Source organism: Bradyrhizobium sp. 61 (assembly GCF_023073075.1).
In the GTDB taxonomy this organism is placed as follows: domain Bacteria; phylum Pseudomonadota; class Alphaproteobacteria; order Rhizobiales; family Xanthobacteraceae; genus Bradyrhizobium; species Bradyrhizobium barranii.
In genome coordinates this window covers 57672-112516 of sequence record NZ_JADPIU010000015.1, presented here as the reverse complement: position 1 = coordinate 112516, position 54845 = coordinate 57672, and the positions used below count along the sequence as shown (strand labels likewise).

Below are 54845 nucleotides of genomic sequence, written 5' to 3'. Positions count from 1 at the left end.
GGGCGCCGCCAGCTTCTGGCTCAAGGCCGGCAAGCAGGCGGCCAAGAGCGGCGCCAATCTAGAGGCGATCGGGCATTTGCGCCGGGGCTTGAGCGTCGTGCAGGCCAATGCGCGCATGCAGGGCGCCGACGAGATGGAGCTGGAGCTGCGCATCGCGCTCGGCAACGCTTTGATTGCCGCCAAGGGCTACGCCGTGCAGGAGGTCGAGGAGAACTACATCCGCGCGCTCGAACTCGGTCAGCAGCTCGACGACGACGAGAAGGCCTTCGCCGCCACGCGCGGGCTCTGGGTCTGCCATTTCATCCGTGCCGATCTCAGCCGCGCGCACGATCTGAGCGTCGAGCTGTTGAAGTTCGCCAAGCGCGAGCGGCTGAACGAGCGCACGCAGCCGGCGCAGCAAACCGGCTATCTGATCGAGGCGCACCGCTCGATCGCGATGACGATGCTTTACCGCGGTCGTTTTGCCGCCTCCCAGCACCATCTGCACCGTTGCATCAACCTCTACAGTCCCGATCTGCACTCCGATCTGATGGAGCGGCACGGTACCGATCCCGGCGTCGTTTCGCTGTCCTATCTCGGCTATCTCCTCTGGTTCCTCGGCCGGCCGGACGCGGCGCGCCAGCACAGCGAGCAGGCGATCGCGAATGCCGAGAAGATCCGCCATCCCTTCACGCTCGCCTTCGCGCTCGTGTTCGGCGCCTATCTGTGCCAGCATTTGCGCGACGTCGAGGGCACGCGCGACCACGCCAACCGCGCCATGATCATCGCCACCGAGCACAATTTCCTGCACTGGAAGCAGCAGGCGGCGATCCTGCGCGGCTGGGCGCTGGCCCAGCTCGGCGAGGCCGACGAAGGTCTCAGCCAGATGCGCCTCGGCCTCGACGAATACGAGGCGATGGATTCCTGGCTCGCCGGCTGCTGGTTCCGCTGCCTGCTTGCGGAAGCCTATGCCAAGGTCGGGATGCGCGATGCCGCCTTGCGCGCGCTGGACGGCGCGCTCGCGACCGCGAGACGGACCGGCGATCACTCCTATCTCGCCGAGGTCTATCGCCTGCAGGGCGAGATCACGATGTCGGACGGTGATCCGGCATCGGTGCAGGAGGCCGAGGACCTGTTCGCCCTGTCGCTGGAGACCGCGCGCAAGCAGGGCGCGCTGTCATGGGAGCTTCGGACCGCCGTCAGCCTTGCGCGGCTGTCGCACCAAGCCGGCAAGCGGGAGCACGCAAGCCTTCTGCTGTTGCCGATCGTCGGCAAGTTCAGCGAGGGCTTTTATACTCCGGACCTGAAGCAGGCGATGCAGCTCCTCAGCGAGCTCGGCGGAGACGTGCCCGTCCTTGAACAGGCCGATGCGATGAAATGAGCGATCTTGCCGCCGCGCGTGCGCGCTACGTCGAGTTGATTGCGAAGCGAGAGCGGATCTCCTCGCCGCGCCTGCTCGAGGCGCTCGCCGCCATCCCGCGCGAGCATTTTCTGGCGAAGGGACCCTGGCGCATCAAGAGCGAGGCGGCGCGCAGCTACCGGCTGACGCCGGATGCCGATCCCGTTCATCTCTACGACAATGTGCTGGTCGCGATCGATGCGCGCCGCAAGCTCGACACCGGGCTGCCGAGCCTGTGGGCGCACTTCATCGATCTGCTCGACGTCGGGGAGAAGGACCGCGTGGTCCAGATCGGCTGCGGTCTCGGCTATTTTTCCGCGGTGTTGTCGAAGATCGTGGGGCCCAAGGGCAGGGTGCATGCAATCGAATGCGACGGGCGGCTTGCGGCGCGTGCCGCGAATTACCTTCGCCCCTATCGCAATGTCGAGGTCGTGCATGGCGATGGATGTGAGGAGATCGGCGAACCGGCCGACGTGATCATCGTGCATGCCGGCTTCCCGCACCCGCATCCGCTCTGGCTTCAGTCGCTCCGCCCGCACGGCCGCCTCCTGGCGCCGCTGACGCAGCGCGACCGCGAGGGCGCCGCCCTCAAGATCACGCGCAAGGGCAGGGGGTTCGAGGCCGAGGCGGTGCAGCAGATCCGGATCTTCCCCGGCCAGGGTCGCGGTGTGACCGCACTCGACGACCGCGTCGCCGACTGGTGGCAGCGCGCCTCCGCGCTGGCGCCACTGCGTTTTCGCGCCATCGAGCAGGGGCTGCCGTCGGATGGCTAATGCTTGGTTTCGTTTTACCTTGATTCCGTTTGTGAGTTTCCAGCATCTCGCGGTGCGGCTATGAGTGCGGCTTGATGGCCATTCGAGCGCGCTCCATGCATTCCGTTGCCCTGCTGACCGCCAGCTACGCCAAGGATATCGAACGCTTTTCGCTGCTCAGCGAGAGCATCGACACCTGGCTCTCGGGATACACGCGGCATTATGTTCTCGTTAACGATGAGGACGTGCCGCTGTTCGCGCGGTTCGCGTCCGACAAGCGCGTCATCGTTCCGGCTTCGCGTTACCTGCCGAAATGGCTCTGGGCGCTGCCGCCGGCGCTTCAGTTCCTCAGCAAGCGCCGGGTCTGGCTGTCGCTGCTGTCGTCGCCGGTGCATGGTTGGCACATCCAGCAGATCCTCAAGATCGCCGGCGTCCTCAACGCGCCGGAGCAGCGCGTCTGCATCCTGGACTCGGACAATCTGTTCTTCCGCGAATTCGACGTCGGCCAATATGCCGGCGGAGAGAAGACGCCGCTGTTCGTCACCCCGAAGGACATCGGCGCAGACCACCCGTTGCATGGGCTGTGGCTGCGCACCGTCGATCAGCTCCTCGGTATCAAGGAGCGCTCGTTCCCGGCCGACGACTATGTCGGCAACGCACTTGTCTGGGATAGGGACACCGCGCGCGCGATGACCGACGCCATCAAGGCGGCGACGGGGTTGAACTGGGTTCTGGCGCTGTGCCGGAAGAAGAAGTTTTCGGAGTATCTGATGTACGGACACTTCGTCGCGAACTCGCCCGCGCATCTGGCCACCCATCGGGTCACCCAAGACAGCATTGCGGTCTCGCATTGGGACGACACGCCCCTCGACCGTCCCGCCATCGAAGCGATGATGCGCGCGGCCTCGCCCGAACAGGTCGCGCTCTGCATCCAGTCCTATTCGTCGACCTCGGTCGATGACATCCGCGACGTGTTCCGCCTCAGCTCGCGGGATCGACGCAGCCCGAGCCTGTCTCCTGAAGATATGGGTGATGCGGCCGAATTCGAAGTGCCGGCGAAGACGCGCTAAGGCCGCGTCTCAGGCGTCTCTCGTGAACTTGCTGATGACGTCCATGAACGGCTTCGGCTTGAACTCGCCATCGAGCGGCAAGGGGCGGTTCGGCTGCTTGTCCGCGCGGGCGAAGGTGCCGTTGATCCAGCTATAGCGATCCGAGAGGCCCCAGGTCAGGATCGAGCGCACCGGCCCGCTGGTCGAGATCGCGGTCAGGAGATCGTCGACGCGCTTGGCGACGATGGCGTCGCGCTCCGCAGGACTTCCCGTCAGCTTCTGGTCGTCGACATCGAGCTCGGTGACGAGCACATCGAGGCCCCAGGAGCGCAACTCGGTGACGAATTCGGCGAGCCCATGCGTGTCGATCTCGAGCTCGGCATGCAGATGCGATTGCAGGCCTACGGCGTGCAGTGGCACGCCCTGGTCGAGCAGGTCCATGATCAGGTTGCGGTACGCCGCGCGCTTGGCAATGAACGAGTCCTTCGCCGACTCGATGTCATATTCGTTGATCGCGAGCTTGACGAAGGGATCGGCCGCGGCCGCCGTGCGGAAGGCCAGCGGAATCCAGCGGTTGCCCAGATGCTGCGTCCAGAACGTGTCGCGCCGGTCGGTGATCTTCTTCGGATTGTCCGGGATCGGCTCGTTGACGACGTCCCATGACGTCAGCTTGTCCTTGTAATAGGACACGACGGTGCCGATGTGGTCGACATAGGCGCGCTCGACGCCCTTGGTGTCCTTGATCTGCTTGGTCCAGTCCGGAATGTCGTGATACCAGGCGAGCGCGTGGCCGCGCATCGTCAGATCGTTCTCCCGCGCGAAATCCAGGATCGCGTCGGCGCGCTCGAAGTTGAACGTGTGCGCGTTCGGCCGCAGCATCGGCCATTTCAGCTCGAGCACCGGCACCACCTGGGTGCAATAGGTACTGATGGCATCACCGAGCCTGGGATCGGCTTGCAGGTCCCAGAGCGTCGCCGCAGCGCCAAAGCCCGGACGGCGCTGCGCGAGTTTTGATGCCGGCGCGGCGGACGCCGCTGCCCCCGCCGCGAGTGCTGCGGCGCCGCCGAGGAGAAATTCGCGTCTGTCGAGCCTGGTCACGGTGGGACGTTCCTTTTGGAACCAACGCGCCATCGTACCAAGCGGCGCCTTGCGACGCCGGGGTTTCCTGTCGTTGGGTTAACCTTTGCGGATGTCCGGTGCGCAACGCGCGTGGCGCTGCATCGCTGTTCCAGTCTGGATCAGGGTTTCGTGTCGTGATCGCTCGAACCGCCCCAGGGAAAGGGCAAATTTAACGCTAACGCGCGAAAGCGGCCTTCCAGCCTCATTCGCCGCCCGATCTGCAGACTTATGTGACACTCTTGAGAGATGCTGCGACGCAGTTCGTTCGCCCCGCCAAGGTCATTGATTAACGGCCGTCACCATCGCAACACCGTTGCCGGTCCCGTGCTCGCATGCTGAACCGCCATTTCTCGATTTATCTCGTCGCCTACATCCTGCCCGCAGCGGTGGGCTTCTTCGCGGTCACGGCCTACACGCGGCTGCTGACGCCGGCAGAGTACGGCGTCTATGTCGTCGGCATCAGCCTTGCCGGCATATTGGGCGCGATCTTCTTCGCCTGGATCAAGCTGTCGGTGTCCCGCTATCAGGCGATGTCGGCGGAGGTGGATTTTCGCGGCACGGCGATGGTCGCCTTCGGGCTGACGGCCGCGGTCCTCTGCGCCACCACGCCGCTGGTCATTCTGTTCCGCAGCGACCTCAGTGTCGAGCTGCTGCTCGCCAGCATGTTCGTGGCGATCATGGCCAATGCCGTCGATGTCGGTCAGGAATTCGAGCGCGCCAAATTGCGCCCCTACAGGTTCGCGGCGATCTCGATCGTCCGCAGCGTGTCGAGCGTCGGCTTTGGCCTGCTCGGCATCTGGCTCGGCTGGGGTGGCTTGGGACTGCTCGCCGCGTTCGGCCTGGGCTCGCTCACCGGCATCATTCTCAATCTCGTCGGCGACCGCACGAAGATTGCGCGCTTCGAGCGAAGCCAGTTCATGCAGCTGGCGCGCTACGGCCTGCCGCTGACGCTGGCCGGATTGTCCGTTGCGGTCTATTCGGCCTGTGACCGGCTCATCGTCGCTTATCTGCTCGGCAAGGACGCCGCCGGCATTTTCGGCGTCGCCGCCGATCTGCCGCGCCAGTTCATGGTCATGATCGCCTCCAGCGTCGCCGCGGCAACCGTGCCGCTGGTGTTCCGGTCGCTGTCGGAGAAGAACAACGAGACGACGCGGGAGCGGCTGAGCGAGAGCCTCGAGTTGCTGCTCGTCGTCGTCGCACCCGTCGCCGTCTGGCTCGCGCTCGCGGCCGACCAGGTCGCGGGCACGCTCGTCGGCGTCGATTTCCGCGCCGGCGTGTCGGCGCTGCTGCCGACGCTGGTGCTCGCGCGCTTCTTCGGCATCGCCAATCAATTCTATGTGCAGATCAGCTTCCAGCTCGCCGAACGGCCGTTCATGCTGGCGGCACAGTCGTTCCTCACGCTCGTTCTGAGCGTGGCGCTGATGTTCGCGCTGGTCGCCGGCTACGGCCTTTACGGCGCAGCGCTCGCCACCCTCGCCACCGAAGCGCTCGGCTTCGTCGTCGCCGTCGCCCTGATGCACCGCGCCCATCCCGTGCCGTTCGACGTCAACCGCCTCGCCGGCGTTGCGGCTTCGGCTGCGGCGATGGCGGGCGCTATCCTCGTTGCGCGGACGCAAGTGGGCGGTACCGGTATCGTGGCGTTGATGGTTGTCAGCTCCGCGGGCGGGGTTGCTTACGCCGCTGCGGCCTGGCTGCTCAACGTCGCGAACGTGCGGACGTTATCGCTGCGCTTCCTGCGGACGTTCAACCGCAAGGCGCTGGGCGTATAGAACCCGCGCGCTACCCCGCCAAAAAGCCGCCATCCACGGCAATGACGGTGCCGGTCGCATATTGCGAAGCCGGCATGCAGAGGAAGGCAACGGCGCCGGCAATGTCCTCCGGCTGTCCCCAGCGCTTGAAGGCGGTGCGATCGGCGATGCGCTGATAATGCGCAAGGTCGCTGCGGCCGGCGGCGTTGATCGCGGTTTCGACATAGCCGGGCGCGACCGCGTTGACGCGGATGCCTTCTTCGGCCCACTTCAAGGCCAGTGCCTTGGTCAGCATCACGACACCACCCTTGCTGGCGCAATAGGCGGGAATCCGCGGCAGCGCCAGCGTCGCATTCATCGACGCGATGTTGACGATCGATCCCGTCTGCTCCGCGAGCAGGGGGTGAAAGGCCATGCAGGTCCGGAACGTACCGGTGAGGTTGACGTCGAGCACCTTCATGAAGGTCTCGATCTCGAATTCCTTGTCGCGCGCGAGAATGCCGGCGCAGTTGATCAGCGCGTCGACGCGCCTGTGTTTCCGGGCGAAGGACGTGACGGCCGCGTCATCGGTGACATCGAGCGTCGCGAGCGTGAGGCCCGCGCGCGGTTTGAGCAGCGTGCGCGAGAGGTCCGCCTCGTTCGCGCCGGTTGCAGTGACCGCCGCACCCAGGTCGCAGAATTGATTGCTGATGGCGGCACCAATGTCGCCGGCGCCGCCGATCACGACCGCATGAAAGCCGGGGGCGAGAGAGAAATTCGAACTCATCGGGATTGTCTCACTTCAGGGATTTCGGAGGCGGCGCCGTCGACTCGCGGACGACCAGCGAGAAGTCGATCTCGCGATGCATGATGGTCTGCTCGCCGGCGAGGCTGCGCACCAGATATTCGCCGGCGCGCTGCCAGGTTTCTCCGGTCGGTACGTGGATCGTGGTCAGGCTCGGCCGCAAATGCCGGCTCCAGTCGAGGTCGTCGAACCCGACCACCGAGAGGTCACGCGGCACCGAAAAACCGCTGCGCTCGGCTTCGAGCAGCACGCCATAGGCGATGACGTCGTTGCCGCACACCACGGCTGTCGGGCGGTCCTCGAGGCCCAGCAGATAGCGTGCCGCCTCGCGCGCGTCGTCCAGCGTATAGGGTACCTCGACATGCCATTGCGAAGGCAATTCGAGCCCGTTCTCCGTCAGCGCGCGGCGAAAGCCGGCGACGCGCGCGCTGGCGCGGTCGTTGTTGCGCTGGAGCGCCGAGACGATCCCGATGCGGCGATGGCCGAGCTCGATGACATGCGCGGCGGCGCGATGGGCGGCGGCTTCGTTGTCGGTGCCGACGCAAGGATAGGGCCGGTCGGGCTGGTAGATGCCGACATTGATGAACGGCACTGCGTTGTCCGCCAGCAGCTTGCGCAATCCATCGTGATGGCAATCGCCGCGCAGCACGAGGCCGTCGACACCGCGGCTGATCAGATTGCGCGCCTGCTGCAATTCGACATCGAGATCGTAGCCGCTCGTGGTGAGAAACAGCATGTATCCGACCGACGACAGATATTGCTGCAGCGAGGCGATGCCGCGCGCGAACATCGTGTTGTCGATCGTCGGTACGATTGCGCCAAGCGTGCGCGAGCGGCGTGACGACAGGATGCGCGCCGGCGCATGAGGGATGTAGCCGAGCGCGTCGATGGCCTGCTCGATACGCGCCCGCAAGGAAGGGCTCACCGCGTCGGGGTTGTTGAGGGCGCGCGAGACCGACGCCGTCGAGACGCCGGCGCGGGCCGCCACGGCGCGGATACCCTGCTTCACAGACTTGGCGTTGGTCAGTCTCATGAATGTAACGTTACATCGGGCGTAGCGAACCGCATGGTAGCGGCAATGTCGGGAATCTGCCGCAGATTGCGCGGCTTGTCCATCGCTTGACACGGCGGATGCGAGGTCTATTTTGTAACCGTTTTCAAGTGCTGCTCAAACGTATTCAAAATGGTCCGCCAGCTTAAGGCGGCCAGCCGGGAGGAGAGTTCGATGAAGGCCAGGATGCTCGCGACCCACGTCGCGTTGCCCGTTCTCGCGATTGCTGCGGCGACCGCGCAGGCGCACGCCGCCGATTTCGACTGGATGAAGTTCAAGGGCAAGACCGTCACCTTTCTCGCCAACAACAATCCGGTGTCGCAGGCGCTGCTGACTTACAAGGCCGATTTCGAGAAGCTGACCGGCATGACCCTCAAGGTCGACGGCTATCAGGAACAGCAGATGCGCCAGCGTCTGGTGACCGTCATGAATGCGAACAGCGACGAGGTGGACGTGTTCATGACGCTGCCCTCGCGCGAGGGCGAGCAGTTCGCCGCCGCCGGCTGGTACGGCGATCTCACCGCGATGGCCAAGAACGAGGTGGCCAAGGAATACGACCCCAACGGATTGAGCCAGGCCCTGCTGAAGGCCGCGACCTTCGGCGGCAAGCTGACCAGCATGCCCATGAACATCGAAGGCCCGATCTTCTATTACCGCACCGACATCTTCAAAAAGTGCGGCCTCGAGGCGCCGAAGACGATCAAGGACGTCGAGGTCGCCGCCGAGAAGATCAAGAGCTGCGACAGCACCGTGACGCCGTTCGTCTCGCGCGGCCTAAAGCCCGCGATTGCCTATACCTTCAGCAACATGCTGCACAATGTCGGCGGCAGCTATATCGCAAACGGCAAGTCGAACCTCTGTTCGGCCAAGGGCAAGGAAGCGCTCGACACCTATAGCCGGTTGCTGCGCGATTTCGGACCGCCTGGCGTCGTCAACTACAGCTTCCAGCAGATTTCCGCGCTCTACCGCGGCGGCCGGGCCGCGATGGCGTTTGAGTCGTCGAATGAGTTACGCACGGTGATGGAAGGCGGCGCGCGCCTGAAGGACACCGGCCTGCTGCCGTTCCCGGCGGGCGATGCCGGCCATGTGCCGACCACGATCGGCTGGGGCATGGCAGTGTCCTCGCACAGCAAGCAGCCGGATGCGGCCTGGTACTTCGTGCAATGGGCGACCAGCCCAGAGGTGCAGAAGAAGATGGCGCTTCAGGGCATTGCCCCGCCGCGTCCGTCGGTCGCCAAGGATCCTGAATACCGCAAGTGGATCGACGAGGAGCCGGTGCGGAAGGAATGGCAGGCCGCGCTCGACGTGCTCGCAACCAAGGGCTCCTCCGAGGTCGGCTATCCCATCGTCGCCAATCCGCAATCGCGCGAGTTCATCGGGCAGGCGGTACAGGATCTGATCCTGAAGCAGAAGACCGTCGATCAGGCTTGCGCGGATGCCGACAAGGCGCTGGATGCGCTGATCGCGCTGAACTAACCGCCTCATGCCGGCAGGCTTGCTGCCTGCCGGCACCCAACTCGATCGAGGATACGAACGCATGTCTGATGCGGCTGCGACACTCACGCAGGACCGGCAGAAGCTGGAGATGGCGGCCCTATCGGCGCCGGCCGTGGTCTTCACGGTCGCGATGATCGCGTTTCCGGTCGTCTATACGATCTGGCTCGGCTTCCAGACCTTCTCCTCGGCCGGCAAGCAGTCTTTCGCGGGCCTCGCCAATTATTCGAAGCTGATCTCCGATTACGAATTCTGGCACGGGCTGTGGATCACCATTGCGCTATTCGTGCTGTCGCTGGTGCTGCAGCTCGTCTTCGGCGTCTGGCTGGCGCTGGTGCTGTTCCACGCCAAGCGGCTGCCAGGCATCGTGCGCTCGCTGTTCATTTCGCCCTTCATGATGCCGCCGGTGGTGGCGGGCATGATGTGGCTGGTGATCCTCGATCCGTCGCTCGGTGCTGCCAACTATATCCTCCAGTCGTTCGGCCTGCCGCCGTCGGACTGGCTGGCCTCGCCGACCTGGGTCATTCCGACCGTGGCTCTGATCGACAGTTGGCAGTGGACGCCTTATGTCGCCCTGATCGTGCTGGGCGGCCTGCAATCCCTGCCGCCGAGCGTCTACGAGGCCGCGCAGATCGACGGCGCGTCGCCATTCAGGACTTTCCAGCGCATCACGCTGCCGCTGCTGCTGCCGACCATCGTCACCGCGGCGATCCTGCGCAGCGTCGATCTGCTGCGCTTCTTCGACATCATCTACATCACGACCCAGGGCGGCCCGGGCAACGCCTCGAACACGCTCAACATCTACGGCTTCCGGGTCGGCTTCGAATTCTTCAACATCGGCTATGCCAGTGCCCTGATGCTGACGCTGACGGCGATCGTGTTCGGCGCCGTGCTCGCCTTCAATCGCCTCCGCGGCGCGGTGGCCTGGTGATGTCATGAACGATGCCGCCAACACCGACCGCTGGATCCGCTGGCTCAACACGGTGCAGCTCCTGCTCGCCGGCGTGCTCATCATGGCGCCGACGGTCTGGATGGTGCTGTCCTCGTTCAAGCCGTCGTTCGAGGTCACCGCGTATCCGCCGACGCTGAGCTTCTCGCCGACGCTGGAAAACTATGTCGAGCTGACCAGGACCACGCCGTTCCTCAGCTACGCGCTCAACAGTCTCATTGTCACCGTTGGCTCGACCGCACTCGGTCTGCTGTTTGGAATTCCTGCTGCCTTCGCGGTCTCCTGGACGCGGATTTCGTGGCCGGCCATCCTGACGCTCGCCGCGCGCATGGCGCCCGGAACGTTGTTCCTGCTGCCGTGGTACGTGATGTTCCGGCAGGTCGGCATGATCGGCTCCTACACCGCGCTGATCCTCAGCCATGCCGTCATCACGCTGCCGATCGTGATCTGGGTTTTGTTGCCGTCCTTCGACGGCATTCCGCGCAGCGTGTTCGAGGCGGCGCAAGTGGATGGATGCAGCGTCACGCGCATCCTCTGGCGCATCGCGCTGCCGCTGGTGGCGTCAGGCGTCGCCGTCTCGGCGATCCTCGCCTTCGTGTTTTCGTGGAACTACTTCCTGTTTGCGCTGGTGCTCTCCAACGGCGACACCAAGACGCTGATCGCGGCGGCCTTCAACTTCATCGGCGAAGGCTCGACGCAATGGGGCGCCCTCATGGCGGCTGCAACGCTGATCGCGTTGCCGCCGCTGGTGCTGGCGGCCCTGGTTCAGCGTTGGCTGGTGTCCGGACTGACGCTCGGTGCGGTGAAAGGCTAGGTATCGAAATGAACGTGTCGCCCCGTCCGAATTCGATCATGCAGGCCGCGGTCTTCCACGGCCATGACCGCATCACCATCGAGCGCGTCGCGATGCCCGATGTCGGCCCAGGTGAAGTGCTGGTCCGCGTCTCGCGCACCGCGCTGTGCGGTTCCGACTTCAAGCTCTGGCACAAGGGCGCCGAGTTCACCGCCGGCCATGAGATCTTTGGCGTGGTCGAGCAGCCCGGTCATCGCCTGCACGGTCGCCGCTGCGCCGTCTATATCCCCTTGCACTGCGGTCACTGCGCCGCTTGCAAGCGCGGCGATACCCAGATGTGCCTGGAAGTCTCCAGCCTGATCGGCTGGAACAGGCCGGGCGGTTATGCCGAATATGTGCCGGTGCCAGAGAACTGCCTGCTGCCGGTGCCTGACGATATCGAGGACAGCCTTGCGCCGCTGCTGCTCGACACCATCGGCACGTCGGGCCACGCCGTGCGCTTCGTCAGCCGCGTCGTGCCGCCGAACGAGGCGGGGCCGGTCCTCGTGATGGGCGCGGGGCCCGTCGGCCTCGGCGTCGTGCTGGCGCTCTACGCGCTCGGCTACGACGACATCTATGTTGCCGATCCCAACGCGGCACGGCTGAAGATCGCACAGTCTTTTGGCGCAAAGGCGCACCCGGTCGGAGATACCTCGAAGCGCTTCGCCCTCATCATGGAATGCTCCGGTGCACATGCCGCGCGCAACCTCGGCATCGAGCTGGTCCTGCCGCGCGGTGCGCTGGTGCTGGTCGGCGAGAACGCCGCGCCCTGGACCATCGAGGAAGGCAAGGTCTTCCGCCGCAAGGACTTTTACATGATCCGGACCTTCTACTTCCCGGTCTCGGATTTCGAGCCGAATGTCGAACTGCTGCGCAAATACAAGGACGAGTACCGCGTCCTGGTCGATGGCGAGTTCGGCCTGTCGGCTCTGCCAGAGAATTTCGCCCGCTTCGCCAAGGGCGAGCTGATCAAGCCCGTGCTGGCACTGGACTGAGCGATCATGGCTTCGATCTCGATCCGCAACCTCACCAAGCGCTACGGCAATTTCACCGTGATCCCCGATCTCAATCTAGAGATCGCGGACCACGAATTCGTCGTGTTCGTCGGCCCGTCCGGCTGCGGCAAGTCGACCTTGTTGCGCATCATCGCCGGCCTCGAGCCGATTTCGTCCGGCGATCTCTACATCGGCGACAAGCGCGTCAACGGCGTCCAGGCTGCGCAGCGCGATATCGCGATGGTGTTCCAGGATTACGCGCTCTACCCGCACATGCGGGTCTACGACAATATGTCGTTTGCGCTGGAGCTGAGGGGCACGCCGAAGGCCGAGATCGACGCCCGCGTGAGGCGTGCGGCCGCACTGCTGCACATCGAGCCCTATCTCGACCGCAAGCCGAAGGAGTTGTCCGGCGGCCAGCGCCAGCGCGTCGCCATGGGCCGCGCCATCGTGCGCAATCCCAAGGCCTTTTTGTTCGACGAGCCGCTCTCCAATCTCGATGCGAAGCTGCGCGGGCAGGTGCGGGCGGAGATCAAGGCGCTGTCGCAGGAGCTCAAGACCACCATGGTCTTCGTGACGCATGACCAGATCGAGGCCATGACCATGGCCGACCGGATCGTCGTGCTCCAGAGCGGCACGATCCAGCAATACGATACACCGGAGACGGTTTACGAGCGGCCCGCCAACCAGTTCGTCGCCGGCTTCATCGGCTCGCCCGCGATGAATTTCTTCCCGGTCGAATGGCGTCAGGAGCGCGCGATCCTGTCGCAAGGCGGAACGGTGGTGCCGCTGGACGGCGAGACCGCTGGCTGCCTGAGCAAGGCCGGCAACGCCGTGCTGGGCATTCGCCCCGAACATTTTGCTGTGGCTGCGGATGCCGCTGATGGCATCGCGATCAACGTCAGGCTGGTCGAGCCGCTCGGCTCGGATACGCTGATCCATTTCGATCTCGCCGGCGGCTCCGCCATCGCGCGGGTCGATCCGGCGCTGCGGCCGAAGGTTGGTGATCGCATCAATCTGCGCCCGCAGCCGGGCAAGACGCATTTGTTCGCTGCATCCAACGGACAGGTCTTGCGGTGAGTGCGTCGGCAAACATCGGCGATCTCTCGGCGCTGGCCGACCTCGCGTCCGGCACGAAGCCCGTGCACGTGATCTGCCTCGGCCTGTCCGCGCTCGACCAGGTCTGGCGCGTCGATCGGCCGTTCGCGGGTGGAAGCGAGAAGATCAAGGCCGTCGAGTACGGCACGCTCGGCGGCGGCATGGCCGCCAATGCGAGCGTGGCCGTGGCAAAGCTCGGCGCGTCCGTCGCGTTCTGGGGGCGGGCAGGGAATGATACCGCCGGCCATGAGATGAAATCGGCCTTCACGGCCGAAGGCGTCGATGTCGAGAATTTCCGGCTGTTTCCCGACGGCCGCTCGTCCGTGTCCGGGGTCATCGTCGATAGCTCCGGCGAGCGGCAGATCGTCAATTTCCGCGGCCTTTATCCGGAAGCCGCGAACTGGCTTCCGCTCAAAGCCGTCGCGCGCGCATCCTCCGTGCTGGCCGATCCGCGCTGGGTGGAGGGAGCTGCGACGCTGTTCCGGGAAGCCCGATCGCGCGGCATTCCGACGGTGCTCGACGGCGACATGGCCGATGCCGAGGTATTCGAGCGGCTGCTGCCCTTGACCGATCACGCCATCTTCTCCGAGCCCGCGCTCGCCGCCTTTGCCGGCTCGGCCGAAGATAGATCTCTCGCAGCCCTTGCGCGCTTCGGCTGCCGCGTCATCGCCGTTACGCGCGGCGAGGGCGGCGTGAGCTGGTACGAGAATGGCCAACTGCACCGGCAGGTCGCCTACTGCGTCGACGTCGTCGACACCACAGGCGCGGGCGACGTCTTCCACGGCGCCTATGCGCTCGCAATCGGCGCCGGCCTCGACGTGCGCGCGGCCATGGCGTTCTCGGCGGCGACGGCCGCCATGAAATGCCGCCACGCCGGCGGCCGTAACGGAATCCCCGATATCAACGAGTGTCTTGTATTCATGAGGACGAAGCCATGAGAACGATTGGAAAGAACCGCGGCCTGGCACGGCTTGCTGACGCGGATGGCCATTTTCGCATGGTCGCGCTGGATCAGCGGCCGCCATTGTTCGATGCCATTGCAAAGGCGAAGGGGATCACGCGGGACCAGGTCGAATATTCCGACGTCACGGCGGCCAAGCGTCTTCTGGTCGAGAACCTCGCGCCGCATTGCAGCTCGATGCTGTTCGACCCGAACTTTGCCGTGCCTGCCGCGATCGATCTGTTGCCGCCGCGCTGCGGCCTGATCATGACGCTGGAAGAGCACCGCGTTGAGGAAACCGCGGGCGGCCGCAAGTCGCGCGCGATCACCAATTGGAGCGTGGAAAAGATCCGCGCCATGGGCGGCGACGCCGTCAAGGTGCTGGCCTGGTACCGGCCGGACGCCGATGCCGCGGTGAACGAGCACCAGAAGCGTTTCGTGCGCGAAATCGGCGAAGACTGCGCCCGTCACGATATCCCGTACGTGCTCGAATTGCTGGTCTACCCGTTCCTCGGCAGCGCCAATCACACGGCCGATTACGTGGAATCGCCCGGCAAGCTCCCGGGCCTCGTCATCGACAGCGTGCGCGAATTCGCAAAGCCTGAATACGGCGTCGATCTCCTCAAGCTGGAGAGCCCGCTTGCAGCCAACAGCCTGCCGGCGCGTGACGGCAGCACGGAAGCAAAGGCCGCGCAGAAGGAGTTCGATGCGATCGGTGATATCTGCCGCGAACGCAGCATCCCCTGGGTGTTGCTGTCGGGCGGCGCTGCGCCTGAAAAGTTCGAGCGCGTGCTCGACTACTCCTATGCCGCAGGCGCAAGCGGTTTCCTGGCGGGCCGCACCATCTGGCTGGATGCCGTCCTGAAGAACTTTCCGGATCGCGCAGCGGTGTCGGCTAGCCTGCGCAAGGATGGCCTCGGGGTGCTGGAACGGCTCAATCAGCTGACCACGGCCAAGGGCACGCCGTGGAAGGCGCGCTTCCCGGTGTTCGCTGATATCAAGCAGGAAGGTGACTTCGCGCGCGCCTACTGAGATGGTAACGGTCCCGCGTGGTCTCAACTCGGTCGCAGGGCCTGCAAGATGACGACTGACAGCTTCACCATCCGCTCGATCGAGGCGTTCTGCTATCGCTATCCCTTGGCGACGCCGGTGGTGACGTCGTTCGGCAGGATGCTCAACCGTCCGGCCGTCTTCGTTCGCGCGCTCGACGAGGACGGTGTCGAGGGATGGGGCGAAGCCTGGTCCAACTTTCCTGCACCGGGCGCCGAGCACCGTGCCCGGCTTGTCAACGAAGTGCTCGCTCCGGGCCTTGCCGGGCGCAGGTTCGACAGTCCCGCCCAGGCTTTCGAGGTCCTGACGAAGGGTACCGAAGTGCTGGCGCTTCAATGCGGCGAGCCCGGTCCGTTCGCGCAGGCGATTTCGGGCATCGATCTCGCGCTGTGGGATCTCTCCGCGCGCCGGCAGCGCTTGCCGCTGTGGCGGCTTCTCGGTGGGCAGTCGCGCAGGATCAAGGTCTATGCCAGCGGCATCAATCCGGGCGGCGCCGCGCAGACGGCCGAAGCCGCGCTCGCGCGTGGCCATCGCGCGTTGAAGCTGAAGGTCGGTTTCGGTGCCGAGACCGATCTCGCCCATCTGGCCGCGCTGCGCGCGATCGTCGGTGCGGGCATGCTCGCCGCCGATGCCAATCAGGGCTGGTCGGTCGATCAGGCGCTGGAGATGCTGCCGCGGTTGGCCGCGTTCGATCTGCGCTGGCTGGAGGAGCCCATCCGGGCCGACCGGCGGCGCGCGGAATGGCGCCGGCTGCGGGCAGCCGCGACGATGCCGATTGCCGCGGGCGAGAACATTTCGAGCGACGAGGGATTCAAGGACGTCCTGGCCGAAGACGTGCTCGGCGTCGTTCAGCCCGACATCGCGAAATGGGGCGGGCTGAGCGCATGCGCCGGCCTCGCGCGCGACATTCTGAAGGCGGGCAAGACGTTCTGCCCGCATTATCTCGGCGGCGGCATCGGACTGCTCGCCTCGGCGCATCTGCTGGCAGGCATCGGCGGCGACGGCTGGCTCGAGGTCGATGCCAACGACAATCCGCTGCGCGACCGGTTCTGCGGTGCCGTTGCCAATGTCACTGATGGTACGATCGTCCTCGGCGAGGAACCGGGGCTCGGATTCACGCCCGACCTGTCGGGAATCGCGAACTATCGCAGCCTGTAGACGGCTGCGACACCTGCGTCGTCGGGCGCCGCGCAGGCCAGTTTCCCCTTGCGTTCTATTCCTCGTCGCGGAAAGCTGCCGGCGAGACGGGAAGCCGCCTTCACATTTCATAGCGATGGCCGGAGCCATGTCTCGCCGAGCTTGAAAATCAAAGTTCGTTCTGCTCATTAGGGATCTGCAATTGCGCTGCAACATGCGCAAAAAGCCCATCGACTAAAGTCGATAGCCAGCGAGGAAACGAAAAAATGCGCAAGCTCACTTTGGCCATTGCCGTGATCGCCCCGATGCTCGGTCATGCCGCGTCGGCTGAGGACACCCTCAAGATCGGCTACATCGATCCGCTCTCCGGCGGTGGTGCCAGCGTCGGCGAGGGTGGTCTGAAGACATTCCAGTATCTGGCCGACGAGCTCAACGCCAAGGGCGGCATTCTCGGCCACAAGATCGAGATCGTGCCGCTCGACAACAAGACCAATCCGCAGGAAAGCCTGGTGCAGGCCCAGAAGGCGATCGACGCCGGGGTCCACTACATCACGCAAGGCAACGGCTCGTCCGTCGGCGCGGCGCTGTCGGATTTCGTCACCAAGAACAACACGCGCAATCCCGGCAAGGAAGTGCTGTACTTCAACTACGCCGCCGTCGATCCCAGCCTGACCAACGAGAAGTGCAGCTACTGGCATTTCCGCTGGGATGCGAGCTCCGACATCAAGATGGAGGCGCTCACCAACTACATGAAGGACACCGCCTCGATCAAAAAGGTGTACCTGATCAACCAGGACTATTCGTTCGGTCAGTCCGTCCGCTCCGACGCGCGCAAGATGCTCGGCGCCAAGCGGCCCGACATCCAGATCGTCGGCGACGAGCTGCATCCGCTGCTGAAGGTCACCGATTTCTCGCCCTATATCGCCAAGATCAAGGCGTCCGGCGCCGACAGCGTCGTCACCGGCAACTGGGGCCAGGACTTCGCGCTGCTGCTCAAGGCTGCCGCTGACGCCGGCCTGAAGGTCAACTGGTACACCTATTATGCCGGTGGCGCCGGCGGCCCCACTGCCGTCAAGCAGACCGGTCTCGATCATCAGGTCTTCCAGATCACCGAAGGCTTTGCGAATTCCGGCAACAAGACCGCGATGGATTACGAGAAGGCGTTCCGCGCCAAGGTCAATCTGTCGCTGTGGTACCCGCGTGCGGTCAACGAGATGCGCATGTTCAAGGCGGCTGCCGAGAAGGCCAACTCGATCGATCCCGTGAAGGTGGCGGCGGCGCTCGAGGACCTGAAGTTCGAGGTCCTGGACGGCGGCCAGGGCATCATGCGCAAGGACGACCACCAGTTCCTCCAGCCGATCTACATTTCCTCCTTCGGCAAGCTGACCGAGAACGAGCCGTTCGACGAGGAGAGCACCGGTTGGGGCTGGCACCTCGTCTCCAAGGTCGACACGGCGCAGGCCATGGTCCCCACGACCTGCAAGATGACGCGGCCGTAATCACGACATCCGTCGTTTTCCCGCGGCCGACATCGGTCGCGGGAAGGCGGTGGCCGGACTATTCTTGATTGGGCGATGTTCACCGGGGCCATCAGGCCCCGGATAGAGACGAGTGCGCTGTGCTTGAACTCATTGTCATTTCGACCCTGAACGGCGTGCTGTTCGGCATGCTGCTCTTCCTGCTGTCGAGCGGGCTGACCGTCATCTTCAGCATGATGGGCGTGCTCAATTTCGCGCATGCCAGCTTCTACATGCTCGGCGCCTTCTTCGGCTTCCAGCTCACCAAGTGGATCGGCTTCTGGCCGGCGCTGGTGCTGGCGCCGCTGCTGGTCGGCGCCATCGGCATGGCGGTGGAGCGCTACGGCCTGCGCAACACCCACAAGCACGGCCATGTCGCGGAATTGCTCCTGACCTTCGGTCTGGCTTTTGCGATCGAAGAAATCGTGTCGATGATCTGGGGCAAGAGCCCGGTCGACTATCGCGTGCCATCGTTGCTCGACTTCCCTGCCTTCACGATCTTCTCGACTAACTATCCCGCCTACAAGATCTTTATGCTGGCCGTGTCGGTCGTGATCTTCGTGGCGCTGCTGGTCGTGCTCAAGCGCACCCGCGTCGGCCTGATCGTGCAGGCGGCGCTGACGCATCCGCACATGGTCGGGCATCTCGGTCACAATGTCGGGCGCGTGTTCATGGTGGTGTTCGGCGTCGGCAGCGCGCTCGCCGGCATTGCCGGCGTCATTGCCGGTCCGGCCCTGGTGACGCAGTCGGACATGGCCGCAGCACTCGGGCCCATCCTGTTCGTCGTCATCGTGTTCGGTGGCCTCGGCTCCTTGCCCGGCGCTTTCATCGCCTCGCTCGTCATCGGCCTGGTGCAGACCTTTGCGGTGGCGCTGAACGGCTCGCTGGCGAGTGCGTTCGGACCGCTCGATCCGTCGACGGGACCGTCGGTCCTCACCGACATCTGGAACGTCACGATCGCGCAGGTCGCGCCGATCGTCCCCTATATGCTGCTGGTGCTCATTCTGATCGTTCGCCCCATGGGCCTGATGGGGACGCGCGAGTCATGACCGCCAAACCGATTTCGGCATCGAAGCCCGCCGGCGACGGCCTGCGCTTCTACGGCGTCTGGCTGATCGGCATCGCCGTGCTGATCGTCCTGCCGCTGATCTTCTCCTCCGGCGGCTCGCTGACGTCGTTCAGCCTGATCGGCATCGCGATCGTTTTCGCGCTCTCCTACAACATCCTGCTCGGCCAGACCGGCCTGCTGTCGTTCGGTCACGCCGTGCATTACGGCCTCGGCGGCTTCGCGGCCTGCCACATGATGAATGCGGTGGTGTCGCACGGCTGGCCGATCCCGCTGCCGTTCATTCCGCTGTTCGGCGGGATCGGTGGTCTCGTCTTCGCTGTCATCATCGGCTGGGTCATGACCAAGCGCGCCGGCACCGTGTTCGCGATGATCTCGCTCGGCATCGGCGAATTGGTGGCGTCGTCCTCACTGATCCTGCGCTCGGTGTTCGGCGGCGAGGCCGGCATCACCACGGATCGCACGGCGTTGCCCAAGATGTTCGGCTGGTCGTTCGGGCCGCAGCTTCAGGTCTATTATCTGATCGCGTTCTGGCTGGTGCTGTCGGCCATCGTGATGTACGCGCTGACCCGGACGCCCCTGGGACGGATCAGCAATGCCGTCCGCGACAATCCCGAGCGTGTCCAGTTCATCGGCTACGATCCTCACGTCGTTCGCTATCTCGCCTATTGCTTTGCCGGGTTCTTCGCGGGCGTCGCCGGCGGCCTGACCGCGATCAATTTCGAGATCGCGAACTCCGCGCTGCTCGGTGCGATCCAGTCCGGTCTGGTGCTGTTCTCCACCTTCATCGGCGGCATCGCCTATTTCTTCGGGCCGATCCTCGGCGCGATCCTGGTGACCTATCTCCAGCTCGGGCTGACAGGCCTCACCAGCGTCTGGCAGCTCTATTTCGGCATCATCTTCATCGGCATCGTGATGTTCGCGCCGGGCGGTATCGCCGGCCTGTTGATGATGCACCGGCCGCTGGTTCGCGCCGGAACGCTGTGGACGGTGATCCCGTCCTATCTCGTCGCTGTTGTGCCGACCCTAGCACTCGCCTGCGGCGTCATCCTCACCATCGAGACGGTCGCGCGCTATTCCGGCGGCGACCCGATCAACCTGTTTGGCATTCCCTTCAACGCGAAATCGCCCGTGACGTGGATTTCCGCAGCAGTTCTCGTCGTCGGCGGTGCGTTCGTCGCGCGGCTGAGCTGGCGGAGGATCGCGGATGCGTGGGACAGGGCTGCGACGGTCGCCCGTGACCGGGGGTATTTGGCATGACCGTGGCCATCGAAGTCCGCGCCGTCGAAAAGCGCTTCGGCAATGTCGGCATCATCCGCGACCTCAACCTCAGCGTCGCGAAAGGCGAGCGTCACGCCGTCATCGGTCCGAACGGCGCGGGGAAATCCACGACGTTCAATCTGATCAGCGGCCACATCAAGCCGACCTCGGGCGAGGTGAAGCTGAACGGCGATGTGATCTCCGGCCTGCGGCCGTTCGAGATCAACCGGCGCGGCCTGTCGCGCTCGTTCCAGGTCACCAACGTGTTCGCCCGCATGTCGGTCTGGGAGAACGTCCGCTGCGCCGTGCTGTGGGCGACGGGACACCGCTACGCTTTCTGGAAGAACGTCGACAGCCTGCCGGAAGTGCGCGAGCGCACGGCCCAGATCCTGGACGACATCCATCTCACGCACCGGCGCGATGTTCCGGCGGGACTTCTGACCTACGCCGAGCAGCGCGAGCTCGAGATCGGCATCACCATCGCGAGCGGGGCCACGGTCGTCATGCTCGACGAGCCGACCGCTGGCATGAGCCACGCCGAAACCGACCGCGCGGTGTCGCTGATCCGGCGGCTGACCGAGGGCAAGACCCTGGTCATCGTCGAGCACGACATGAGCGTCGTGTTCGGCCTTGCCGACCGCATCTCCGTGCTGGTCTACGGCCACATCATCGCCTCGGGCACGCCGGAAGAGATCCGGCGCGATCCGAAGGTCAAGGAAGCCTATCTCGGCGAGGAAGCGCATTGATGCTCGAGGTCAGGGATCTCCACGCCTATTACGGCAAGAGCCACATCCTCCAGGGCGTCGACCTTGACGTCGCCGCGGGCGAGGTCGTGAGCCTGCTCGGCCGCAACGGTGTCGGCCGCTCGACCACGGTCAAGGCGATCATGGGCGAGGTCGCGCCGCAAGGCACGATCCGCTTCAAGGGCAAGGACATCGCCGGCCTTCCCAGCTACAAGATCGCGCACCTCGGCCTCGGCTATGTGCCCGAACATCGCGATATCTTCCCGAGCCTGACGGTTCGCCAAAACCTCCTGCTCGGCGTCAAGGACACGCGCCGCCCCGGCAAATGGCGGCTTCAGGACATGCTCGACATGTTCCCCAATCTCGCCGCGCGTGCCGATACGGCCGCGGGCGTGCTGTCGGGCGGCGAGAAGCAGATGCTCACGACCTGCCGGACGCTGATGGGCGATCCGGACCTGATCATGATCGACGAGCCGACCGAAGGTCTGGCACCGTTGATCGTGCAGCAGGTCGGCGATCTCATTGCGCGCATCGCGCAGGCCGGTGTCGCCATCCTGCTCGTCGAGCAGAAATTGTCCATCGCGATGCGCATCTCCAAGCGCGTCTACATCATGGGCCACGGCCGCGTCGTGTTCGAGGGGACGCCGGACGAGCTCAAGGCCAATGCCGCCGTGCGGCAGGAATGGCTTGAGGTCTGACGCATGGCTCGAGGTCTGACGCTCACATTGTCGTGTGACGCGCGCGTAAAATAGAACGGCTGCAAGCCGCGCATACGCATCTGAATTCTTCGCTACATCTCACGCTTCATAATCAAGGTATCGTCGCGCTCGCCGGCATCGCAATCGATGCGGCCGATGATAACCAAGAAGAAAGTGGAGGGCGCCGGCGGCAGCTGTGAGCTCGCGCGTCGATGCGTCTTGCCCGGGAAGGAGATGCCGAGCATGTCGGGAAGACAACTGGTCCGTGGAGTCGTTGCTCTGCTTGCGGCGCTGGGCGCCGCTTCGGCCGCGACGGCCGGAAACTACGACACCGGCGCGACCGACACGTCGATCAAGCTCGGGCAGACCATGCCCTACTCGGGACCGGCCTCCGCCTATTCCGCGATTGGCCGCGCCGAGATCGCCTATTTCAAGATGCTCAACGACAAGGGCGGCATCAACGGCCGCAAGGTCGAGCTGCTCAGCATGGACGACGGTTATTCGCCGTCGAAGACGGTCGAGCAGGTTCGCCGCCTCGCCGAGAGCGACGAGGTGCTGGCGATGTTCTCGATGCTCGGCACCGGTCCCAACATCGCCGCGCAGAAATACCTCAACGCCAAGAAGATCCCGCAGCTGTTCCCGTCGAGCGGCGCCAGCCGCTGGAACGATCCGCAGCATTTTCCCTGGACCACCGGTTCGCAGCCGACCTACCGGACGGAAGGCCGCGTCTATGCCAAGTGGATTCTTGCGAACAAGCCGAATGCCAAAATCGCCGTCATCACGCCGAACGAAGATCCCGGGCGCGACTATCTCGCAGGCTTCAAGGAAGGGTTAGGGGAGCACGTCAACCAGATCGTGTCCGAGGCCACCTACGAGACATCGGATCCGACCGTGGACTCCCAGATCGTCAAGTTCAAGGCCGCCGGCGCCGACGTTGTTTTCAACGAGTGCACGCCGAAATTCGCAGCGCAGGCCATCAAGAAAATCGCCGAGCTCGGCTGGAAGCCGCAGATCATCCTTCCCGCCGTTTCCAACTCCGTCGGCTCCGTGCTGGTGCCGGCCGGGCTCGACAATTCCGTCGGCATCGTCACCGGTGCTTTCCAGAAGGATCCCGGTGATCCGCGCTGGGAGAATGATTCCGGCATGAAAGCCTGGCGCGAATGGATGAAGACGTACAATTCGGGCGCCGATCCGGCCGACGTCTTCAACGTCACCGGCTACACCATGGCGCAGATCATGGAGCTGGTGCTGCAGCGCGCCGGCAACGACCTCACGCGCGCCAATTTGATGAAGCAGACGCAGTCGTTCAGGGACGTCGAGCTGCCGATGCTGCTGCCGGGCATCAAGCTCAACACCTCGGCCGAGCAGGTGACGCCGATCCGGCAGTTGCAGATGGCGCGCTTCAACGGCAAGTCCTGGGAGCTGTTCGGCGACGTGATCGGCGAATAGGATCGACGCAGTGTGACGGGCGGGCTGGCACCAGCCTGACCCGCCTGTCTTATCCCACAGTTGCTTCCTCCAACGACAGTGAAACGACGATGACACCGACCGGTCCCCTCAGCGGTATCCGCGTTCTCGATCTGACGAGCGTGCTGTTCGGCCCCTACGCCGCGCAGATGCTCGGCGACTGGGGCGCCGATGTCATCAAGGTCGAGCCGCCCGCGGGCGACACCTGGCGCTACACCGGCGTGTTCCGGAACCGCGGCATGAGCGGCCAGTTCATGGCCGTCAACCGCAACAAGCGCAGCCTCGCGCTCGACCTGAAGCATCCGGACGGCAAGGCGGCGCTGGCAAAACTGATCCCGACGGTCGATGCGCTCGTCACCAATGTGCGACCCGCGGCGATGGCGCGGCTCGGCTTCGGTTACGAGTCCTGCGCAAAGCTCAATCCGCGGCTGATCTATGCCGCGGCGACCGGCTTCGGCCAGGACGGGCCGTGGGCGGCGCGCCCCGCATTCGACGAGATCATCCAGGCGGCTTCAGGCCTTGCGTCATCGATCGGATCGGACGAGGAGCCGGAATTCGTTCCGAGCCTGATCGGCGACAAGATCTGCGCGATGGCGATGGTCGGCGCGGTGTCCGCGGCCTTGTTCCGGCGCGAGCGCAGCGGGCAGGGCCAGATGGTCGAAGTCCCCATGCTGGAAACCATCGCCGGCTTCAACAGTATCGAGATGCTGGGCGGGCACGCGTTCGATCCGCCGATCGGCCCGACCGGCTACAAGCGGATGAAGAACCGGCGCCCGGTGCAGACCAAGGATGGTTGGCTGACGATGCTGCCTTACTCCGGAGACAATTGGTGCGCGTTCTTCGAGGCTGTCGGCCGCCCCGGGCTGATCGAGGAGCTTGGGGTGCGCGATCCCGTGCTTCGTTCCCAGAACATCGACAAGGTCTACGACCGCATGAGCGAGATCGGGCCGACCCGCACCACCGCGGAGTGGGAGGAATTGCTGCTGCGGCTGGACGTGCCGCACACCGCCTTCGCCCGGCTCACCGAGATCGGCGAGCAGCCGCATCTCGCCGCCGACGCATTGTTTGCGGATCTCGATCATCCGACCGAAGGCCGAATCCGGCAGGCGCGGCCCGCGACGAAATTCTCGGAAAGCCCGGCCGGCATCCATCGCATGGCGCCGCGCCTCGGCGAGCATTCGCGTGAGGTGTTGCGCGAGGCGGGCCTGAGTGATGCGGAAATCCAGGCCGCGGTGGATAGCAAGGCGGTCGGGGTCGCGTCTTGAGCCGCGGCGTTCGGGAACCGCATCTCTGTGATGACGGTCACATCCTGCTGGCGCGGGCGGGTCTAGCGTAGGTCTGTTCATCTTCGCCCCGGATGCGGTCATGACCACCACCGACTTTGCCTTCGTTCTGCGCAGGCTGGGCCTTGCTGCCGCCCTCATCTGCGTCCTCCTGAGCCTTACCGTGTTCGCGGTCCTGCTAATCGTGGAGCACGAACCGGTCGGGCAGGCTGCCGCGCACGCTCTGCCGCTCATGGTGTATGCGCTGTTCGGCCTGTTCGGCGCTGCAATGACCCGGCTGATCGGGCGCCGTACCCACTAACCGGACATTGTGCCGCAGCGATTCGTGACCAGCCCCGGGCCAGCTCCGGCCCCAGCCCACCTTCCGCCCGCGCGAGCCCTCGTATATGAGAGATTTGCCGCCTGATAGGTCCGAATATTGCCGGATACGGAACGCAAGGTGGCTGCGAATTCTTAATTCAAAGATCGCAATCTGACGTGATCGACGTAAGGCGCGGACTGGTACTGGACCGGGGAATGGCATGAAAGACCTGATGACGACGGCGCAATCCACCACGGCGATGCGGCGTTGGCGGCCCCCCGGACTTGTTGCGCTCGCAACGGCCGTTGCCCTGACGGCGCTGAGCGGAAGCGCCGAGGCGGCCAAGCAGGCCCGCCAGCCGGCCGAGGCGGTGGCGCCGCGCGAGGCCGGCGAGCCGATCATGGCGATCGTGTCGATCAAGAGCCAGCAGGTCACTTTCTACGATTCCGACGGCTGGATTCTGCGCGCGCCGGTGTCCACCGGCACCACCGGGCGCGAGACGCCGGCCGGCGTCTTCGCCATCGTCGAGAAGGACAAGGACCACCGCTCGACCATGTATGACGATGCCTGGATGCCCAACATGCAGCGCATCACCTGGAACGGCATCGCGCTGCATGGCGGGCCGCTGCCCGGCTATGCCGCTTCGCACGGCTGCGTGCGGATGCCCTTCGGCTTTGCCGAGGGCCTGTTCGACAAAACCAACATCGGCATGCGCGTGATCATCTCGCCGAACGACGCGGCCCCGATCGATTTCACTCATCCCTCGCTGTTCGTGCCGAAGCGCGAGGCCATCGCGGCCGTGCCGAACCGGTCCGACAAGCTCTCCGCTGAAGCCGAGGAGGCGATCCAGGCTGCCGCCGAGGCCAAGAAGGCTGCGGCCGCGGCCGCGAAGGAGGCCGCGTCGCTTCCCGCATCGCTGCGCAAGCTGGAACAGCAGAAGGCCAAGGCCGACGCCGAGCTCGCTTTCGCCGACAAGAAGATCGCGGCCGCCAAGACCGATCAGGCGCGGGCGCAGGCCGAGGAGCTGAAGCAGAAGGTTGCGACCAAGGCCGCCGACGCTGCGTCGGCGCTCGATGCCGCCAAGGCCGCCGCACAGCCGAAGCGCGACGCCGTTGCCGCCACCAAGGAGGCGGCAAAGGTCGCGGCAACCAGGAAGGCCGATGCCGTGACGGCTGCGACCGACGCCAAGCTCGCGCTTGAGCCGGTGTCCGTTTACATCAGCCGCGCGACGCAGAAGCTCTACGTGCGGCGGAACACGCACAAGCCGGCGCCGGACGGCGGCGGCGAAGTGTTCGACACCAGCATCGAGGTGCCCGTCACCATCCGCAATCCCGACCAGCCGCTCGGCACGCATATCTTCACCGCGATGGCGAAGGCCGATACCGGCCTGCGCTGGAGCGTGGTCACGATCGAGAACGGCGACGACGCCAAGGACGCGCTCGATCGCATCACCATTCCGCAGGACGTCTGGGATCGCATCGGGCCGACGGCATTGCCGCGTTCGTCGATCGTGATTTCGGACGAGCCGCTGAGCGCCGAGACCAATTACCGCACCGAGTTCGTCGCGGTGCTGAGCAATCATCCGCAGGGCGGCTTCATCACCCGCAAGCCGACCGCGCCGCCGCCGATGGAAATGGCAAGCGATGACAGCTGGGGCAATGGCGGCAACGGCTTCGGCTTCTTCTTCCAGCAGCAGCCGAACCCGCAGCCCGTCAATCCGCGCCGCCGCGGCCAGTATCAGTATTATCAGCCGGCGCAGCCGATGCAGCGGGGCTTCTGGTAGGACGGCGCGCCGCGCTGGGCCGCGTCATCGCCTGAGCTGAAGATATCTGTCGTCGGCGACCGCAGCGGCGCCGACGACGGGCATTCCGGCTGTCTACTGTGGACCCGTCGACATGCCCTGCAACTGCCGAAGCGGATTGAGCGGGCCAAGCGGGATCAGCTCGAAGCTCATGAGATGAGCCTGCCCCAGGGGCAGCTTTTCGAGCATGTCATGAGCGGCCGCGATATCCGTGACGTTCAGGATGAACGCGACGCCGACACGATTTTGCAGCGAGTACCACTGGTCGATTTTGCCATCGAGATAGAGCTTCACCGTCTCGCGCACTTCCATCGGCAGGATGGCGCGCGCAGCGGCGACATCGGCGCCGGGGTTTACCGTGCCGATCGCGAGAATTCGGGTGGTCGGTGTCGGTGGCGTGGGTGACTGCGCGCGTCCGGGGACGGCGGAGGTCAGGCACAGGGCGAATGCCAGGAGACCGGCAGCGAGTGTAAGCTTCATTTGAAATCCTCCATGTTACGAGGTTTGCGCTCTTCATTTAGTCATGCTTCGCCGGCAGCGATTGCCGCACGTTGCATCGCCGCCGTGGTGCGGCGGCGATGCGGGCCGGTTCGGAAGGTTGATGGAAGCGTAGCGTGTCGGTCAGACGCGCGGTCACTTGCCCTGGATGAGCAAGCCCAGCGGCGCGAGCGGACCGACTTGCATCAGCTCGTAGGTGGCGAAGCCGTCGGTGACGAGCGGCAGTGCTTCGACGGTCGCCTTGGCCTGTTCGAGGGATTCGACGTTCATCAGGAAGACCACGCCTGGCTTGTCCTGGCGAAACCAGAACTGCTCGATCTTCCCGTCGAGATACAGCTTGAGCGTGGCCGGCACTTCCCTCGGCATGATCTGCTGCCGCTCCTCGGGTGTCGGTGCCTTGCCGATGTTACCGATGGCGATGACTTTCATGTGGGCTCCTTTGGATTGCTGCTTGTCAGTGGACGGCATCGGATCAAGGGCCTTCTGCAATATTGGCAGAAGCGCCATTTTTAGAGGCGTTTACGCCATCGATTCATCGAGCGAACATCTGGAATAGCATTGTTGGTTCAGATGATTACCCTTATCTATCGATCGCGATGAAGGCCTTCGTTCCGGTTGCCGTTGCCTCGCAAGCTAGGCTTGCTTCTGTTCGAACGGTATTGTCGTAAACGACAACTTTGAGAGCGTTTCCGCCATGCGCATTCAATTGCTCGCCCTGGAGGGATTTTGGGACACCGGGCTGACCGTGACGCTCGATGCGTTCACCATCGCCAACAATTTCGCAGCCGCTCAAACGGGCGGAGCGCCCCATTTCGATGTCTCAATTGTCGGCGTGCGGAAGAAGGTCCGATCCGGGCAGGGCTTTGCGATCCCCGTCAAATCGGTAGCGTCCGATCTGAAGCCGGACTGGGTCATCGTGCCGGCGTTGAATACGAGCCGGCCGGAACAGCTGATTCCGGCGCTCGACCGGCGCGATGTCAGAGAGGCAGTGAAACAGCTCCAGTCCTGGTACGCCGAGGGCGCGCGCATCGCCGCGTCCTGCATCGGCACCTTCGTGCTGGCGGAGGCGGGGCTGCTCGATGGACGGGACGCGACCACCACGTGGTGGCTGTCACCCTTGTTTCGCCAACGCTACCCCAATGTCCGTCTCGATGAGACACGCATGCTGGTGACATCGGACCGCGTCGTCACGGCGGGCGCTGCGATGGGGCATCTCGATCTTGCGCTGTGGTTCATACGCCAGGCGAGCCCCGAGCTCGCGGCCGTCGTGTCGCGCTATCTGCTCGCCGACCTGCGCTCCCTGCAGGCGCCCTTCATCATTCCCAATCACCTCGCGCAGGCCGATCCGCTCATCCAGCGTTTCGAGCGCTGGGCGCGCGAACATCTCAAGCAAGGGTTTTCGCTGCAGGAGGCCGCCAGTGCGCTCGCGACGAGCGCACGCACCTTGCAGCGCCGGTGCGAGTCGGTGCTCGGTAAGTCTCCGCTCTCCTACTTTCAGGATTTGCGAGTCGAGCGCGCGCAGTCGCTGCTGCATGGCAGCGGTCTCGACGTCGATGCGATCGCCGCCGAGGTCGGCTATGAGGACGGCGCGACGCTCCGGACGCTGTTGCGGGAACGGCTCGGACGCGGCGTGCGCGAGCTTCGCGCAAACCTGCGCTGAGGGTCCGCACCTACGGCCGCGCCTCGATCACGATCGCCTGGATCTTGCCTTCGACCGCTCCGGACCCGTGGCGCGATCGGAGCGCCTCGGCGACGAGGTCCGTCGCAGCCTGAAGCTTGCTCGCATCCCTGGCCTCGATCTCGTTTCGAAGCGGCGTTCCCTGGCAGTATGCGAACGCCACATATTCGGGCGTGGGTGCGCGGCTCACCGCAGCAAGCGTTTCGATCGAGATGTGGCGGAAGCCCGCTTGTTCCAGGTCGGCTCTGATAATGGCCTTGTCGTGATAGCCATGCGGCGTCCGCACCATGAAACGGGGCGGATCATCGGGAAACATTTTTCCGAGCGCGGCGGTGGCGTCGTCAGCGAACACGTTCTCCTCGATGCGGTCCCAGACGTTGAATACGAACGTGCCTTCCGGTCGCAACACCCGCTTTGCCTCGGCATAGCCTTTGACGCGGTCGGGAAAGAACATGACGCCGAACTGGCAGCAGACCGCGTCGAACGCGGCTTCGTCAAAGGGCAGGGCGGTGGCATCCGCCTGACGCCATGTCATGCGCGGGTCCTCACCCTGGCGCTGCGCCGCGATCGCGAGCATCGGCTCGTTGAGATCGGTTGCGACGTAACGGATGCCGGGAGGCAGCGCCGCGGTCACGGCCCGCGTAACGGCGCCGGTACCTGCCGCGGTTTCCAGTATTGTCGACGGGGAAAGAGCCGCGATACGCTTTGCGATGTCGGCGGCGTAGTGGGCAAAGATCAGCGGGACGAGATACTCGTCGTAGATCTTCGGGATCGAGCCGGCGAAAACCTTGTCAGTGTTGGACATGCTTGCCTCGCTGAAGGTTCGGACACGAGGTTCATGTTACCATGGATCGCGGTCGTACCGCATCTGCGGCTTCTTCCGGTCGCAACCCGGCGGTCGGATTTTAAGGTTTCGCTCCGCCGACTTCGCGGATCGGCCGCGTCCCGTCCCAGGTGATCGCCGCCTGCCGGACCTTCTCGAAGAACGGCCCCTTGGTGCCGCTGATGTCGGAGACTTCGATGATGGTTCCTGGATGGGCCTGCGTGTCGAAATAGGCAAAGCGTCCCTTGTCTCCGCCGATCTGGCCTTCATGGCCTATCCTGTAGCCGAGCCCGAGTGCCTTGTCGTAGAGCGCCTGATAGTCGTGGCTCCAGTAGGACATGTGCTGGAGGCCCTCGTGGCCGGCGTCGAGGAATTCCTTGTACAGCGAGGGCGCATCGTTGCGCTGCTGGATCAGCTCGATCTGGAGATCGCCGGAATTGGCCAGCGCAATGCTCATCTCGACCGCGGAGTCCTGGCCGCGATGGCGGAACCAGTCGGTCTTGACGCGGTCCATGTAGTACCAGGGGCCGACGCCCATCACCTCGATCCAGTGCTTCATCGCGGCCTGGATGTCCCGCACGACGTATCCGTTCTGGCGCACCGCGCCGAAAATGCGGCTCATGCCCGCGCTCCCTTCTGATCGCTCGCGATCGTCACTTGACCTCGATGCCTGCATCCCTGGCAACCTGCTTCCAGGCCGCGATGTCGCGGGCGTTGATGTCGCGCTGCTCGTCGCCAGGCACGTATTGCGGCGTGATGCCGAGCCCCAAAAGCTTCTCCTTCACCTCGGCATCGCCCAGCGCGTCCTTCAACGCCGCCGACAATTTCTGTGCGATCGGGGGAGCGAGGCCGGCGGGACCATACATCGCCCAGGACAGGCTGCGGTCGAACGGCACGCCCTGTTCCTTGTAGGTTGCGACGTCAGGCAGGCTCGGCGAGCGCTCGCCGCAGGCGGCCAGCGCCTTGATAGAGCCGTCCTTCACCAGCGGCGTTGCGGTTGCCATGTCCAGCGTTGCAAGCGAGATGTGGCCGCCAAGCAGGTCGCCCGCGAGTTTGGCGATGCCGTTGAACGGCACGTGATCCATCTTGATGCCGGTCTGCTGCATCAGGATTTCCGCACAGAATTGTCCGGTCGAGCCGACGCCCCAGCTTCCGTACTGGATCGGCTCGCCCTTCTTGGAAAGCGCGATCAGGCTCCTGATGTCATTGGCAGGAAAATCCCTGGTCGCCACCAGCATGATCGAGGACGTCCCGATGCGTCCGATCGTCGTAAAATCCTTGATCGAATCGTAGGGCAGTTTTGGATAGATCGCCGGAGCCAGCACATGCGTGGTCATGCCGCCGACGGTGATGGTGTAGCCGTCGTTTGGCGACGCCGCGACCATCTGCGTGCCGAGTGTGCCGGCAGCACCCGTGTGGTTCTCGATATAGACGCCCTGTCCTAGCGTCTTGCCCATCTTGTCGGCGAGCAAGCGGCCGATCACGTCGCCGCCGCCGCCGGCCGCATAGGGCAGAAGCATTTTGATCTTGTGGGTGGGGTAGGCGGCAGGATCCTCGGCGTGTGCCGGCAGCGCCGCCGACAGCAATGCGAGCAACGACAGCGTGACGGTGCGCAGCTTCATGATGGTTCCCCCTAATCCTCGAAACGAAATCTGTAGGCCTCGCCATGCCGGATCACGCGGCCCGCAGTCGGCGCCGGAAAATGGCCGGTGAGCAGATAGCTCGGCGTGTCCGCAAGTTCTTCCAGCAGCGCCATCCGTGTTGCGACCGCTGCGGCCGGATCGACGTCGGCGGCGTTCGACAGCCACGGCGCCGCGCACTGGATGGGATGGTGGATGACGTCGCCGGACATCACCGCGTGATCGTGGCCGCCATTGAGGTGGATCTGCATGTTGCCGGCGGTATGGCCCGGTGCCGGCGCGAAGCGCAGGGCGGCATCACGATCGTCAAACAGGCGATGATCGGTCTCGACGAACTCGGCAAGGCCGGCCGCGACCACCGGCAGCACGGAGTCCTCGAACGAGCCATGGTTCACCGGGTTTTTCGGCGCAGCGTTGTGCGCGGCCTCGAAATGGCGGTACTCCTCGCGGCCTATCAAATAGCGCGCATTGGGAAAGGTCGGCACCCAGCGGCCGTCCACGAGGCGCGTGTTCCAGCCGACGTGGTCGACATGCAGATGCGTGCACATCACGAAGTCGACCTCTTCAGGGGCAACGCCCAGCGCCTGCATGTTGTCGAGATAAGGCCGGTTGAGGTTGTCCCACACCGGCACGCGCGGCCGCGGCTTGTGGTTGCCGCAGCAGGTGTCGACGATGGCAGTCCAGCGCGGCGTGCGCAAGAGATAGGAGTGGTGGCTGAGGATGAAGCGACTGGTCTCCGGCTCGATATAGCGATGATCGAGCCAGCTCCGGTTCTCCGCGATCACCGCGTCGGTGACGTTGGCGAACAGCCAGGTCTTGTCGAAGGCAAGCGAAGGGATCTCGCTGACGAGATCGATCCGCATGCTGCCGATCCTGACCTGCCGCATGGGCTCAGTTCTTCAGGAGATCGCCGAACGGCACCCAGCGCGTGCCGTCGAAGCGGATGAGCTGGAGGCTCGTCATCGGCGTGTAGTGCTCGGGCGAATTGTTCACCGCGGTGCCGTTGATCAGCATCGGCAGCTTTACGTCCTTGAGCGTCGTGGCCTGCTTCAGCACATTGGCACGGGTGAGGTCGTTTCCGGACGCCTTCAGCACCGTCACCAGCGTCTGCGCGATGGTGTAGCCGTAGACATTGAGCCAGTCGCTCTTGTTGGCGTCCGGCAAATACTTGTCCATGAACGCCAGCCATTCCTTATAGCCGGCGTCGTCCTTCGATGCGGGATCGGTGGCGTCCTTCAGGTACTGGCTGGAGATCACGCCGGTGGAATTGTCCTTGCCGGCCGGCTCCAGCACGCCGCTGATCGAGGCCGAGACGTTGGAGATGATGGTGACAGGCTTCCAGCCGATCTCGCCGATCTTGCGGATCGCCTGCGCTGCAAATTTCGGCGTCGCCGCCACCAGCACGACGTCTGCGCCGGCAGTCTTCAGTTGCAGGATCTGCGTGTCGACGGTCGGAGCCGAGGTCTCATAGGCCGCGCGCGCGACAATGGCCTCGCCGCTGCCGAGCCCTTCCTCCAACGCCTTCAGATAATCCTTGCCGAGATCGTCGTTCTGGTAGAGCACGCCGATCTTCGCGTTGGCATGGCTCGCCTTGATGTACTTCGCGTAGGCGATTGCCTCGTCGCGATAGGTCGGCTGCCAGCCGACGGTCCACGGAAAGCTCTTGGGATCGTCCCACTTCGCGGCGCCAGAGCCCAGGAAGAGCTGCGGCACCTTGCGGTCGTTGAGATATTTGTGCACGGCGCTGTTGGTCGGCGTGCCGACGCCGCCGAAGATCAGCAGCACCTCCTCGCTCTCGACCAGCCGCCGGGTCTGCTCCACCGTCTTCGGCGGGCTGTAGGCATCGTCCGCGATGATCATCTGGATGCGCCGGCCGTTGACGCCGCCGTCGTCGTTCACCTTGCGGAAATAGGCCTCCGCCGATTTCGCGATCTGCGCGAAGGCGGACACTGGCCCGCTCAGCGGCGCGGTGGTGCCGATCTTGATGGTCTTGTCGTCGGCGCCGGGATCGTATTTCGCGCTTTGGGCCTGAGCGGCACTGGCTGCGAACAGCGGCAACAGGATGCAGGCCGCACGAAGGCGAAGGCGGGCAAAGCGCGCCATGAGGTCGTCTCCCCAAAATTGCTCTCCGCCTCTCATTGGAGCGGAGTTGAAACGCGAGAACAGCGCCCGAAGCGGACTTGCGGGCCGCGACCGTCGCCGCCAAATTGGCGAAACGAACGATCGTTCGTACGGTTGACTAGCGAACGTTCGTTCGTTAGTCAAGCCACATGGCTGTCCACACCTCCAGCGCGGCGGAAGCGGCTGCGCCCACGACCCGCGAGCGCATCCTCAGCGAAGCGCTCAATCTGTTCGCGCAGAGCGGCTATGGCGGCGCCTCGATGCGCGAGCTTGCGCGCCGCGTCGGCATCCGCGAGAGCAGCCTCTACAACCATTTCTCCGGCAAGGCCGCGATCCTCGAAGCGATCGTGGCCGAGCACGGCCCCGCCAGTTCGGCGAGCCGGTTGGAAGAGCCGCGCTACAGGCATCTGGCGCGCCAGCCGGCCGCGTTCTGCCGTCAGTTCGCGCTTGATCTCGTCGAGCAATGGTCCGACCCGCGCGAGCACCAATTTCAGAAAGTAATCACCGCCGAGCGTAACCGCGTGCCCGGCATCCGCGCCAAATTCGCCGACCATTTCTATGCGCGCGAGCAGAGCATGATGACGGATTATTTTCGCGGTTTTGCGCTCGCCGGCCTGGTTACGACGCCAGATCCACGCGAGACCGCGCGGCTGTTCGCGGCCGGCCTGATCTACATCCGCCTCGAGCATTACGTGATGGGCGCGGCACCTTCGCCGCGGCCGAAAGTGATCGAGGCGATCGACCGCTATCTCGCCTTTTTCCTGTCGCTGATCGCGGCAGGCAATGGCGAAGACAACAAGAAACGAAAACCCAAGGGAGAAACGCGTGGCAAGGCTGCCCCTGATTGATCCGGAGACGACGAGCGGCGATATCCGCGCCTCGTTCGACCGCATGCCGGTCAAGCTCAACATCTTCCGCATGATGGCCCATGCCGAGGCCAACATGATCCCGGCGATGCGGCTCGGCAATTCGATCCTGCACAAGCAGAAGCTCTCAGCCGTCAACCGCGAGCTTTTGATCTTGCAGGCCGCCCAGTTAGAGGGCGGCGCCTATGAATGGCGCCAGCATGTTCCGATCGCGCTCGGCGTCGGCTGCACGCAAGGCCAGATCGATGCGGTCGAACGCACCGAATACGACTCTGCCGCATTGAGCGACGCGGAGCGAGCCTTGCTGAAATTCGGCCGCGAAATCGTGGAGAACGTCCGCGTGCCCGAGGCGACCTTCGCTGCCGCGCGAAAACACTTCAGCGATCAGGAGATCGTCGAATCCATCGTTGCGCTCGGCTTCTATATGATGATGGCGCGCCTGACCGAGGCAACCGAAACCGATCTCGATCCCGCGGCCGGCATGAAGGTCTATGACGGCGGCAAGAAGTAGGGCGGCTGAGATGGCGGAAATCGATAGCAAGCCGGAGCGTTACGTCCGTCCACCAAGCGCGGAGTCATTGGGCGAAGCGCCGGGCAGGGGACGCCTGAAGGGACGCCGTATCCTGATCGTCGGCGGCGGCCAGCGCGTGTTCGACGCCGCCACCGATCCAATCGGCAATGGCCGCGCCATGAGCATTTTGTGCGCACGTGAGGGCGCGAAGGTGGCGGTGGCAGATCTCAACCGGACGTCCGCACAGCAGACCGTCAAGCACATCACCGACGAAGGCGGCGAGGGTTTTGCCATCACTGCCGACGTCACGTCGGAGCCTGACGTCCAGCGCATGATCGAGGAGGCGCATCGCGCGATGGGCGGCCTTGACGGCATGGTGCTGAACATCGGCACCTTCGGCAAGACCGGCCTCGATGCCGTCAGCCCCGAGGAATGGAACAGGATCTACGACGTCAACGTCCGCGGTCCCATGCTGTGCTGCCGCGCCGCGATGCCGAAATTCGACAACGGCGGCGCCATCGTCTTCATCTCCTCGATCGCCGCGCTGAAAGCGGGATCGCAGATGGCGGTGTATGACTCGTCGAAAGCCGCGCTCGGCGGCCTCATGCGCAACATCGCCCATCTCGGCTCGCGCCGCGGCATCCGCGCCAACCTCGTCTATCCCGGCCTCGTCGACACCCCCAACGGCCGCGAAGCCGGCGCCGGCCGCCCCAGCCGCGGCAAGGGCCACGTCCCCTTCGGCCGGCAGGCCACCGCCTGGGAGATCGCCTATGCCGTGCTGTTCTTTCTGTCGGATGAAAGCGTCTACGTTACCGCACAGTCGCTCGCGGTGGATAGCGGCCTGAGCGGAATGTAAGACGCCAGCACAATCCGGCGGCGCGGAATTCGATGCCCCGGCGAGCAGAGTCTCTCTTCATTGCGGCGAGGACGCAATCTTCGGCGTTTGCGATTCGCTCATCTGCTCAAGTGCCTCCAGGACGGCCTCGCAGGCCTTCTCGGCTTCGGCGAAGGTACTGAAGGGGGAGCCGCCAAGCTTGATCGCGGACTTGTTTTCTTCGACCGGTCGCCATGAGGCAACCAGGCCGGGCTTTCCGTGAAGGCCAGGACCGGTGCGGCTTTCGTTACTGATCACGAACGAAAATCCGCCGCTGCAGGCCATCCAGATTTCAAGTTCATGCACCGGAGTCTCGACGCGCGTAAAGTGCAGGGTCATGTCTCTCTCCAGAGTTTGCTCCGCAGAATGGGCCACGGGCGCAAGCCGTCAGTTGTGCGAATCCCGGATAGCCGCAAGGTCCGAGGTCTCTGATCCCTCGACTTTCCATGCTGTCAAATCGCCCGGGAGCAGAATGGGATCGCTCTCAACCCGCCTGTTGCGGCTGACCCCTAAGCCAATGAGCCCGCCCAATACCAACGCGGAGCCTGCAATGATCAACCAATACGGCAAGTCCAACACGGGCATTGCAATTCTCCCACTGAGAGGAGCGCGTTACGCAATTGCCTGGCCGAAGCGCGAGCGGATTAACTTTGGATAAGTGTCTGTATTATGCGGCGCTTCAAGCTTCGTGCAAGGTACCCAAAAGGGGTAGATTTCTGACCTAAATTGCCGCCGGCGGGGGCAAGGGGAAGCGGCCGCTCAGCTGGCCGAGGCCAGCTTCCGTCATCCGGGAGTACAGCCTCATCGCGCGAGCTGCCCCGGCATTGCGTTGCGCTTCATCCGGGCTACGAACTCAGGCGCGAGCGCCGCACAATCGCGCGACGGGATGAAACTGCCGGGCAATTTTTGCAGCGTTGTGCGAAGTCCGCGCGCTACGACAAGGAAAGCCGACAGGAATCAACTGCGCTTTCGCTGGCACAAAAATTGCTGAATGTTTCCGCGCAATGATCACAGGAATTCGCGCCGTGACCAACGTCAGCTACACCGTCCCGCCGAACTGGACCGCAGGCTCCGACAAGACAAGCGCGAGCAAGAACAAGAATCCGAACGATCCGAACATGCTGACGACGGGCGCCTATGGCAACGCGTTCGAACTGTTGCTCGACAATCGAACCAACGGCGACGGCACCACCACGGAGACGCTGACCTACAAGAGCTACAGCGGCAAGACCAACGGCACGTTCTCGGCGACGGCCGAGACGGGGACGGGAGCCGATCTCGGCAGTGCCTACCAGGCCTTGCTCGCCACGCTTCAGGCCAATGGCGAGATGGACGACAAGACCGCCGCGCAGCTCGACGACGCCATGGGCAAGCTCGATACCCAATCCGAGAGCGGTGCCAAGGATGCCGAAGTGTCCGGCGGCGGCCTGCTGGTGCAGTCCGGCGGCCCGGTCTATTTCAACGGCATCTCGGCCTATCAGAACCAGTTCGTGGATTCGCTCGTCAACGAGCTGAGCACCAGGCTGAACCTCGACGCCAAGGCGTGACGGCAATTCATCGCCGGTGAAACCGGTTGGCAAAGCCGGCCCAACCCGCGCATGATGCGCGGGCGATCTCGGCCACATGTTTTCCCGGATAGATTCAAGACATGAAAACCACGCTGCTGAAGTCCGAAGACTACACCCGCTCGCCCTGGAAGAACGGCGGCGGCATCTTCACCGATATCGCGGATGCCCATCGCGCCGACGCGCCGGCGAGGGATTGGGACAGCCTGCTCTGGCGCTTTGCCTCCACGCCGATCGTGGCGCCCGGTCCCTTCTCCTACATGCCCGGCATCGACCGCCTGCAAATGGTCGTCGGTGGGCGCGGGCTGGTGCTGAAGTCGCCCAAGCGGGATTTTGACGAGCGTGAACCTTTTACGACGGTGCGCTTCACCGGCGAGATGGAGGTCGTGACCGCGCTCGAGGCGGGTCCCGTCGAGGTCGTCAACCTGATGGCCCGGCGCGGCGCGGCGGAGATCGAGCTGCTGGCACTCAGGGAACCCGGCGAGCGGCCATTGTCCGCCGGCACGCACCTGGTTTACGCGGTTTCCGGCGAATGCAGCATTCGTCTCAATGGCGAGGATATTGTCATCCCCGACGGCAGCACGCTGAAGGTCGAGCAGACCCAGGCGTCCAGATTGGGACTCGTCTCAGGGCTGGCGGTACTGGGATCGATTCAGCTCGTCGGCTAGATGGCAATCGCCCGGCGGATGCGCACAATCCATGCACATGGCTAGGTTGACGCCGCGGCGCCGGAACACGATATCTGCCCTGATCATGCGGACCGCCGCGCAAGCCACGATATGAACGGGCAGGATATGACCGCGCCAGACCAAAATCGCCCCACCACGCTATCCGACGGCGTCGTCGACTGGCTGACCAACGGCACGAGCGGCGAGCGCTTCGTCGACAACATCTTTGCCGAGATGTGCATCCGCCTCCAGCAGGCGGGCATTCCTCTCAAGCGGTCGACGATGCACGTCCGGATCCAGCATCCGCAATGGCTCGGCGCCGCCTTCATGTGGTTGGATGGCATGCGCGAGGCGAAGATCTCGCGGGTCGACTTCGATGTGCTCGAGCGATCCGAGTTCATCGGCAGCCCTGTCAGCGAAATGCTGGACGGTGCGAGCGAACTCCGCGAGAACCTCGAAGGCGATCCGTCGCTCGGCCGCAGGCACGCGGTCTATGACGAGATGCGCGCGAAAGGTCTGACCGACTACGTCGCCTGGCCGCTCCACCACACACTCGGCAAGCGCCATCTCGTCACCTTCGCGACCGATCGCCCCGGCGGCTTCGACGACGCGCATCTAGTTGCGCTCAAGAACGTGCTGCCGGTGCTGGCGCTGGTCAGCGAGATCCGCGTCAAGAACCGCCTGGCGCGAACGCTGCTCGAGACCTATGTCGGCTCCCATGCCGGCGAGCTCATCCTGGCCGGGGCCACGCGGCGCGGCACCGGCACGACGGTGCGTGCCGCGATCATGATCTGCGACCTCCGTGACTTCACGAAGATCTCGGACAACTGGCCGCGCGACGACGTCATCGATCTCCTCAACGACTATTTCGACGCGATGTCGGAGCCGATCGCGCGGCACGGCGGCGAAATCCTGAAATTCATCGGCGACGGCCTGCTCGCCATTTTCCCGCTCAGCGGGCCCGGCGCCTGCGCAAACCTGCTGCGCGCCGTGACTGAAGCCCGGCAGGCCATGGCCGCGCTGAACGAACGGAACAACGGGACCGGCCGCGCGCCGCTGAACTACGGCATCGGCGTCCACGTCGGCGACGTCATGTACGGCAATATCGGATCGTCCAGCCGGCTCGACTTCACCGTCATCGGTCCCGCCGTCAACATGGCCTCCCGTCTCGAAGCCCTGACCAAGCAGCTGGGACGACCGGTGCTGCTCTCGCGCGCCTTCGCCGAGCTGGTCGAGCGGGAGTTCGAGCTCGAGCATGTCGGCAAATACGAGGTGCGCGGCTTCAGCGATCCGATCGAGCTGTTTGCGTTTCACGGCTGAGGCGGCACGCTCGCCGCAGCCGTCCGGTTGAAATCTCGCTGACGCAAGATTGCCGATGACCCGCGCGCCGCCGTGCGGCATGGCGGAGAAATCCAGCTCCCTATTGGCAACGCCAGCTTGCCATCGTCCCGCACACCCCGGCATCTCCGAACGACGGTCGCTATCGCCGCCCGTCATGGCCTCGATGTGCCGTGATTAACGGTGCATGAGTGCGTCGCTGTGACGTTGATCCAGTTCCGGAATCGGGCGATCGCGCAAAGGCGCAGTTGTCGGGGTACGTCCCCTGCGCGCGACGGAAGTCGTGCTTATGGGCAATATCGGACGCGTTGTTGAAAGATATGTTCGCGCAGGACGCCTAGGTTGGCTTCACTGGCGGCGTTGCGATTGGTGCCGCAAGATTTGGTCGAGGACAGTCGATGCGGCTGCCTCGATGCAACAGAAAAGGTGATCGACACATCGGACGCGACCACAAGAGGAGACGACAATGCCAAACTGTTCCCAAGTTTCTGGAAGTCGAACCGCTCGCTGTGCCGCGTGCGACGGCAAGTTTGGTCTGGTCCGCTACTACTCTTGGCGAAAGCCCCTTTGCTCGAAAAAGTGCGTCGAACGTTTGGCGACGCGCCGGCAGGGTGAGCGCGACTGGTTCGGTCGATTTCCGTCGGTTGTCGACATGTTTTCAGAAAACCGCGCGAGGCGCCTATGACCATGCAGATGTCACGACGAGGAAAGGAATATCTCGAGACGGCGCAGAGCCTGCTGCGCGCGGCCCGGACCATGACGGACATCGTGGTCGCGACGCGTCTCGAGATGCTGGCCAATGACTATCAGCGGCGCGCCGAAAAGGCATCAAGCGTCGATGCGGCGAGGTCATCGGCGCGTTCGGCCGGCACGCGATACGAATCGTACCCGTGATTGCGGGTTGCGCGGTGAGCCGGTCGCCCAATCAGGGCCGTCTGGTCAGTTTCCTCTCTTGCCACCCCGTGGAGCCGATATGGGCGAAGTTGTTCGACTGGTCACAAGAGCCGAGCGCGAGCGTGCGCGGCTGATCCGCGAAGCGCGCGCTAACTATGACGCCGTGTTTCCGCGGGCCGATCCCGACGGCGAGCGGCCCGTCGAGCCGCGGTCGACCACTCGGGCGGCGACGCAGAGCCCGAGTACGTCGAAGGAGCTCTCGTGACATGATCAAGATCATTGCCGTGCTCTGCAGCCTCTCGTCGCCGACAGATTGCCACGAGCAGATCGTCACGACCTCGGATTTCGCTGACGTGACGATGCAGTCCTGTCTGATGGGAGCGCCGCAGCTCGCCGAATGGATGGCGCAGCATCCAGCCGAACGTCTCGCGGCGTGGCGCTGCTCGATCGGCAAGCAGGAGGCACGCAGGGGAGCGTAGGGTGCGAGGAGCCCTGTTGCCAATGCAGGAATGTGCGAATACGTTGGTCGCAGGTCCGCCCAAACGTTCCTTCGACTGGCCGCGCGTTCATGCCAAAATTCCTTCGCATCGGAGTCCATCAGTCGAACGTATCGGGATACACGTCGAAGGCGTGGTGTGTCAGGCGCGTCGGCTCGGCGGTTTTCCTGAAGTGGGGCGGCGTGGAGGTCCAAGGCACCGGCGCCGGGCGCAAGGTCTACTGGACGCGCTCGCCGCAGGAGAAGACAGTTCGGTGCGGCACGGCGCAGCGTGCCCAGGATTACGCAAAGGCCGCGATCGCGCGGCGCCGCAGCCATCGCTATGAGCCGCTGGTCGGAGCTATCGCGCTCCGGCGCCGCCCCGCCGAGCGCGGCACCGACCTCAAGCGGGCGCTCGCCACCATCCTGATCGTCGATATCGTCGGCTCCACCGCCAAGGCCGCGAAGCTCGGCGATGCGCGCTGGACCAAGGTGATGGGCCATTATTACGCAGCCGTCCGCAAGGAGCTGAAGAGCTCGCGCGGAAAGGAAGTCGTGACGACGGGCGACGGCGTGCTGGCGACGTTCAAGGCGCCGGCTGCCGGGATCAGTTGCGCGACCGCGATCCAGAAGGCGGTGCGCACGCTGGGGCTAGAGATCAGGGTCGGCCTGCATGCGGGCGAGTATACGATCAGCGGCGACGAAATGGTCGGTCTCGCCTTCCACATCGGCACCCGCGTCGCCGCGAAAGCGCGGGCCGGCGAAGTCTTGGTCTCGAGCGCGGTCAAGGATTTGCTGAAGGCACAATCGACCATCAGCTTCAGGGATCACGGCATGCACCAGCTCAAGGGCGTGCCGGAGCGGTGGAGGCTGTTTCGGGTGGAGGAGTGAGGGGCCCCGCAAGTGCAGTTACAAGCTCGTCGCTCGCACCGTCGCGGCTGCGCCGCGCGGAAACCAGGCCCTCGAGCTCGACGCGAACGCGGTCGACGACGCTGGCCCAGTCGCCTCTCTTCGGTTGCCGGAACAGCCTCATGGAGCGATACCACGGGCTGTCGTCTCGGTTGAGCAGCCAGCGCCAATCCGGGTTGAAAGGCAACATCGTCCAGACCGGAGCGCCAATCGCGCCGGCGAGGTGAACGACGCTGGTGTCGACCGAGATCTCCAGATCGAGGCAGCAAACCAGCGCCGCCGAGCAGGAACAGGAACTGGTTCTTGTCCATGCGCCGCCCTCACTTCACGGGATAGAGCAGGAAGCGCGCGTTGATCCGCGCGAACATCTGCATCAGCATCCACGACATCGCGAGATAGAGCAGCGTGACGACGCCATAGACCTCGAAGCTGCGGAACGTGTTGGTCTCGATCGCCTGTCCGACCGAGGTCAGCTCATAGGCCGAGATCGCCGATGCGATGCTCGTCGTGAGTGTCAGCATGATGAACTGGCTGGTCAGCGACGGGAAAATCGCGCGCAGCGCCGGCTTCAGCACGATCAGGCGGAAGATCAGGGTCCGGCTCAGGCCGAGCGCCAGTCCCGCCTCGACCTGCCCCTTGTTGGTCGACTGCACGCCGCCGCGGATGATCTCGATCGCATAGGCGCCGCCGTTGACGCCGAGCGCGATGATCGCGGTCAGCGTGGGATCGAGGCGGATGCCGACCATCGGCAGCGCGAAGAAGACGAAGTAGATCTGGCCGAGGAACGGCGTGTTGCGGATCGCCTCGACGAACGCGATGGCGAGCCAGCGCAGCGGCGCGAGCCGGGAATCGCGCAGCAGCACGCCGCCGATCCCGATGATCAGCGCCAGCACCATGCCCGACAGCGCCAGGCCGAGCGTGCCGGCGCAGCCCCAGAGCAACTCCGGCAGGCCCTCGATCACGGGTCCGAAATCGAACTTGTAGTTCACCTCGCTCCTCCCTCCGGGCTGCCCTCTTGGCGTGGCCGGGCCGCCCTCTTGGCGTGGCTTGGCCCGTTCGCGTCTGTCCGACGGCGGTGAAAGCCGTTCTCTAGGTCGTTGCCTGCTCACCTTGCCCGAGCGCCGCGTAGCGCTCGCGCAGGTCGATGCGCCGTCGCGCCGTCGCGGCCTCTGCGATCGCGAGCGTCACCAGCAGGCTTCGCGCGCCGTCCTCGACCGATTGCAGCGACGGCGCCACGCCCCGGACCACGTCGCGGAAATGATCGAGCTGGGCGACGTAAGGATCGATCGACGCCGCATGATTGGCCTGCGCCTGGATCGGCTTGTTCCAGTCCTGCGCGCCGCCTTCCTGCGTCCATTGATCGAGACTTGGAAATTCGATCGCGCCGCGGCGACCCATCAGGCGGTAGCTGCTCTGGCCGCTGAACGGAAACTCCGGCGCCTCGCCGAGACCCTGCTCCATCGTCCAGGGCGTCACCGCGCAATCGCTGAGGAAAAATGTCCCGAGCGCGCCGTTCTCGAACTCGAGCAGCGCGGCGGCGGTATCCTCGACTGCGAAGCCGCGCTGCCGGTTCGCGGCGATGGCCTCCACGGCAACGATCTCGCCGACCGCGAAGCGCAGGAAGTCGATCTCGTGGATCAGATTGATCAGGATCGGCCCGCCACCGGCCTGCGACCGCCAGGGCGCCGCGTTGAAATAGTCCGCCGGCTTGTGCGTGGCCCAGATCGCCGAAACGCCGACGACATCGCCGATGCGGCCCTCGCCAAGCAGCGCCTTGAGCGCCTTCACCTGCCTATGATGGCGGCGGTGATGCCCGACCAGCGACCGGATGCCGGCCTTGCGGACCTCGGCGATCAGGCCGGCGGCGGTCTCCAGCGTATCGGTGACCGGCTTTTCGATCAGGATATGGATGCCGGCCCGCGCGCATGCGATGCCGTTCTCGGCGTGGAGCTGATTGGGCGATGCGATGATCACGGCCTCGGGCCGCGCTTCGTCGAGCAGCTTCCGGTAGTCCGCGAAGACGCGTGCGCCGGGCTGCTCGGCTGCGACCTGCTCGGCGTTGACGTCGGCGATGCCGGCGAGCTCGTAGTCGCCATGCTCGGCCAGCTTGCGCAGATGCTTGCGCCCGATCAATCCTGCGCCGATCACGCCAATCCTGATTTTTGTCATCTCGTGCATTCCGTTGGGTTTAGGCCCAGCCGTGACAGTCGCGGCGTCTGGCGCCGCGGGCACGGCCTTCGAGCAAGTTCCTGGTCGCGTTGAACGCCGTGGCGATCCGCTCTCTCGCGTCGAGTGCCGGCAACGGCATCTCGACGCTGAGGGCGGTGTCGGCGGGCAGGGCCTCCAGCAGTGCGCCGAGCGGCAGAGCGCCGTCGCCGGGCGGTAGCCGTCCCGCGCGCGCCTCGGCGATGATGGCCCCGTCCGTTGCCGGCGCTTCGGCGGCGGCATCGCAGAGTTGCGCGGCGCGAAGCCAATGGTCGGGAAGCGGGATCAGGTCGGCGGCACGGCCGCCGGAGCGCGCCAGGTGCAACGCGTCGACCAGGATGGAGCCGTTGGTCTGCCCTGCGTCGCGGATGACCGCCGCGGCCTGCGCCAAATTGCCGATCGCGCGCCAACGCATGAATTCGAGGTCGACGCGCAGTCCGAACGACGCGGCGAGTTGGCAGAGCTCGGCGAAACGCGCGGTGAGCCGGGACCGATCCGGATCGTCGCCCGAAGCGATGATCGCGGTGGCGCCGAGATCGGCGCCGGCTTCGAGACAGCCTGCGAGCGAGGAGATGTCGATGGCGGGCTTGAGCTGGACCAGCTCGACGTCGCTGACCCGTACGCCCTCGCCGTCAAGCACGCGCTTCAGCGCACGGTGGGCTTCGGTGCCGACCTGCGTCGGATAGGCCGGCCCGTCGCTGGTTGCCGGGATGAAGCGTAGCGCGACGGCGGCAAACCCGGCTCGCGCCGCCTCGGCAACCAGCGCCGTGGGCGCAAGCTCCAACGCGGTGAGATGGGCAAGGCCGAGTGCGGTCATGACCTGCTTTCCTGCACAGGCGATCACGGCATTCGGGAGCTGGCGCGGCGGTCGCCGATCAGGCGCATGTGTCTCCTCCCTTCTAATTAATCTATAGGTTAATTAATAATTATCCAATGGGATAATTGATGTCAAGGGCGCTCGATTGCGCTATGGATGGGCGGCGAGGCCGCGACCGGCCGCCGTGAAGGACCAAAGGGCCAGATGCCAGGTGTGAAGAAGCAGCCCGTCCGGGCGGCGAAGCCGGTGCCGATCAAGCGGCGCGACCGCGAGCGGACGCGGCAGGAGATCCTCGACATCGCCTTCGAGGAGTTCGCCGAGAACGGCTTGTCCGGCGGCAATACCGACGCCATCGCCGCCCGCGCCAACATCACCAAGCGGCTGATCTTCTACTATTTCAACTCGAAGGAAGAGCTGTTCACCGCGGTGCTGGAAATGGCCTATGCGGAGATGCGCGCCGCCGAGGAGGATCTGCATCTCGAGGCGCTGGAGCCGGAGGCCGCGATCCGCCGGCTTGCCGAATTCACCTTCGATTTCCACCAGGCCCATCCGCAATTCGTCCGCCTCGTCAGCGTCGAGAACATCCATCGCGGACGGCACATGGCCATCAGCCGCAGGCTCAAGGAGATGACGCAGCCGAGCATCAGCCAGATTGCCAAGGTGCTGGAGCGCGGCGCGGCCTGCGGCGCGATCCGGCCCGGCATCGATCCGGTCGAGCTGCACATGACGCTGAATGCGCTGAGCTTCTTCGCGGTCGCCAACCGTCACACCTTCGAGGCGCAATTCGCCTTCGACATGTCCTCACCAAAGGCTAGGGCTCAGCGCCGCGCCGAGATCGCCGATCTGCTGTGGCGTTGTGTGCGGGGGGATTGAACGGCGGCGGCGTGAAGATCTCGCGCGGCCGGAGCAGGCAGGGCCGTCCGGCCGCCTTCAAAGCTCCCGTCCAATCAAGCGGTCCGCCGAAAATCGCCCGCCGCCCCGAAACGACATGTGCAGGGCAACGAGGCCCATCAGGAACGGGTACTCCATGCCGCGATCGATCCAGGCCCATTTGGGGTAATGGATCAGGCAGATCATCGCCATCTGCACGGCGACCATCGGCGCGACGAGGCGGGTGAACAGCCCCGCGGCGAGCATGATGGCCCCGATGGTTTCCAGCAGCATCACGAAATAGCCGAACGCCACCGGGGCCGGAAAATGCAATGAATTGGTTATGAAATTGATGGAGCTCGCGAACGGATTGGCCATGGCGCCGTGGGACTCGCCGAGCAATTTCGGCAAGCCGTGCGTGAACAGGATCAATCCGAAGGCAACGCGCAGAAACGCATAGGAAACGGGATTGGCGATCTCGTAGAAATTTCGCAAGCCAGGCAACAGCAGGGACGCGGGGCTGTGCCGTGGGGCCCCGCCCGTGATCGCATCGCTCATGGTCATGATCTCCAGACGATGCGGCTTCAGATGATGCCGCCATTGGCGCGCAGGATCTGGCCGTTGATCCAGCCGCCATCGGGCCCGACCAGGAACGAGATCGCGCGCGCGATGTCGTCGGGTTCGCCGAGTCGATGGAGCGGCGTCCGGTCGATGATCGGCGAGATGTCGTGCTGGTTGGCGTTGTGGAACAGCTCGGTGTTGACTGGGCCCGGCGCGATCGCGTTGACCGTGATCCGCCTCACGCCCAGCTCCTTCGAGAGGATGTGGGTGATCGCCTCGATGCCGGCCTTGGTCGCGGCGTAAGCCGCATAGGTCGGCTGATAAAGCCCGACCACGCTCGTCGAGAAATTGACGATCCGGCCGCCCTCGCGCAGCCGCTTCGCCGCTTCACGCAGCGCATAGAAGGTGCCGGTGAGGTTGATCGCGATGGTCTGGTCCCACACCTCGTCGGTGGTCTGGGCCAGTGGGGCGACCTTCATGATCCCGGCATTGTTGACGAGCACGTCGACGCCGCCGAATGCCGTCTCGGCCGCGTCGAACAGTGCGCGCACGTCGGCCAGCTTGCTGATGTCGGCCTTGACCGCAATCGCCGCTCCGCCGGCGGCCTTGATCTTCGCCACCAGCGCCTCGGCCGGCGCAGCGCCGCTCGCATAGTTGACGACGACGGCGAGGCCGTCCCGCGCCAGCCGCTCGGCGACCGCCGCGCCAATGCCCTTCGAGCTGCCGGTGACGATGGCTGTGCGTGGGTGCTGGGTGGTCATGGTGGGGTCTCCCTGTTTGATGGGGAGATAATAGGCAGGGAGGTTGGCTGGATAATCCCGCTGGAATTGGCTTCACTGTTCGGGTGGGACGAACAGTGAATGGTGCGGTATCCGCCGCTGACGGCTTGGCGGCCCTTACCTTGGCATGAGGGAGGTCACCACCTCAACGTCACCGCAGCCCCGTGCCTGTGTCAGCGCCACGCATCCTGTGGCGCGGCTGCACTGGCGGTCCGTCGCCGTGCCGGCAGGAAAAGCCCCGCAATCGCGCCGGCCAACGACAGCATTGCGGCGAGGCGCATCGCCGCAGCAAATCCGCTCTCGAAATGCGCGGCCGAGTAGGCCCCGCCGTTGGCCGAGAAGCTCGCCACCAGCGCAGCGATGCCGAACATGCCGCCGAGGAAGCGGCCCATGTTGAAGACGCCGGACGCCTTGCCCATTTCAGCCACCGCGACTGAGCTCAGGATCGCGTTCTGCGCTGCCGGCATCGCCATTGAGACGCCGACGCCGGCCAGCACCAGCGGCGCGACCAAGGCGGAGTAGGCAACCGCGGGGCTCACGATCTCCGCGATCCAGCCAAGGCCGATCGCCTGCATCAGCAATCCCGTCACCACCAGCGGCCGCTCGCCGAACCTGTTGACGACCGCGCCGGCGATCGGGGCGGTGACGAACAGCGTCGCTGTCCAGGGCAGCAGGCGAAGTCCGGCGCCGAAGGCGTCGAAGCCCAGGGCGGTCTGCAGGAACTGCGGCAGCAGGAACAATACGCCATACATCGCGGCGTAGAACAGGACGCTTGCGGACATGCCGGAGGCGAGGGCGCGCGATGCAAACAGCCGCATCGGCACCATCGGCGCGGCTGCGCGCAATTCCCAGAGCACGAAGCCGGCTGTGAACACGAGGCCTGACATCAGCGTGCCCATGACCTCAGCGCTCGCCCATCCCACTGCGTTGCCGCGCAACAGGCTCCAGACCAGCGCGAGCGCCGCGAGGGCGACGAGAGCCAGTCCGGGGATGTCCAATGCGGCAGCCGGTCCGAAGCTTTCGCGCAAGCGTGCCAGCACCAGGGCGATCGCGATCAGGCCGATCGGCAGGTTGATCCAGAACACCCAGCGCCAGCCGAGATGTTCGGTAATGAAGCCGCCGATGGCGGGGCCGATGATCAGCGCGCAGCCGGTGATGCTGGCGAAAATGCCGAGCGCGCGGGCGCGCTCCTCGCGGCCGAACGTGCCGCTCAGGATCGCCATCGCCAGCGGCATCACCAAAGCGGCGCCGGCGCCCTGCAGCGCGCGGGCGGCGATCAGCGCGGTGGCATTGCCGGCGAGCGCACAGGCCGCCGACGCAACGACGAACAGGGCGATCCCGGCCGCGAACATGCGGCGGCGACCGAAGCGGTCGCCGAGCGCGGCGCCGGTCAGGAGCAGCACGGCGAAGGTCAGGTTGAAGGCGTTGACGGTCCATTGCAGCGTCTCGACCGGGCTGCCGAATTCGGCGCGGATGGTCGCGAATGCCGTCGTAATGATCATGGCGTCCAGCGCCATCATGAAGGATGCCAGCGCGGTGACGCCGAGCACCCAGTTCTTCTCGGCGCGATTGGTCGGGGTCTGCATCGCCCTCTCTCCGTGTGTTGCGCCACCCTGTCGCGGCGCGTTCTGCCGGCTAGACGAGGCCGGAGGGGCAAAGGATGCGGCCGGAAATAATTTTTTCCGGGCCGCATCCTTCGCCGGTCGCCAAACGTCCTTGGGGATGACGCGGCCATTGACGCGAGCTTGATCCGGAAAAGCGGGGCACCGGTTGTCTGGGAAAGCCATGCGGGAGGTCGCGACATGAGCAAGGAGAGCGCGATGAAAAGGACGTTGATCAGGTACAAGGCCAAGCCGGAGCTGGCCGACAGGAACGCCGAGCTGGTTTCGGCCGTATTTGCGGAATTGAAGGCGGCCGGGCCGGACGGCGTGCGCTATCTGACGCTGCGGCTGGAGGACGACACCTTCATCCATCTGGTCGAGGCCGCGGCCGAGGACGGCTCAAGCCAGATCCCGAAACTCAGGGCGTTTCAGGCATTCCAGGACGGCATCCGCGATCGCTGCGCCGAGCCGCCGCTGGTTCGTGATGTGAGGATCGTCGGCAACTACCGTATGCTGGACGAGTCCTGACCAGGCGAGGCGGAGGAGCAATGGCGCCAGAGCCACTGGCCACCATCGATATCGAGGCGCTGCTGGCGCGGATGCGGCCGAAGCTGCATCGCTACTGCGCGCGCATGGTCGGCTCGGTCGTCGACGGTGAGGATGTGCTGCAGGATGCGCTGATCAAGGCGATGGGAGCGCTGCAATCGGTCACGCCCGTCGTCAATACGGAGGGCTGGCTGTTCCGCATCGCGCACAACACCGCGCTGGATTTCCTGCGCCGCCGCAACCGGCAGGAGGCGCTTCATTCGGCTGAGGAGGTGGAGATGATTGCCGACCAGCTCGATGATGTGAAAAGCCGGCAGATCGCTGCGACCAGCCTGCGTACCTTCATGCGGCTGCCGGTGGCGCAGCGGTCCAGCGTGATCCTGATGGACGTGCTCGGCTGCTCGCTTGCCGAGGTCTGCGACATCATGGATTTCAGCCTGCCGGCGGTGAAGGCCGCGCTGCATCGTGGGCGCACGCAGTTGCGTGAGTTCGCCGGGGAGCCGGACGACGCGCCGCAGCCGGGCCTGTCGGAAGCCGACCGCACGCGGCTCAACGCCTATGTCGGCCATTTCAATGCCCGCGACTTCGACGCGATCCGCGCCATGATCGCCGATGATGTCAGGCTCGAACTCGTCAACCGCACCAGGCTGAACGGCAAGGCCGAGGTGTCGCGCTATTTCGGCAATTACTCGAAGATCAGCGACTGGCACCTGGTGACGGGGCAGGTCGACGGACGTCCCGCGATCCTGGTGTTCGATCCGAACGAGCCGAGCGGGCGGCCGAAATATTTCATGCTGTTGAACTGGTCCGCCGACAAGCTCGCCACCATCAGGGATTTTCGTCACGCAGCCTACGTTATCGATGGTGCGGAGTGCGTGGTGGATGGAGGGTGAGTGTACGTAGCGACCCATCCGCCGCACCTGAACGGAAACAAGGTTGAGCGCCATTCACCCTCCTATTGTGGGTGGACTTTAATCCACAAGCCTTCGAGCCAATGAAAGCGGCCAGAGGCATGGAGTGCACTGTCGCTGTAATCGGCTTGGCACCTATTCGCGTGGCCGGCAGCGTGGTCTGCGATTCAGTTTCAATGACCGCTGAGCGGGAAGGGGGCACCGACCTGGCCGGTGGCCTCGCCGCTTGTTGGAGAGTCCCGCGGGTGCTATTGGTCTCCACCACCTCTTCGCTTCCATTCAGTCTGGGCAGAACATCTATGGCGCGCGTTGCTCGAGTGGATTTGCCGCAACGTTCGGTGCTCAAGCCGCTCTACGCCAAGGCGGGCTTCGCTGACGCATTCGCGATCGATCTGCCGAGCCATGCGACGGGCGACGCCGAGCGCCTCGCCACCCATATGCTTATGGGTCAGGCGCGATGGGTCGGCTGGCTAGTGGCTCTAAGGGACACTTTGGTTGCCGGGTTTGGTCTTAAGACATCGTCTGAATTGCGCGATGACGTTGCGACCGACAGGATCGATTTCTTTCGGGTCTACGATCGGCGTCGTCATGAGATTATTCTTGGCGAGGACGATCGCCATCTCGACTTCCGTTTGTCCGTTTTGGTTGAAGAGTCCGCCTTGTGCCGCCGACTTGTCGCCACAACGGTCGTGACCTTCAATCATTTGGGAGGGCGGGCCTATATCGCGGGAATCGCGCCCTTCCATCGCCTGATCGTAAAGTCGTCCTTGCGTCGAGCCGAGCGATCGGGCTGGCCAGCTGAACTGTAAGGTCGCGCGCCGCGGCGCAAGAGCGGAGCACGGGCGTGCCGCCCCTGTGGCACATAACAGCGATTTAATCTCTCCGGCTGCGAAGTATTCGAGATCTCAAACGTTAGCTTACGAGAGTCCTCGCATCCGGCGAGCGCTACACAGGAGTTCCCTCATGCATCGTCATCTTGCCATCGCCGTCCTTGCGGCCGTTTCCACCTTGACCGTCGCGGCATCCTCTACCGCCGCGTCCGCAACCGAGGTGCAAGACAATTATTGCCTGCAGGGCCGCCAATCGGGCTACCCCGGCAATTGCGAGTTTTCTACCTATGAGCAGTGCCGCGCCACCGCGAGCGGCACCAACGAGAGCTGCGGTATCAACCCGATGCGGGCCTACGCGCCGCAGCAGCAACGGCACGTGCTGCATCGCAGCCGGGATTGAGCGGCAAGCGATGAAGGGCGCCGGCGACGGCGCCCATGTTCGATGTGGCTGCTCCACCGAAGCAGCCGCAATGCGTCGGGACGCATAGGCTGCCCGTCGATGGCAAGCAATCCAGCGCTGTCGTCGTCATCTCCCGAAACCGCGAAAGACCCGATGCGGCCCTCGATCGCAAACATCGGGAATCGCGGCGACCGGAGTACTCGAGAATCTTCGCGATCGGAGAGGCGAGCGCGATCATGTCCAGGTTCCTGCAATGGTTCTTTCGGAATCGCGAAACCGGTGACATCACGATCGCCCAGGCCCCCAACCTCGTTCTCTGGGTCGTCATCGTGGCCGGTGCCCTGCGCTGGATCTGGCAGCCGCCGGGCACTGCCGCTATTGCCCTGGACATCGTGTTTAAAGGCGGCCTCATCGTTTGGGCCCTCGACGAGATTTTCCGCGGGGTGAACCCATGGCGGCGCTGTCTTGGCGGAGCCGTGCTGGCTTATGAGCTCACGACCTTTCTGTGATGGATCGCCCAGAATACTGCACGAAGCTTGATGTTGCCGGCCGGAATACCAGTGGCTTCATGGTGCGGGCTATTGCGGTGACAGTGCTTGACTGCACCTCGTAAGATATTTGACCTTGTGAAAGATAAAGCTGGTCAGGATAGCCGACCGAGAACGAGAGCCATCCAACGATGACGACCTACGTGGCCCTGCTTTACAGTGTGGTTCTCCCGCTCGGCCGGCGATTGGCGATGGCCGAGCTGCGTGCTATGGCGCAAGGCCTCGGCCTCCACGACCCTAGAACCATCGGCGCGACGGGAAATCTGACGTTTGACAGCGACAAGGCGTCGATTTCCGAGTTGGAAGAAAATCTCGAAGCGGCCTTCAACGTGCGGTTCGGCAAGCATGTCGCAATCATCGTTCGCAACGCTGACGCGTGGCGACGCCTGCTACGCGCAAACCCGTTTCGTGCCGAAGCGACCGCTGATCCGCAAAGGGTCGCTGTTCGCGTGATGCGCAGTCCAATCCCGAAAGGCGGCGAAAACGCCCTGGCACGCTATATCAGCGATGAACGAATAGCCGTCGCCGGCGGCGATCTCTGGATCCATTTTACGGGCGATCCAGCGCGATCGCGTTTGCTTTCGGCGTTAGGCGCGGGGCGCCTGAAGGGCGTCGGCACGTTGCGCAACACGAATACGCTAAAGCGAATCGGTGACGCCGTGACTTCGGCCCGATCCAGCCGGGCTGATCAAAAATAAAATCGATTGCTGGGAAGTGCACTGTCATCGCAATCCCCCGGGAATAGAGCGGTCATCAACCCAACATCACCGCACCCCCGTGCCCTTGCAGCGCTGGCACTTCACCACCTTCTCGCCCTTCTTGAGCAAGCCTTTGCCCTCGCAATTTTTGCATTTCTGCTTCTTTTTGATGTTCGGGCCTTTTTCACTGACCATAAAATTCTCCTGCCGCGTGAGAGCGGTCGATTGGCGCCTTGTTTCGGTTGGGCTCGCCCGGCAGAACAGCCGAGTGGCGTGGGGTAAGCCCTGCACTATGCCGGTTTCGGCACGACCAGCACCGGCACGCTTCCATACACCAGGACCTCGGATGTCTGGCTGCCCAAAAACAGCTTCCTGAGGCCGCGACGCCCGTGAGAGGCCATGACGATCAAGTCGCAGCCTCTCGACTCTGCTGTTTCAATGATCGCAGTCGCCGGGTGCGCATTCGGAACGTGCAGGAGTTCCGCAGGCGTGCCGATCTGCTCCGACATGGCGCGCGCTTCATCGAGCACTTTGCCTGCACGGGCTTTGCAGGCTGCGTCATAGCTGTCAACCTCCTCCTGCGTCGGAATCCATCCCGAGGCGTGTCCGCTCCCATAGTCGACCGGCAGCGCTTCCGTCACCGTGATGATCGTCAGCCTGGCGTTCAACGCCTTCGCCAGGGCAATGCCATGCTCAACGCCTTTTCGCGCAACGTCCGATCCGTCCGTGCTCAAGAGAATGTTGGCGTACATTCGATCAATCCTCTGCTCTTCGAACAAAGTGATGCCTGGGCAATATGATCTTATACGCGCCGTGGGTCCATGTGCGTTTTCGGTCTTGCCGTTACAGCCTCAACAAAGCTCGCCGCGCGCCGCGTGGACACGTCCGGTTCTCGGCTGACTAAACCTTTATTCACGTTCGATGCAGGCAACCGAATCCGGCGTAGAGCTCTGTCTCGTGTCCGAGAAGATTGTACGCGCCTCGGAAACTACTTTGTGACTTGGGAATAAGTGCGCGACAACGCACGTCTAAGGGTGGTGGACCGGATCTCTTGCCTTGCGGGGGATCCCCCAAACGAAAGGAACCACCACGATGACACCATTCAAAAATCCCATTGCGTCAGTCCTGTCCAAGGCCCTGTTGACCGGACTGGTCGTCACCGCAATCTTCAGCACGCCGCTCCAGGCGCGTGAGCACCGCACCGGCGATCGGCGCACCGAGCAGGGCGTGGGGGCGAGCTCTCGCTTCGAGGGCGAGCGATCGATCGCTACGCCGGCCTACCACGCATTTGCGCCAGTACCCTCGGATCAACCGGGTGGAGTTTGCGATCACGGGGATAACCCGATGATATGCTGAGCATCCGACCTCGCCGGCGTTCGCAAGGATTGGCGCGCGGTGCGAAGCTCAAAGTAGCTTGGCCATTTTCATCGCAACTTGCCGCACAGTTTAACGCCATTTCGGCCGACTGAGCGGCAGATTGCAGACCTGGCCGCCATGCGTGTCGAGGCGGATCGGGTCAATGGCGTGCACTGTCGGGCCGCGGAGGCAGAGGGGTCATTGCTTCCAGTTGCGCTGTTCGCGTCGCCAACATGGCGAGCAAGCTCTTGTGCAGCCGATCCCCGGGTTCGAAATTTTGCGCGAGCCTTCGGACGGTCTCGACAAATCGCATGCGATACGTCGCCGCCCTGTCGACGTCGCCGTACTTCGCGAAGATCTCGGCGGCTGTGCGGTACACCCGCCAGGAAGCAATCGGGAAGTCGGCACTGTCGACGATCTCCAGCGCGCGAGACAGCTGCAACCGAGCCTCCGCTGAATTGCCCAAGGCAAGCGCAGTACGGGCGAGCAGTCCGTGGGCCTGGGCCAGGTGATTGAGATCCGGAGCCGTGGCCACATAGTCGTGGAGCTGGCGCGCACAGCTCTGGGCCTGCGTAAAGTCGTCAACCTGCAAGTAATATTCGCCGAGACAATGATACACCTGCGTCGCGGCGGTAAATTCGATGTCGATGCCTTCTTCATGCCTGCGGCGCTCGATGTCATCAAATTGCCTGCGAGCTCCCGACGGGTCGTTCAGCCCGACATAGGCCTTGGCAAGGACGGCCCGCTTGTGGAAGTAGGTCGACTGATCGCCGACCAGCAGACTATCGTCGACGCTTTCGCAGAGCTCACGGGCTCCATCAAAGTCCATCGCTTCGACGTGCAACCACGCAAGCGTCAGGCGGCACAATGCGCTGCTGGGGCCGTTCGCGTTCCTGACGGCCAGTTCGAGGCCGGCCGTGATTTCACGTCGCAATTCGCGCCACTCGCCCAGATGAATCAGCGCGATCGACTCAAGAACGTTGAACAGAACAAAAGTGTAAACGTCGCCGGCCAGACGCGCCAACCGCTTGCCTTCCGTGCCGGCGCGGCGGCACTCCTGGTACCGCGACCTCCAGCAATCGACGATACCGGATATTCCATTGCGCCTGATCAAGATGCCATAATTCGTGGCATTCGCGCTCAGCTCGATCGCCCTGTCGCAGAGCGTGGCGTCCTGTTTGCGCCAGCCGTTGAGGAACAGGTTGACGCTCGCGCTGCTGCCCTGGACCAGAGCCTTGAATGTGTCGTCCGCCAGCGCCTGGCTTCGCGACAGCACATCTTCAGCGGCCTCAAGGCAGGCGTGGCGATCCACGCGCAAGCAGAGGCTGCTCACCGCCGTGAGGCCGTTGAG

At 64.4% G+C, this 54845-nt stretch carries 61 protein-coding genes (2 of these 61 cut by a window edge); 40 read left to right on the top strand and 21 right to left on the bottom strand.

Annotated elements, in window-relative coordinates; translation table 11 throughout:
- The 3 genes from IVB46_RS07550 to IVB46_RS07540 all read left to right on the top strand — a co-directional run.
- A protein-coding gene (locus tag IVB46_RS07550; protein WP_247311692.1) for an AAA family ATPase crosses the window boundary here: on the top strand, positions 1-1360 show its end. 2111 nt of this gene lie to the left of the window's left edge; the window shows 1360 of its 3471 coding nt (coding positions 2112-3471); its start codon lies beyond the left edge, outside the window; it ends in the stop codon at positions 1358-1360.
- Positions 1357-2151, top strand: a complete 795-nt coding sequence (locus IVB46_RS07545) for an rRNA adenine N-6-methyltransferase family protein (protein WP_247311695.1) — start codon at positions 1357-1359, stop codon at positions 2149-2151. Before IVB46_RS07550 ends, IVB46_RS07545 begins: the two co-directional genes overlap by 4 nt.
- Positions 2152-2246: 95 nt before the next feature.
- Positions 2247-3200 (top strand): DUF6492 family protein, encoded by a 954-nt coding sequence (locus tag IVB46_RS07540; RefSeq protein ID WP_247311698.1) that lies wholly within the window; start codon positions 2247-2249, stop codon positions 3198-3200.
- A 9-nt stretch (positions 3201-3209) separates the two neighbouring features.
- On the opposite strand, the gene IVB46_RS07535 is transcribed toward IVB46_RS07540, so the two are convergent.
- The gene (locus IVB46_RS07535) at positions 3210-4277 is read right to left on the bottom strand and encodes an endo-1,4-beta-xylanase (RefSeq protein ID WP_247311701.1); all 1068 of its coding nucleotides are present in this window, start codon (positions 4275-4277) and stop codon (positions 3210-3212) included.
- A gap of 353 nt (positions 4278-4630) precedes the next feature.
- Here IVB46_RS07535 and IVB46_RS07530 point away from each other — a divergent pair, with 353 nt between their 5' ends.
- Complete coding sequence (locus IVB46_RS07530) at positions 4631-6067, top strand: oligosaccharide flippase family protein (protein WP_247311704.1); 1437 nt, start codon at positions 4631-4633, stop codon at positions 6065-6067.
- Positions 6068-6077: 10 nt separating this feature from the next.
- Here IVB46_RS07530 and IVB46_RS07525 read toward each other — a convergent pair whose 3' ends face one another.
- On the bottom strand, positions 6078-6812 hold the full coding sequence (locus IVB46_RS07525; RefSeq protein ID WP_247311707.1) for an SDR family oxidoreductase: 735 nt from the start codon (positions 6810-6812) through the stop codon (positions 6078-6080).
- A gap of 10 nt (positions 6813-6822) precedes the next feature.
- Positions 6823-7863 (bottom strand): LacI family DNA-binding transcriptional regulator, encoded by a 1041-nt coding sequence (locus IVB46_RS07520; RefSeq protein WP_247311710.1) that lies wholly within the window; start codon positions 7861-7863, stop codon positions 6823-6825.
- A 192-nt stretch (positions 7864-8055) separates the two neighbouring features.
- On the opposite strand from IVB46_RS07520, the gene IVB46_RS07515 reads away from it, so the two are divergent.
- The 13 genes from IVB46_RS07515 (at position 8056) to IVB46_RS07455 (ending at position 21660) form a co-directional block, all read left to right on the top strand.
- Positions 8056-9357, top strand: coding sequence for a sugar ABC transporter substrate-binding protein (locus tag IVB46_RS07515; RefSeq protein ID WP_247311714.1), 1302 nt, complete (start codon positions 8056-8058; stop codon positions 9355-9357).
- A gap of 61 nt (positions 9358-9418) precedes the next feature.
- Positions 9419-10306, top strand: a complete 888-nt coding sequence (locus tag IVB46_RS07510) for a sugar ABC transporter permease (protein WP_247311716.1) — start codon at positions 9419-9421, stop codon at positions 10304-10306.
- 4 nt (positions 10307-10310) lie between these two features.
- Positions 10311-11138 (top strand): carbohydrate ABC transporter permease, encoded by an 828-nt coding sequence (locus tag IVB46_RS07505; RefSeq protein ID WP_085403252.1) that lies wholly within the window; start codon positions 10311-10313, stop codon positions 11136-11138.
- A gap of 8 nt (positions 11139-11146) precedes the next feature.
- On the top strand, positions 11147-12151 hold the full coding sequence (locus tag IVB46_RS07500) for a zinc-binding dehydrogenase (protein ID WP_247311719.1): 1005 nt from the start codon (positions 11147-11149) through the stop codon (positions 12149-12151).
- Between the two features lie 6 nt (positions 12152-12157).
- Entirely contained in the window at positions 12158-13231 is a 1074-nt protein-coding gene (ugpC, locus tag IVB46_RS07495) for a sn-glycerol-3-phosphate ABC transporter ATP-binding protein UgpC (RefSeq protein WP_247311722.1), read from the top strand.
- The gene (locus IVB46_RS07490; protein ID WP_247311726.1) at positions 13228-14187 is read left to right on the top strand and encodes a sugar kinase; all 960 of its coding nucleotides are present in this window, start codon (positions 13228-13230) and stop codon (positions 14185-14187) included. The genes ugpC and IVB46_RS07490 overlap by 4 nt, the downstream gene beginning before the upstream one ends.
- Complete coding sequence (locus tag IVB46_RS07485; protein WP_085403256.1) at positions 14184-15221, top strand: tagatose 1,6-diphosphate aldolase; 1038 nt, start codon at positions 14184-14186, stop codon at positions 15219-15221. Before IVB46_RS07490 ends, IVB46_RS07485 begins: the two co-directional genes overlap by 4 nt.
- A gap of 48 nt (positions 15222-15269) precedes the next feature.
- Positions 15270-16397: a mandelate racemase/muconate lactonizing enzyme family protein gene (locus IVB46_RS07480; RefSeq protein WP_247311729.1), complete on the top strand. Its 1128-nt coding sequence runs from the start codon at positions 15270-15272 to the stop codon at positions 16395-16397.
- Positions 16398-16642: 245 nt separating this feature from the next.
- Complete coding sequence (locus tag IVB46_RS07475) at positions 16643-17875, top strand: branched-chain amino acid ABC transporter substrate-binding protein (protein WP_247311732.1); 1233 nt, start codon at positions 16643-16645, stop codon at positions 17873-17875.
- A gap of 119 nt (positions 17876-17994) precedes the next feature.
- Positions 17995-18942 (top strand): branched-chain amino acid ABC transporter permease, encoded by a 948-nt coding sequence (locus IVB46_RS07470; protein WP_028158956.1) that lies wholly within the window; start codon positions 17995-17997, stop codon positions 18940-18942.
- Entirely contained in the window at positions 18939-20219 is a 1281-nt protein-coding gene (locus IVB46_RS07465) for a branched-chain amino acid ABC transporter permease (RefSeq protein ID WP_247311735.1), read from the top strand. Before IVB46_RS07470 ends, IVB46_RS07465 begins: the two co-directional genes overlap by 4 nt.
- A complete protein-coding gene (locus IVB46_RS07460) occupies positions 20216-20965 on the top strand; it encodes an ABC transporter ATP-binding protein (RefSeq protein WP_247311738.1) in 750 nt (249 codons plus the stop codon). The genes IVB46_RS07465 and IVB46_RS07460 overlap by 4 nt, the downstream gene beginning before the upstream one ends.
- The gene (locus IVB46_RS07455; RefSeq protein WP_247311740.1) at positions 20965-21660 is read left to right on the top strand and encodes an ABC transporter ATP-binding protein; all 696 of its coding nucleotides are present in this window, start codon (positions 20965-20967) and stop codon (positions 21658-21660) included. The genes IVB46_RS07460 and IVB46_RS07455 overlap by 1 nt, the downstream gene beginning before the upstream one ends.
- Positions 21661-21752: 92 nt before the next feature.
- Here the strand turns inward: IVB46_RS07455 and IVB46_RS07450 are convergent, their stop codons facing one another.
- The gene (locus tag IVB46_RS07450) at positions 21753-21905 is read right to left on the bottom strand and encodes a hypothetical protein (RefSeq protein WP_247311743.1); all 153 of its coding nucleotides are present in this window, start codon (positions 21903-21905) and stop codon (positions 21753-21755) included.
- Between IVB46_RS07450 and IVB46_RS07445 the strand changes: the two genes are divergently transcribed.
- From IVB46_RS07445 to IVB46_RS07430, 4 genes are all read left to right on the top strand, one after another.
- Positions 21895-23109 carry an ABC transporter substrate-binding protein gene (locus tag IVB46_RS07445; protein ID WP_247311746.1) on the top strand — a complete coding sequence of 405 codons (1215 nt, stop codon included), beginning with the start codon at positions 21895-21897 and terminating at the stop codon, positions 23107-23109. The genes IVB46_RS07450 and IVB46_RS07445 overlap by 11 nt on opposite strands.
- A gap of 89 nt (positions 23110-23198) precedes the next feature.
- The gene (locus tag IVB46_RS07440) at positions 23199-24392 is read left to right on the top strand and encodes a CoA transferase (RefSeq protein ID WP_247342388.1); all 1194 of its coding nucleotides are present in this window, start codon (positions 23199-23201) and stop codon (positions 24390-24392) included.
- Positions 24393-24492: 100 nt separating this feature from the next.
- Positions 24493-24711 (top strand): hypothetical protein, encoded by a 219-nt coding sequence (locus tag IVB46_RS07435; protein ID WP_071916378.1) that lies wholly within the window; start codon positions 24493-24495, stop codon positions 24709-24711.
- A 220-nt stretch (positions 24712-24931) separates the two neighbouring features.
- Positions 24932-26494 carry a L,D-transpeptidase gene (locus IVB46_RS07430; protein WP_166349834.1) on the top strand — a complete coding sequence of 521 codons (1563 nt, stop codon included), beginning with the start codon at positions 24932-24934 and terminating at the stop codon, positions 26492-26494.
- Positions 26495-26587: 93 nt separating this feature from the next.
- Here the strand turns inward: IVB46_RS07430 and IVB46_RS07425 are convergent, their stop codons facing one another.
- On the bottom strand, positions 26588-26992 hold the full coding sequence (locus IVB46_RS07425; protein WP_063985350.1) for a hypothetical protein: 405 nt from the start codon (positions 26990-26992) through the stop codon (positions 26588-26590).
- A 153-nt stretch (positions 26993-27145) separates the two neighbouring features.
- Positions 27146-27439, bottom strand: coding sequence for a hypothetical protein (locus tag IVB46_RS07420; RefSeq protein ID WP_247311752.1), 294 nt, complete (start codon positions 27437-27439; stop codon positions 27146-27148).
- A gap of 265 nt (positions 27440-27704) precedes the next feature.
- Here IVB46_RS07420 and IVB46_RS07415 point away from each other — a divergent pair, with 265 nt between their 5' ends.
- Positions 27705-28670, top strand: coding sequence for a helix-turn-helix domain-containing protein (locus IVB46_RS07415; RefSeq protein WP_166349843.1), 966 nt, complete (start codon positions 27705-27707; stop codon positions 28668-28670).
- Between the two features lie 10 nt (positions 28671-28680).
- Here IVB46_RS07415 and IVB46_RS07410 read toward each other — a convergent pair whose 3' ends face one another.
- The 5 genes from IVB46_RS07410 to IVB46_RS07390 all read right to left on the bottom strand — a co-directional run bounded on the left by IVB46_RS07410 (position 28681) and on the right by IVB46_RS07390 (position 33254).
- A complete protein-coding gene (locus tag IVB46_RS07410; RefSeq protein ID WP_247311755.1) occupies positions 28681-29493 on the bottom strand; it encodes a class I SAM-dependent methyltransferase in 813 nt (270 codons plus the stop codon).
- A gap of 100 nt (positions 29494-29593) precedes the next feature.
- Positions 29594-30133, bottom strand: coding sequence for a VOC family protein (locus tag IVB46_RS07405; RefSeq protein ID WP_247311757.1), 540 nt, complete (start codon positions 30131-30133; stop codon positions 29594-29596).
- Positions 30134-30164: 31 nt separating this feature from the next.
- Complete coding sequence (locus tag IVB46_RS07400; protein WP_247342385.1) at positions 30165-31133, bottom strand: tripartite tricarboxylate transporter substrate binding protein; 969 nt, start codon at positions 31131-31133, stop codon at positions 30165-30167.
- Between the two features lie 11 nt (positions 31134-31144).
- Entirely contained in the window at positions 31145-32038 is an 894-nt protein-coding gene (locus tag IVB46_RS07395) for an MBL fold metallo-hydrolase (RefSeq protein ID WP_247311764.1), read from the bottom strand.
- A 4-nt stretch (positions 32039-32042) separates the two neighbouring features.
- Complete coding sequence (locus IVB46_RS07390; protein ID WP_247311767.1) at positions 32043-33254, bottom strand: ABC transporter substrate-binding protein; 1212 nt, start codon at positions 33252-33254, stop codon at positions 32043-32045.
- A 167-nt stretch (positions 33255-33421) separates the two neighbouring features.
- On the opposite strand from IVB46_RS07390, the gene IVB46_RS07385 reads away from it, so the two are divergent.
- Genes IVB46_RS07385 through IVB46_RS07375 form a run of 3 tightly spaced genes read left to right on the top strand, consistent with a single transcriptional unit; the run spans position 33422 to position 35505 of the window.
- Positions 33422-34120, top strand: coding sequence for a TetR/AcrR family transcriptional regulator (locus IVB46_RS07385; protein ID WP_247311770.1), 699 nt, complete (start codon positions 33422-33424; stop codon positions 34118-34120).
- Positions 34098-34649 carry a carboxymuconolactone decarboxylase family protein gene (locus IVB46_RS07380; RefSeq protein ID WP_247311773.1) on the top strand — a complete coding sequence of 184 codons (552 nt, stop codon included), beginning with the start codon at positions 34098-34100 and terminating at the stop codon, positions 34647-34649. The genes IVB46_RS07385 and IVB46_RS07380 overlap by 23 nt, the downstream gene beginning before the upstream one ends.
- Positions 34650-34659: 10 nt before the next feature.
- Positions 34660-35505, top strand: a complete 846-nt coding sequence (locus IVB46_RS07375; RefSeq protein WP_247311776.1) for an SDR family oxidoreductase — start codon at positions 34660-34662, stop codon at positions 35503-35505.
- 57 nt (positions 35506-35562) lie between these two features.
- Here IVB46_RS07375 and IVB46_RS07370 read toward each other — a convergent pair whose 3' ends face one another.
- A complete protein-coding gene (locus tag IVB46_RS07370; RefSeq protein WP_247311779.1) occupies positions 35563-35862 on the bottom strand; it encodes a hypothetical protein in 300 nt (99 codons plus the stop codon).
- Positions 35863-36548: 686 nt separating this feature from the next.
- On the opposite strand from IVB46_RS07370, the gene IVB46_RS07365 reads away from it, so the two are divergent.
- From IVB46_RS07365 to IVB46_RS07335, 7 genes are all read left to right on the top strand, one after another.
- On the top strand, positions 36549-37070 hold the full coding sequence (locus IVB46_RS07365) for a hypothetical protein (protein WP_247311781.1): 522 nt from the start codon (positions 36549-36551) through the stop codon (positions 37068-37070).
- A 101-nt stretch (positions 37071-37171) separates the two neighbouring features.
- Positions 37172-37756, top strand: coding sequence for a HutD family protein (locus IVB46_RS07360; protein WP_247311784.1), 585 nt, complete (start codon positions 37172-37174; stop codon positions 37754-37756).
- Between the two features lie 126 nt (positions 37757-37882).
- On the top strand, positions 37883-39076 hold the full coding sequence (locus IVB46_RS07355; protein WP_063986667.1) for an adenylate/guanylate cyclase domain-containing protein: 1194 nt from the start codon (positions 37883-37885) through the stop codon (positions 39074-39076).
- A 699-nt stretch (positions 39077-39775) separates the two neighbouring features.
- A complete protein-coding gene (locus IVB46_RS07350) occupies positions 39776-39988 on the top strand; it encodes a hypothetical protein (RefSeq protein ID WP_063985337.1) in 213 nt (70 codons plus the stop codon).
- 79 nt (positions 39989-40067) lie between these two features.
- Positions 40068-40253, top strand: a complete 186-nt coding sequence (locus tag IVB46_RS07345) for a hypothetical protein (RefSeq protein ID WP_085403277.1) — start codon at positions 40068-40070, stop codon at positions 40251-40253.
- A 1-nt stretch (position 40254) separates the two neighbouring features.
- The gene (locus tag IVB46_RS07340) at positions 40255-40467 is read left to right on the top strand and encodes a hypothetical protein (protein WP_014497603.1); all 213 of its coding nucleotides are present in this window, start codon (positions 40255-40257) and stop codon (positions 40465-40467) included.
- A gap of 89 nt (positions 40468-40556) precedes the next feature.
- On the top strand, positions 40557-41354 hold the full coding sequence (locus IVB46_RS07335) for an adenylate/guanylate cyclase domain-containing protein (protein ID WP_247311787.1): 798 nt from the start codon (positions 40557-40559) through the stop codon (positions 41352-41354).
- A 338-nt stretch (positions 41355-41692) separates the two neighbouring features.
- On the opposite strand, the gene IVB46_RS07325 is transcribed toward IVB46_RS07335, so the two are convergent.
- The 3 genes from IVB46_RS07325 to IVB46_RS07315 form a co-directional block, all read right to left on the bottom strand.
- Positions 41693-42361, bottom strand: coding sequence for an amino acid ABC transporter permease (locus IVB46_RS07325; RefSeq protein ID WP_247311791.1), 669 nt, complete (start codon positions 42359-42361; stop codon positions 41693-41695).
- Positions 42362-42461: 100 nt separating this feature from the next.
- A complete protein-coding gene (locus IVB46_RS07320; RefSeq protein WP_247311794.1) occupies positions 42462-43541 on the bottom strand; it encodes a Gfo/Idh/MocA family oxidoreductase in 1080 nt (359 codons plus the stop codon).
- A 19-nt stretch (positions 43542-43560) separates the two neighbouring features.
- The gene (locus IVB46_RS07315; protein WP_247311797.1) at positions 43561-44394 is read right to left on the bottom strand and encodes a TIM barrel protein; all 834 of its coding nucleotides are present in this window, start codon (positions 44392-44394) and stop codon (positions 43561-43563) included.
- Between the two features lie 204 nt (positions 44395-44598).
- Between IVB46_RS07315 and IVB46_RS07310 the strand changes: the two genes are divergently transcribed.
- Positions 44599-45267 (top strand): TetR/AcrR family transcriptional regulator, encoded by a 669-nt coding sequence (locus IVB46_RS07310; RefSeq protein WP_247311799.1) that lies wholly within the window; start codon positions 44599-44601, stop codon positions 45265-45267.
- Positions 45268-45324: 57 nt separating this feature from the next.
- Here the strand turns inward: IVB46_RS07310 and IVB46_RS07305 are convergent, their stop codons facing one another.
- The 3 genes from IVB46_RS07305 to IVB46_RS07295 form a co-directional block, all read right to left on the bottom strand.
- Positions 45325-45822, bottom strand: a complete 498-nt coding sequence (locus IVB46_RS07305; protein ID WP_167768142.1) for a DoxX family protein — start codon at positions 45820-45822, stop codon at positions 45325-45327.
- A gap of 26 nt (positions 45823-45848) precedes the next feature.
- Positions 45849-46586 carry an SDR family oxidoreductase gene (locus IVB46_RS07300; RefSeq protein WP_028158991.1) on the bottom strand — a complete coding sequence of 246 codons (738 nt, stop codon included), beginning with the start codon at positions 46584-46586 and terminating at the stop codon, positions 45849-45851.
- A gap of 191 nt (positions 46587-46777) precedes the next feature.
- Positions 46778-48190 (bottom strand): DHA2 family efflux MFS transporter permease subunit, encoded by a 1413-nt coding sequence (locus IVB46_RS07295; RefSeq protein ID WP_247311802.1) that lies wholly within the window; start codon positions 48188-48190, stop codon positions 46778-46780.
- A gap of 234 nt (positions 48191-48424) precedes the next feature.
- On the opposite strand from IVB46_RS07295, the gene IVB46_RS07290 reads away from it, so the two are divergent.
- From IVB46_RS07290 to IVB46_RS07265, 6 genes are all read left to right on the top strand, one after another.
- Positions 48425-48733, top strand: coding sequence for a hypothetical protein (locus IVB46_RS07290; RefSeq protein WP_247311805.1), 309 nt, complete (start codon positions 48425-48427; stop codon positions 48731-48733).
- Positions 48734-48753: 20 nt separating this feature from the next.
- Positions 48754-49644 (top strand): sigma-70 family RNA polymerase sigma factor, encoded by an 891-nt coding sequence (locus tag IVB46_RS07285; protein ID WP_247311808.1) that lies wholly within the window; start codon positions 48754-48756, stop codon positions 49642-49644.
- A 317-nt stretch (positions 49645-49961) separates the two neighbouring features.
- Positions 49962-50471, top strand: a complete 510-nt coding sequence (locus tag IVB46_RS07280; RefSeq protein ID WP_166349883.1) for a DUF2867 domain-containing protein — start codon at positions 49962-49964, stop codon at positions 50469-50471.
- Between the two features lie 154 nt (positions 50472-50625).
- A complete protein-coding gene (locus IVB46_RS07275; protein WP_085403284.1) occupies positions 50626-50892 on the top strand; it encodes a DUF3551 domain-containing protein in 267 nt (88 codons plus the stop codon).
- Between the two features lie 236 nt (positions 50893-51128).
- Entirely contained in the window at positions 51129-51401 is a 273-nt protein-coding gene (locus IVB46_RS07270; RefSeq protein WP_247311847.1) for a hypothetical protein, read from the top strand.
- 170 nt (positions 51402-51571) lie between these two features.
- Positions 51572-52138 carry a DUF1697 domain-containing protein gene (locus IVB46_RS07265; protein ID WP_247311812.1) on the top strand — a complete coding sequence of 189 codons (567 nt, stop codon included), beginning with the start codon at positions 51572-51574 and terminating at the stop codon, positions 52136-52138.
- A 66-nt stretch (positions 52139-52204) separates the two neighbouring features.
- On the opposite strand, the gene IVB46_RS44845 is transcribed toward IVB46_RS07265, so the two are convergent.
- Both IVB46_RS44845 and IVB46_RS07260 read right to left on the bottom strand, forming a co-directional pair.
- Entirely contained in the window at positions 52205-52333 is a 129-nt protein-coding gene (locus IVB46_RS44845; protein ID WP_256376431.1) for a hypothetical protein, read from the bottom strand.
- Positions 52334-52428: 95 nt separating this feature from the next.
- Positions 52429-52890, bottom strand: a complete 462-nt coding sequence (locus tag IVB46_RS07260; protein ID WP_085403286.1) for a universal stress protein — start codon at positions 52888-52890, stop codon at positions 52429-52431.
- Positions 52891-53230: 340 nt separating this feature from the next.
- Between IVB46_RS07260 and IVB46_RS07255 the strand changes: the two genes are divergently transcribed.
- Complete coding sequence (locus tag IVB46_RS07255) at positions 53231-53494, top strand: hypothetical protein (RefSeq protein ID WP_063985324.1); 264 nt, start codon at positions 53231-53233, stop codon at positions 53492-53494.
- Positions 53495-53654: 160 nt separating this feature from the next.
- Here IVB46_RS07255 and IVB46_RS07250 read toward each other — a convergent pair whose 3' ends face one another.
- Positions 53655-54845 carry the 3' end of an AAA family ATPase gene (locus IVB46_RS07250; RefSeq protein ID WP_247311815.1) on the bottom strand. Its footprint extends 1914 nt past the window's final position, so the window shows 1191 of its 3105 coding nt (coding positions 1915-3105); its start codon lies off the right edge, out of view; it ends in the stop codon at positions 53655-53657.

Coding starts and splice junctions, on each gene's coding strand:
- IVB46_RS07545 (WP_247311695.1), top strand. CDS start 1,357: ATGAGCGATCTTGCCGCCGCGCGTGCGCGCTACGTCGAGTTGATTGCG.
- IVB46_RS07540 (WP_247311698.1), top strand. CDS start 2,247: ATGCATTCCGTTGCCCTGCTGACCGCCAGCTACGCCAAGGATATCGAA.
- IVB46_RS07530 (WP_247311704.1), top strand. CDS start 4,631: ATGCTGAACCGCCATTTCTCGATTTATCTCGTCGCCTACATCCTGCCC.
- IVB46_RS07525 (WP_247311707.1), bottom strand. CDS start 6,812: ATGAGTTCGAATTTCTCTCTCGCCCCCGGCTTTCATGCGGTCGTGATC.
- IVB46_RS07520 (WP_247311710.1), bottom strand. CDS start 7,863: ATGAGACTGACCAACGCCAAGTCTGTGAAGCAGGGTATCCGCGCCGTG.
- IVB46_RS07515 (WP_247311714.1), top strand. CDS start 8,056: ATGAAGGCCAGGATGCTCGCGACCCACGTCGCGTTGCCCGTTCTCGCG.
- IVB46_RS07510 (WP_247311716.1), top strand. CDS start 9,419: ATGTCTGATGCGGCTGCGACACTCACGCAGGACCGGCAGAAGCTGGAG.
- IVB46_RS07505 (WP_085403252.1), top strand. CDS start 10,311: ATGAACGATGCCGCCAACACCGACCGCTGGATCCGCTGGCTCAACACG.
- IVB46_RS07500 (WP_247311719.1), top strand. CDS start 11,147: ATGAACGTGTCGCCCCGTCCGAATTCGATCATGCAGGCCGCGGTCTTC.
- ugpC (WP_247311722.1), top strand. CDS start 12,158: ATGGCTTCGATCTCGATCCGCAACCTCACCAAGCGCTACGGCAATTTC.
- IVB46_RS07485 (WP_085403256.1), top strand. CDS start 14,184: ATGAGAACGATTGGAAAGAACCGCGGCCTGGCACGGCTTGCTGACGCG.
- IVB46_RS07480 (WP_247311729.1), top strand. CDS start 15,270: ATGACGACTGACAGCTTCACCATCCGCTCGATCGAGGCGTTCTGCTAT.
- IVB46_RS07475 (WP_247311732.1), top strand. CDS start 16,643: ATGCGCAAGCTCACTTTGGCCATTGCCGTGATCGCCCCGATGCTCGGT.
- IVB46_RS07465 (WP_247311735.1), top strand. CDS start 18,939: ATGACCGCCAAACCGATTTCGGCATCGAAGCCCGCCGGCGACGGCCTG.
- IVB46_RS07460 (WP_247311738.1), top strand. CDS start 20,216: ATGACCGTGGCCATCGAAGTCCGCGCCGTCGAAAAGCGCTTCGGCAAT.
- IVB46_RS07455 (WP_247311740.1), top strand. CDS start 20,965: ATGCTCGAGGTCAGGGATCTCCACGCCTATTACGGCAAGAGCCACATC.
- IVB46_RS07445 (WP_247311746.1), top strand. CDS start 21,895: ATGCCGAGCATGTCGGGAAGACAACTGGTCCGTGGAGTCGTTGCTCTG.
- IVB46_RS07450 (WP_247311743.1), bottom strand. CDS start 21,905: ATGCTCGGCATCTCCTTCCCGGGCAAGACGCATCGACGCGCGAGCTCA.
- IVB46_RS07440 (WP_247342388.1), top strand. CDS start 23,199: ATGACACCGACCGGTCCCCTCAGCGGTATCCGCGTTCTCGATCTGACG.
- IVB46_RS07435 (WP_071916378.1), top strand. CDS start 24,493: ATGACCACCACCGACTTTGCCTTCGTTCTGCGCAGGCTGGGCCTTGCT.
- IVB46_RS07430 (WP_166349834.1), top strand. CDS start 24,932: ATGAAAGACCTGATGACGACGGCGCAATCCACCACGGCGATGCGGCGT.
- IVB46_RS07425 (WP_063985350.1), bottom strand. CDS start 26,992: ATGAAGCTTACACTCGCTGCCGGTCTCCTGGCATTCGCCCTGTGCCTG.
- IVB46_RS07420 (WP_247311752.1), bottom strand. CDS start 27,439: ATGAAAGTCATCGCCATCGGTAACATCGGCAAGGCACCGACACCCGAG.
- IVB46_RS07415 (WP_166349843.1), top strand. CDS start 27,705: ATGCGCATTCAATTGCTCGCCCTGGAGGGATTTTGGGACACCGGGCTG.
- IVB46_RS07410 (WP_247311755.1), bottom strand. CDS start 29,493: ATGTCCAACACTGACAAGGTTTTCGCCGGCTCGATCCCGAAGATCTAC.
- IVB46_RS07405 (WP_247311757.1), bottom strand. CDS start 30,133: ATGAGCCGCATTTTCGGCGCGGTGCGCCAGAACGGATACGTCGTGCGG.
- IVB46_RS07400 (WP_247342385.1), bottom strand. CDS start 31,133: ATGAAGCTGCGCACCGTCACGCTGTCGTTGCTCGCATTGCTGTCGGCG.
- IVB46_RS07395 (WP_247311764.1), bottom strand. CDS start 32,038: ATGCGGCAGGTCAGGATCGGCAGCATGCGGATCGATCTCGTCAGCGAG.
- IVB46_RS07390 (WP_247311767.1), bottom strand. CDS start 33,254: ATGGCGCGCTTTGCCCGCCTTCGCCTTCGTGCGGCCTGCATCCTGTTG.
- IVB46_RS07385 (WP_247311770.1), top strand. CDS start 33,422: ATGGCTGTCCACACCTCCAGCGCGGCGGAAGCGGCTGCGCCCACGACC.
- IVB46_RS07375 (WP_247311776.1), top strand. CDS start 34,660: ATGGCGGAAATCGATAGCAAGCCGGAGCGTTACGTCCGTCCACCAAGC.
- IVB46_RS07370 (WP_247311779.1), bottom strand. CDS start 35,862: ATGACCCTGCACTTTACGCGCGTCGAGACTCCGGTGCATGAACTTGAA.
- IVB46_RS07360 (WP_247311784.1), top strand. CDS start 37,172: ATGAAAACCACGCTGCTGAAGTCCGAAGACTACACCCGCTCGCCCTGG.
- IVB46_RS07355 (WP_063986667.1), top strand. CDS start 37,883: ATGACCGCGCCAGACCAAAATCGCCCCACCACGCTATCCGACGGCGTC.
- IVB46_RS07350 (WP_063985337.1), top strand. CDS start 39,776: ATGACCATGCAGATGTCACGACGAGGAAAGGAATATCTCGAGACGGCG.
- IVB46_RS07345 (WP_085403277.1), top strand. CDS start 40,068: ATGGGCGAAGTTGTTCGACTGGTCACAAGAGCCGAGCGCGAGCGTGCG.
- IVB46_RS07340 (WP_014497603.1), top strand. CDS start 40,255: ATGATCAAGATCATTGCCGTGCTCTGCAGCCTCTCGTCGCCGACAGAT.
- IVB46_RS07335 (WP_247311787.1), top strand. CDS start 40,557: ATGCCAAAATTCCTTCGCATCGGAGTCCATCAGTCGAACGTATCGGGA.
- IVB46_RS07320 (WP_247311794.1), bottom strand. CDS start 43,541: ATGACAAAAATCAGGATTGGCGTGATCGGCGCAGGATTGATCGGGCGC.
- IVB46_RS07315 (WP_247311797.1), bottom strand. CDS start 44,394: ATGACCGCACTCGGCCTTGCCCATCTCACCGCGTTGGAGCTTGCGCCC.
- IVB46_RS07310 (WP_247311799.1), top strand. CDS start 44,599: ATGCCAGGTGTGAAGAAGCAGCCCGTCCGGGCGGCGAAGCCGGTGCCG.
- IVB46_RS07305 (WP_167768142.1), bottom strand. CDS start 45,822: ATGAGCGATGCGATCACGGGCGGGGCCCCACGGCACAGCCCCGCGTCC.
- IVB46_RS07300 (WP_028158991.1), bottom strand. CDS start 46,586: ATGACCACCCAGCACCCACGCACAGCCATCGTCACCGGCAGCTCGAAG.
- IVB46_RS07295 (WP_247311802.1), bottom strand. CDS start 48,190: ATGCAGACCCCGACCAATCGCGCCGAGAAGAACTGGGTGCTCGGCGTC.
- IVB46_RS07290 (WP_247311805.1), top strand. CDS start 48,425: ATGAAAAGGACGTTGATCAGGTACAAGGCCAAGCCGGAGCTGGCCGAC.
- IVB46_RS07285 (WP_247311808.1), top strand. CDS start 48,754: ATGGCGCCAGAGCCACTGGCCACCATCGATATCGAGGCGCTGCTGGCG.
- IVB46_RS07280 (WP_166349883.1), top strand. CDS start 49,962: ATGGCGCGCGTTGCTCGAGTGGATTTGCCGCAACGTTCGGTGCTCAAG.
- IVB46_RS07275 (WP_085403284.1), top strand. CDS start 50,626: ATGCATCGTCATCTTGCCATCGCCGTCCTTGCGGCCGTTTCCACCTTG.
- IVB46_RS07270 (WP_247311847.1), top strand. CDS start 51,129: ATGTCCAGGTTCCTGCAATGGTTCTTTCGGAATCGCGAAACCGGTGAC.
- IVB46_RS07265 (WP_247311812.1), top strand. CDS start 51,572: ATGACGACCTACGTGGCCCTGCTTTACAGTGTGGTTCTCCCGCTCGGC.
- IVB46_RS44845 (WP_256376431.1), bottom strand. CDS start 52,333: ATGGTCAGTGAAAAAGGCCCGAACATCAAAAAGAAGCAGAAATGCAAA.
- IVB46_RS07260 (WP_085403286.1), bottom strand. CDS start 52,890: ATGTACGCCAACATTCTCTTGAGCACGGACGGATCGGACGTTGCGCGA.
- IVB46_RS07255 (WP_063985324.1), top strand. CDS start 53,231: ATGACACCATTCAAAAATCCCATTGCGTCAGTCCTGTCCAAGGCCCTG.